This is a genomic window from Marinobacter sp. OP 3.4 (assembly GCF_036224885.1).
GTDB lineage: Bacteria > Pseudomonadota > Gammaproteobacteria > Pseudomonadales > Oleiphilaceae > Marinobacter.
This window is the reverse complement of record NZ_JAVVLT010000046.1, coordinates 1-56,489: the sequence shown is the minus strand read 5'-3', so window position 1 is coordinate 56,489 and position 56,489 is coordinate 1. Positions and strand designations below refer to the sequence as shown.

The 56,489-nt window shown below is 62.5% G+C and carries 54 protein-coding genes and 1 other RNA gene (1 of these 55 running past the window's edge); 38 read left to right on the top strand and 17 right to left on the bottom strand.

Annotation, left to right across the window (positions count from 1 at the left end):
• The 9 genes from paaZ to paaG form a co-directional block, all read right to left on the bottom strand.
• Positions 1-1,900 carry the 5' portion of a phenylacetic acid degradation bifunctional protein PaaZ gene (gene paaZ, locus RO069_RS08660; RefSeq protein ID WP_328186774.1) on the bottom strand. 143 nt of this gene lie to the left of the window's left edge, so the window shows 1,900 of its 2,043 coding nt (coding positions 1-1,900); the start codon lies at positions 1,898-1,900; its stop codon lies off the left edge, out of view.
• 85 nt (positions 1,901-1,985) lie between these two features.
• The gene (gene paaE, locus RO069_RS08655; RefSeq protein ID WP_328186772.1) at positions 1,986-3,065 is read right to left on the bottom strand and encodes a 1,2-phenylacetyl-CoA epoxidase subunit PaaE; all 1,080 of its coding nucleotides are present in this window, start codon (positions 3,063-3,065) and stop codon (positions 1,986-1,988) included.
• A 12-nt stretch (positions 3,066-3,077) separates the two neighbouring features.
• On the bottom strand, positions 3,078-3,653 hold the full coding sequence (gene paaD / locus RO069_RS08650; RefSeq protein ID WP_328186770.1) for a 1,2-phenylacetyl-CoA epoxidase subunit PaaD: 576 nt from the start codon (positions 3,651-3,653) through the stop codon (positions 3,078-3,080).
• Positions 3,637-4,401, bottom strand: coding sequence for a 1,2-phenylacetyl-CoA epoxidase subunit PaaC (paaC, locus tag RO069_RS08645; protein ID WP_328186781.1), 765 nt, complete (start codon positions 4,399-4,401; stop codon positions 3,637-3,639). The genes paaD and paaC overlap by 17 nt, the downstream gene beginning before the upstream one ends.
• A gap of 24 nt (positions 4,402-4,425) precedes the next feature.
• Complete coding sequence (paaB, locus tag RO069_RS08640; protein WP_328186768.1) at positions 4,426-4,707, bottom strand: 1,2-phenylacetyl-CoA epoxidase subunit PaaB; 282 nt, start codon at positions 4,705-4,707, stop codon at positions 4,426-4,428.
• A gap of 13 nt (positions 4,708-4,720) precedes the next feature.
• A complete protein-coding gene (paaA, locus tag RO069_RS08635) occupies positions 4,721-5,716 on the bottom strand; it encodes a 1,2-phenylacetyl-CoA epoxidase subunit PaaA (RefSeq protein WP_328186766.1) in 996 nt (331 codons plus the stop codon).
• A 383-nt stretch (positions 5,717-6,099) separates the two neighbouring features.
• Complete coding sequence (gene paaK, locus RO069_RS08630) at positions 6,100-7,410, bottom strand: phenylacetate--CoA ligase PaaK (RefSeq protein ID WP_328186765.1); 1,311 nt, start codon at positions 7,408-7,410, stop codon at positions 6,100-6,102.
• A 54-nt stretch (positions 7,411-7,464) separates the two neighbouring features.
• Complete coding sequence (gene paaI / locus RO069_RS08625) at positions 7,465-7,914, bottom strand: hydroxyphenylacetyl-CoA thioesterase PaaI (RefSeq protein WP_328186763.1); 450 nt, start codon at positions 7,912-7,914, stop codon at positions 7,465-7,467.
• Between the two features lie 66 nt (positions 7,915-7,980).
• Positions 7,981-8,772, bottom strand: a complete 792-nt coding sequence (paaG, locus tag RO069_RS08620; RefSeq protein ID WP_328186762.1) for a 2-(1,2-epoxy-1,2-dihydrophenyl)acetyl-CoA isomerase PaaG — start codon at positions 8,770-8,772, stop codon at positions 7,981-7,983.
• A 406-nt stretch (positions 8,773-9,178) separates the two neighbouring features.
• Here paaG and RO069_RS08615 point away from each other — a divergent pair, with 406 nt between their 5' ends.
• The 11 genes from RO069_RS08615 to RO069_RS08565 all read left to right on the top strand — a co-directional run bounded on the left by RO069_RS08615 (position 9,179) and on the right by RO069_RS08565 (position 18,138).
• The gene (locus RO069_RS08615) at positions 9,179-10,027 is read left to right on the top strand and encodes a hypothetical protein (protein ID WP_328186760.1); all 849 of its coding nucleotides are present in this window, start codon (positions 9,179-9,181) and stop codon (positions 10,025-10,027) included.
• Positions 10,027-10,533, top strand: a complete 507-nt coding sequence (rimI, locus tag RO069_RS08610; protein ID WP_328186758.1) for a ribosomal protein S18-alanine N-acetyltransferase — start codon at positions 10,027-10,029, stop codon at positions 10,531-10,533. Before RO069_RS08615 ends, rimI begins: the two co-directional genes overlap by 1 nt.
• Positions 10,534-10,639: 106 nt before the next feature.
• Positions 10,640-12,226 (top strand): peptide chain release factor 3, encoded by a 1,587-nt coding sequence (prfC, locus tag RO069_RS08605; protein ID WP_328186756.1) that lies wholly within the window; start codon positions 10,640-10,642, stop codon positions 12,224-12,226.
• A gap of 30 nt (positions 12,227-12,256) precedes the next feature.
• Entirely contained in the window at positions 12,257-13,030 is a 774-nt protein-coding gene (locus tag RO069_RS08600; protein ID WP_328186754.1) for a TatD family hydrolase, read from the top strand.
• Positions 13,031-13,255: 225 nt separating this feature from the next.
• Entirely contained in the window at positions 13,256-13,684 is a 429-nt protein-coding gene (gene rplM, locus RO069_RS08595; RefSeq protein ID WP_328186752.1) for a 50S ribosomal protein L13, read from the top strand.
• 12 nt (positions 13,685-13,696) lie between these two features.
• Entirely contained in the window at positions 13,697-14,089 is a 393-nt protein-coding gene (gene rpsI, locus RO069_RS08590; protein WP_328186750.1) for a 30S ribosomal protein S9, read from the top strand.
• A gap of 243 nt (positions 14,090-14,332) precedes the next feature.
• Positions 14,333-14,926 (top strand): ubiquinol-cytochrome c reductase iron-sulfur subunit, encoded by a 594-nt coding sequence (gene petA / locus RO069_RS08585; RefSeq protein ID WP_328186749.1) that lies wholly within the window; start codon positions 14,333-14,335, stop codon positions 14,924-14,926.
• Positions 14,926-16,158, top strand: coding sequence for a cytochrome b (locus RO069_RS08580; protein ID WP_328186747.1), 1,233 nt, complete (start codon positions 14,926-14,928; stop codon positions 16,156-16,158). The genes petA and RO069_RS08580 overlap by 1 nt, the downstream gene beginning before the upstream one ends.
• A complete protein-coding gene (locus tag RO069_RS08575) occupies positions 16,155-16,913 on the top strand; it encodes a cytochrome c1 (RefSeq protein ID WP_328186745.1) in 759 nt (252 codons plus the stop codon). The genes RO069_RS08580 and RO069_RS08575 overlap by 4 nt, the downstream gene beginning before the upstream one ends.
• 108 nt (positions 16,914-17,021) lie before the next feature.
• Entirely contained in the window at positions 17,022-17,651 is a 630-nt protein-coding gene (locus RO069_RS08570; RefSeq protein WP_328186744.1) for a glutathione S-transferase N-terminal domain-containing protein, read from the top strand.
• 73 nt (positions 17,652-17,724) lie between these two features.
• Positions 17,725-18,138, top strand: a complete 414-nt coding sequence (locus RO069_RS08565; protein WP_328186780.1) for a ClpXP protease specificity-enhancing factor — start codon at positions 17,725-17,727, stop codon at positions 18,136-18,138.
• A 64-nt stretch (positions 18,139-18,202) separates the two neighbouring features.
• Here RO069_RS08565 and RO069_RS08560 read toward each other — a convergent pair whose 3' ends face one another.
• From RO069_RS08560 to RO069_RS08550, 3 genes are read right to left on the bottom strand one after another with little or no spacing between them, the layout of a single operon-like run.
• Entirely contained in the window at positions 18,203-18,793 is a 591-nt protein-coding gene (locus tag RO069_RS08560) for a D-sedoheptulose-7-phosphate isomerase (protein WP_328186743.1), read from the bottom strand.
• A complete protein-coding gene (locus RO069_RS08555) occupies positions 18,790-19,194 on the bottom strand; it encodes a YraN family protein (RefSeq protein WP_328186742.1) in 405 nt (134 codons plus the stop codon). Before RO069_RS08555 ends, RO069_RS08560 begins: the two co-directional genes overlap by 4 nt.
• A 4-nt stretch (positions 19,195-19,198) precedes the next feature.
• A complete protein-coding gene (locus RO069_RS08550) occupies positions 19,199-21,217 on the bottom strand; it encodes a penicillin-binding protein activator (RefSeq protein ID WP_328186741.1) in 2,019 nt (672 codons plus the stop codon).
• A gap of 125 nt (positions 21,218-21,342) precedes the next feature.
• Here RO069_RS08550 and rsmI point away from each other — a divergent pair, with 125 nt between their 5' ends.
• The 18 genes from rsmI (at position 21,343) to lpxC (ending at position 41,022) form a co-directional block, all read left to right on the top strand.
• Positions 21,343-22,212, top strand: a complete 870-nt coding sequence (gene rsmI / locus RO069_RS08545) for a 16S rRNA (cytidine(1402)-2'-O)-methyltransferase (protein ID WP_328186739.1) — start codon at positions 21,343-21,345, stop codon at positions 22,210-22,212.
• Between the two features lie 41 nt (positions 22,213-22,253).
• An RNA gene (rnpB, locus tag RO069_RS08540) (RNase P RNA component class A) lies at positions 22,254-22,604 on the top strand.
• Positions 22,605-23,003: 399 nt separating this feature from the next.
• A complete protein-coding gene (gene mraZ, locus RO069_RS08535; RefSeq protein WP_328186738.1) occupies positions 23,004-23,456 on the top strand; it encodes a division/cell wall cluster transcriptional repressor MraZ in 453 nt (150 codons plus the stop codon).
• Positions 23,453-24,442, top strand: a complete 990-nt coding sequence (gene rsmH / locus RO069_RS08530) for a 16S rRNA (cytosine(1402)-N(4))-methyltransferase RsmH (RefSeq protein ID WP_328186736.1) — start codon at positions 23,453-23,455, stop codon at positions 24,440-24,442. The genes mraZ and rsmH overlap by 4 nt, the downstream gene beginning before the upstream one ends.
• The gene (ftsL, locus tag RO069_RS08525) at positions 24,439-24,855 is read left to right on the top strand and encodes a cell division protein FtsL (RefSeq protein WP_328186735.1); all 417 of its coding nucleotides are present in this window, start codon (positions 24,439-24,441) and stop codon (positions 24,853-24,855) included. Before rsmH ends, ftsL begins: the two co-directional genes overlap by 4 nt.
• Before the next feature lie 8 nt (positions 24,856-24,863).
• Positions 24,864-26,606, top strand: a complete 1,743-nt coding sequence (locus RO069_RS08520) for a peptidoglycan D,D-transpeptidase FtsI family protein (protein WP_328186734.1) — start codon at positions 24,864-24,866, stop codon at positions 26,604-26,606.
• A 4-nt stretch (positions 26,607-26,610) separates the two neighbouring features.
• Complete coding sequence (locus tag RO069_RS08515; protein ID WP_328186733.1) at positions 26,611-28,095, top strand: UDP-N-acetylmuramoyl-L-alanyl-D-glutamate--2,6-diaminopimelate ligase; 1,485 nt, start codon at positions 26,611-26,613, stop codon at positions 28,093-28,095.
• Positions 28,092-29,474 carry a UDP-N-acetylmuramoyl-tripeptide--D-alanyl-D-alanine ligase gene (locus tag RO069_RS08510; RefSeq protein WP_328186731.1) on the top strand — a complete coding sequence of 461 codons (1,383 nt, stop codon included), beginning with the start codon at positions 28,092-28,094 and terminating at the stop codon, positions 29,472-29,474. The genes RO069_RS08515 and RO069_RS08510 overlap by 4 nt, the downstream gene beginning before the upstream one ends.
• A complete protein-coding gene (gene mraY, locus RO069_RS08505) occupies positions 29,459-30,544 on the top strand; it encodes a phospho-N-acetylmuramoyl-pentapeptide-transferase (protein ID WP_328186730.1) in 1,086 nt (361 codons plus the stop codon). Before RO069_RS08510 ends, mraY begins: the two co-directional genes overlap by 16 nt.
• 14 nt (positions 30,545-30,558) lie before the next feature.
• The gene (gene murD, locus RO069_RS08500) at positions 30,559-31,899 is read left to right on the top strand and encodes a UDP-N-acetylmuramoyl-L-alanine--D-glutamate ligase (RefSeq protein WP_328186729.1); all 1,341 of its coding nucleotides are present in this window, start codon (positions 30,559-30,561) and stop codon (positions 31,897-31,899) included.
• A gap of 14 nt (positions 31,900-31,913) precedes the next feature.
• The gene (gene ftsW, locus RO069_RS08495) at positions 31,914-33,095 is read left to right on the top strand and encodes a putative lipid II flippase FtsW (protein ID WP_328186727.1); all 1,182 of its coding nucleotides are present in this window, start codon (positions 31,914-31,916) and stop codon (positions 33,093-33,095) included.
• Positions 33,092-34,174, top strand: coding sequence for an undecaprenyldiphospho-muramoylpentapeptide beta-N-acetylglucosaminyltransferase (gene murG / locus RO069_RS08490; RefSeq protein ID WP_328186726.1), 1,083 nt, complete (start codon positions 33,092-33,094; stop codon positions 34,172-34,174). Before ftsW ends, murG begins: the two co-directional genes overlap by 4 nt.
• Entirely contained in the window at positions 34,167-35,612 is a 1,446-nt protein-coding gene (gene murC / locus RO069_RS08485; RefSeq protein ID WP_328186725.1) for a UDP-N-acetylmuramate--L-alanine ligase, read from the top strand. The genes murG and murC overlap by 8 nt, the downstream gene beginning before the upstream one ends.
• Complete coding sequence (locus tag RO069_RS08480) at positions 35,605-36,579, top strand: D-alanine--D-alanine ligase (RefSeq protein ID WP_328186724.1); 975 nt, start codon at positions 35,605-35,607, stop codon at positions 36,577-36,579. The genes murC and RO069_RS08480 overlap by 8 nt, the downstream gene beginning before the upstream one ends.
• Positions 36,572-37,411, top strand: coding sequence for a cell division protein FtsQ/DivIB (locus RO069_RS08475; protein ID WP_328186722.1), 840 nt, complete (start codon positions 36,572-36,574; stop codon positions 37,409-37,411). Before RO069_RS08480 ends, RO069_RS08475 begins: the two co-directional genes overlap by 8 nt.
• 19 nt (positions 37,412-37,430) lie before the next feature.
• Positions 37,431-38,666 carry a cell division protein FtsA gene (ftsA, locus tag RO069_RS08470; protein WP_328186721.1) on the top strand — a complete coding sequence of 412 codons (1,236 nt, stop codon included), beginning with the start codon at positions 37,431-37,433 and terminating at the stop codon, positions 38,664-38,666.
• A gap of 84 nt (positions 38,667-38,750) precedes the next feature.
• A complete protein-coding gene (gene ftsZ / locus RO069_RS08465) occupies positions 38,751-39,908 on the top strand; it encodes a cell division protein FtsZ (protein WP_328186719.1) in 1,158 nt (385 codons plus the stop codon).
• A gap of 196 nt (positions 39,909-40,104) precedes the next feature.
• A complete protein-coding gene (lpxC, locus tag RO069_RS08460; protein WP_328186717.1) occupies positions 40,105-41,022 on the top strand; it encodes a UDP-3-O-acyl-N-acetylglucosamine deacetylase in 918 nt (305 codons plus the stop codon).
• Positions 41,023-41,033: 11 nt separating this feature from the next.
• On the opposite strand, the gene RO069_RS08455 is transcribed toward lpxC, so the two are convergent.
• Entirely contained in the window at positions 41,034-41,489 is a 456-nt protein-coding gene (locus RO069_RS08455) for a DUF721 domain-containing protein (protein WP_328186715.1), read from the bottom strand.
• 400 nt (positions 41,490-41,889) lie between these two features.
• On the opposite strand from RO069_RS08455, the gene RO069_RS08450 reads away from it, so the two are divergent.
• From RO069_RS08450 to ribA, 6 genes are all read left to right on the top strand, one after another.
• Positions 41,890-42,828 (top strand): M23 family metallopeptidase, encoded by a 939-nt coding sequence (locus RO069_RS08450; RefSeq protein WP_328186713.1) that lies wholly within the window; start codon positions 41,890-41,892, stop codon positions 42,826-42,828.
• Positions 42,829-43,010: 182 nt separating this feature from the next.
• On the top strand, positions 43,011-45,767 hold the full coding sequence (gene secA / locus RO069_RS08445) for a preprotein translocase subunit SecA (protein ID WP_328186711.1): 2,757 nt from the start codon (positions 43,011-43,013) through the stop codon (positions 45,765-45,767).
• 120 nt (positions 45,768-45,887) lie between these two features.
• Entirely contained in the window at positions 45,888-47,108 is a 1,221-nt protein-coding gene (gene argJ, locus RO069_RS08440; RefSeq protein WP_328186709.1) for a bifunctional glutamate N-acetyltransferase/amino-acid acetyltransferase ArgJ, read from the top strand.
• Positions 47,108-48,085, top strand: coding sequence for a Nudix family hydrolase (locus RO069_RS08435; protein ID WP_328186707.1), 978 nt, complete (start codon positions 47,108-47,110; stop codon positions 48,083-48,085). Before argJ ends, RO069_RS08435 begins: the two co-directional genes overlap by 1 nt.
• The gene (gene moaC, locus RO069_RS08430; protein ID WP_328186705.1) at positions 48,082-48,558 is read left to right on the top strand and encodes a cyclic pyranopterin monophosphate synthase MoaC; all 477 of its coding nucleotides are present in this window, start codon (positions 48,082-48,084) and stop codon (positions 48,556-48,558) included. The genes RO069_RS08435 and moaC overlap by 4 nt, the downstream gene beginning before the upstream one ends.
• A gap of 383 nt (positions 48,559-48,941) precedes the next feature.
• Positions 48,942-49,553, top strand: a complete 612-nt coding sequence (gene ribA / locus RO069_RS08425) for a GTP cyclohydrolase II (protein WP_328186704.1) — start codon at positions 48,942-48,944, stop codon at positions 49,551-49,553.
• A 215-nt stretch (positions 49,554-49,768) separates the two neighbouring features.
• Here ribA and dxs read toward each other — a convergent pair whose 3' ends face one another.
• From dxs to RO069_RS08405, 4 genes are all read right to left on the bottom strand, one after another.
• On the bottom strand, positions 49,769-51,697 hold the full coding sequence (gene dxs, locus RO069_RS08420; RefSeq protein ID WP_328186703.1) for a 1-deoxy-D-xylulose-5-phosphate synthase: 1,929 nt from the start codon (positions 51,695-51,697) through the stop codon (positions 49,769-49,771).
• A gap of 103 nt (positions 51,698-51,800) precedes the next feature.
• The gene (locus RO069_RS08415) at positions 51,801-52,700 is read right to left on the bottom strand and encodes a polyprenyl synthetase family protein (protein ID WP_328186702.1); all 900 of its coding nucleotides are present in this window, start codon (positions 52,698-52,700) and stop codon (positions 51,801-51,803) included.
• A 2-nt stretch (positions 52,701-52,702) separates the two neighbouring features.
• The gene (locus RO069_RS08410) at positions 52,703-52,969 is read right to left on the bottom strand and encodes an exodeoxyribonuclease VII small subunit (RefSeq protein WP_328186700.1); all 267 of its coding nucleotides are present in this window, start codon (positions 52,967-52,969) and stop codon (positions 52,703-52,705) included.
• Positions 52,970-53,056: 87 nt separating this feature from the next.
• Positions 53,057-53,836 (bottom strand): NRDE family protein, encoded by a 780-nt coding sequence (locus RO069_RS08405; protein WP_328186699.1) that lies wholly within the window; start codon positions 53,834-53,836, stop codon positions 53,057-53,059.
• Between the two features lie 92 nt (positions 53,837-53,928).
• Here RO069_RS08405 and RO069_RS08400 point away from each other — a divergent pair, with 92 nt between their 5' ends.
• From RO069_RS08400 to RO069_RS08390, 3 genes are read left to right on the top strand one after another with little or no spacing between them, the layout of a single operon-like run.
• Positions 53,929-54,723 (top strand): sulfite exporter TauE/SafE family protein, encoded by a 795-nt coding sequence (locus RO069_RS08400; protein ID WP_328186697.1) that lies wholly within the window; start codon positions 53,929-53,931, stop codon positions 54,721-54,723.
• Between the two features lie 9 nt (positions 54,724-54,732).
• On the top strand, positions 54,733-55,521 hold the full coding sequence (lgt, locus tag RO069_RS08395; protein WP_328186696.1) for a prolipoprotein diacylglyceryl transferase: 789 nt from the start codon (positions 54,733-54,735) through the stop codon (positions 55,519-55,521).
• Positions 55,518-56,357: a thymidylate synthase gene (locus RO069_RS08390; protein WP_328186695.1), complete on the top strand. Its 840-nt coding sequence runs from the start codon at positions 55,518-55,520 to the stop codon at positions 56,355-56,357. Before lgt ends, RO069_RS08390 begins: the two co-directional genes overlap by 4 nt.
• Positions 56,358-56,489: the final 132 nt, after the last annotated feature.

The window sequence follows — 56,489 nt, the reverse complement described above, 5'->3', positions numbered from 1 at the left end:
AGGTCAGGCGGGCACGGATGGTGTCGCCGGGGGCCACCGGGGTGATGAACCGCAGGGTGTCCAGGCCGTAATTGGCCAGTACCGGACCCTCGCCCGGATAGACGAACAGGCCCGCTGCGGCGGACAGCACGAAGTAGCCGTGGGCAATGCGCTGGCCGAACTGGGTCTTCTTCGCGGCGATCTCGTCGAAGTGCATGTAGAAGTGATCGCCGGAGAGGCAGCCGAAGTTGGTGATATCGGCCTCGGTCACGGTGCGGCGATGGGTGAGTAGGGATTCGCCCACCTGCAGGTCGTCGAAGGTGCGACGGAACGGATGGATGTCGTTCTCGATCACTTTCGCGCCGCGGACGTACTCGCGGGTGACCGCGGCCACCATGGTGGGGGAGCCCTGGATGGCGGTGCGTTGCAGGTAGTGGTGAACCGCGCGGATGCCGCCCAGTTCCTCACCGCCACCGGCGCGACCCGGGCCACCGTGCTTGAGCATCGGCAGGGGGGAGCCGTGGCCGGTGGATTCCTTCGCCGCTTCCGCGTCGAGGATCTGCAGACGGCCGTGCTGGGCCGCCAGTACCGGAATCATTTCGGCGGCAACGGCCGGGTCCTTGGTGGTCAGGGTGGTGACCAGGCTGCCCTTGCCCTTGGCGGCAATGGTCAGTGCCTGCTCAATGCCATTGTAGGGCATCAGGGTGGCCACCGGGCCGAATGCCTCGATGTCGTGGGCGCCGCCGTCTTCCAGCGGGTTGCGGCTGAGTAGCAGGTGGGGGGCGATAAACGCGCCCTTGTCGGTGCCGGCGCCCACCGGCTTGAAGCCATTGTCCCTGCCGAACAGGCAGTCACTGGTTTCCAGCAGGCGGTCGATGGATTCGGTGACATCGCGGAGCTGGTCCTGGGATGCCAGGGCGCCCATACGTACGCCTTCCTCGTTGGGGTCGCCAGCCTTGAGTTTGGCCAGGCGTTCCTTGATTCGTTCGGCGAGGGCGTCCACCTGATTCTCCGGTACCAGTACCCGGCGGATGGCGGTGCATTTCTGGCCGGCCTTGGCGGTCATTTCCTTCACCACTTCCTTGGCGAAGATGTTGAACTCCTCGTCGTCCGGGGTCACGTCCGGGGCCATGATGGCGCTGTTGAGGGAGTCCGCTTCTGCGTTGAAGGGGATGCTCTTCGCCATGATATTGGGGTGGTTCTTCAGCTTCCGGGCAGTGCTGGCCGAGCCGGTGAAGGTGACGAAGTCCTGTTCCTCCAGCCGGTCCAGCAGGTCGCCGGTGCCGCCGATGACCAGTTGCAGGGCACCCTCCGGAAGCAGGCCGGAGTCGTTGATCACCCGTACTGCCGCTTCGGTCAGGTAGCTGGTGGCGGTGGCCGGTTTGACGATGCAGGGCATGCCTGCCAGGAAGGCCGGGGCGAATTTCTCCAGCATGCCCCAGATGGGGAAGTTGAAGGCGTTGATATGGACGGATACACCACGGCGGGGCACCAGGATATGGGTGCCGTTGAAGTGGTTGTCCTTGCCCAGTTGCGTGACCGGGCCCTCGTGGGCGACGTTGCCGGAGGGCAGTTCCTTGCGACCGGTGGAGGCGTAGGTGAACAGGGTGCCGAAGCCGCCGTCGATGTCGATCCAGGAATCGGCCTTGGTGCAGCCGGTGTGACGGGAGATGGCATAAAGCTCATCCTTACGACCCTGGATATGGATCGCGAGCTCCTTGAGGATGGCGGCACGCTGCTGGAAATCCAGCGCAAGCAGGTTTTTCACGCCGGTGTTGCGGGCGTAGGCAACGGCCTCACCGAAGTTGATGGTTTCCTCGTGGGTATGGGCCACGGTTTCGCCGTTGATGGCGCTGGGCAGTGCTTTCGCTGCGGTCTCGCCGAACCACTGGCCGGCGATGTAACTCTGAAGGACTGACATTGAGCGTTCTCCCGGTAAACGTTGTTGTTAAGATGCGCAAAGCCGGTCTCACGGGACCGGCTTTGCTGTAGGGGACTGGTTGCGTTTACATCTCGTCGAAGTCGAGCACGACTTTCTCGCTGACGGGGTAGCACTGGCAGGACAGCACGTAGCCCGCCTCGACCTCGTAATCCTCAAGGGCGTAGTTGGCGTCCATTTCCACATCGCCTTCCACCACCTTGGCCTTGCAGGTGGAGCAGACGCCGGCCTTGCACGAGAAGGGCAGGTCGGCGCCCATGTCGTTGCCGGCGTCCAGGATGCTCTTGGTGTTGCGGGTCAGGTCGAAGGTGAGGGCGCGTCCGTCGGCCCTGACGGTGACTTCGCTTACCGCCTCCGGGTCCACCCGGGTTTCGGTCCGGTCCTGGCGTGGGGCAGGGGCGCCCCCGGCCGGCGTGAACAGTTCGTAGTGGATCCTGCTCTTGTCCATGCCATGGCCGAGCAGCGACTCGCGGACCGTTTCGGTCATCACCTGGGGACCGCAGATGAAGGCGGCGGTCAGGGTGTCGACACTCACCCAGTGATCGAACAGGGCGTCGCACTTACTGCCGTCGATGCGGCCGTTGTACAGGTCAATGTCCTGCTCCTCACGGCTGAACAGGAACACCAGGTTGAAGCGGCCCATGAACCGGTTCTTCAGGTCTTCCAGCTGCTCGCGGAACATGGTGTCGGCAGTGGACCGGTTGCCATAGAACAGGGTGACCCGGCTCTTCGGCTCGGTTTCCAGGGTGGTCTTGACGATGGACATGATCGGCGTGATGCCGCTACCCGCTGCCACCGCCAGGTAGTCTCCTTCCCGCTCGGGGTCCAGTTCCACGTAGAAGTGTCCCTGGGGCGGCATGACCTCCAGGGTCTGGCCGGGCTTGAGGCGCTCGTTGGCCAGGGTGGAGAAGCGTCCGCCGGGCACCTTCTTGATGGCGATGCGCAGTTCCCGGTCATCCACCCCGGTGCAGATGGAGTAGGAGCGGCGCACTTCCTCGCCGTCCAGCTCGGTCCGCAGGATCAGGTGCTGGCCCTGGTGGTAGCTGAACTGGTCCTGCAGGTCGTCCGGCAGGTCAAAGCACAGCGAGACAGCGTCCCGGGTTTCCGGTCGGACTTCGCGAATGGTGAGGGGATAGAACTTGTTCATATTGGTTCCGCTCTAGATACATTTGAAGTAGTCAAAGGGCTCGCGGCAGTCCAGGCATCGGTAAAGGGCCTTGCAGGCGGTGGAGCCGAATTCGCTGAGCCGTTCGGTGTGGTCGCTGTCGCAATGGGGGCAACGGATGGTTTCGTCCAACCCCTTGAGGGTCAGCTTGCTGGCGCTGCCCACCGGCGGGGCGATGCCGAACGCCTGGAGTTTTTCGCGACCGGCATCGGTGATCCAGTCGGTGGTCCAGGCCGGGGTCAGCACCCGACGGACTCGACCGTTGCGGATGCCCGCCAGGCCCAGGGCCTCGGCGATGGCGTCCTCGATCATTTCCGTGGCCGGGCAGCCGGAGTAGGTGGGGGTGACGTCCACCACCCACTCGCCGTTTTCCTCGGCAATGCGCCGTACCATGCCCAGTTCCACAACGCTGACCGCCGGCACCTCCGGGTCTTTCACCTCATCAAGGAGGGTCCAGAGTTCCTCCGCCGTGACCGGCTTGGACCGGTCGCGGGCGGGCAGGCGGTCGCTGGCGATCACCGGCTGGTCGTCCAGCAGGGATCGTGGTTCGGGTCTACCAGGTCGTTGCATCCGGATACGCCCTTTGCAGGAACTGCATCTCGGCCAGGATGAAGCCCAGGTGCTCGGTGTGGTGTCCCACCTTGGCGCCCTTGTACATCCAGGCATCTTCCGGCGGCGGGGTCAGGGTGGCCTCGGTGAGCACTTCGTTCACCAGGCCCTGCCAGTCCGCGGCCAGCTGTTCGGGATCGGGGCCGATGCCCGCCTGGAACAGTTGCTGCTCCACGGCATCCGCCTCGATCATCTCGCCGGTGAAGCGCCACAGGTCGTCCACGGCGGTCTGCATGCGCTGGTGGCTTTCCTCGGTGCCATCACCGAAACGCTTGACCCACTCGGAGGATCGGCGCAGGTGGTACTGCACTTCCTTCGCGGCCTTGGCGGCGATGCCGGCGATACGCTCATCCGGCGCATTGACCAGCGCGGCAATGGTGAAGTAGTGCCAGGCGTCGAAGAAGAACTGGCGACCCATGGTGACGGCGTAGTCACCGTTGGGCTGCTCCACCAGCAGCGCGTTGCGATAGTGCTGGGCGTCGCGGCGGAAGGCCAGGTCGTCCGCACTGCGGCCGTCGTCCAGCAGCTCGGCGGCATACTCGTACCAGTTGCGGGCCTGGCCCACCAGGTCGAGGGCCACGTTCATCAGCGCCATTTCTTCCTCAAGGGCCGGCGCCTTGCCGCACAGTTCACACAGGCGCTGGCCCAGGATCATGTCGGAATCCGCCAGGCGCAGCAGGTATTCCTGCAACGCCTCTTTCTGTGTCATAGCCTTGCTCATGGAACTCTCCCGTTACATGTGGCCGACTTCGTCGGGCAGCTTGTAGAAGGAGGCGTGGCGATACACCTTGTCGTCGGACGGATCGAACAGGATCTCCTTCTCGTCCGGGGACGACGCGGTAATGGCGGAGGAGGGCACCACCCAGATCGACACGCCTTCGCTGCGGCGGGTGTACAGGTCACGGGCGTTTTCCATGGCCATGGCGGCATCGGCGGCATGCACGCTGCCCACGTGTTTGTGGTTCAGGCCGTGCTTGCTGCGTACAAAGACTTCGTAAAGGGGCCAGTCAGCCATAACTCTTCTCCTCTCAGGCAGCGTTCTGCTGTTTCTTTTGCTGTTTCTCGGCGTAGGCCCTGGCGGCCTCCCGTACCCAGGCGCCACCGTCGATGGCATTCTTGCGGGTTTCGACGCGCTCCTTGTTGCAGGGACCGTTGCCCTTGAGCACGTCGTAGAACTCCTGCCAGTCGATCTCACCGAAATCGTAGTGGCCGCGCTCTTCGTTCCATTTCAGCTCCGGGTCCGGGGCGGTGCAGCCCAGGAACTCCAGTTGGGGAACGGTCTGGTCGATGAACATCTGGCGCAGTTCGTCGTTGCTCTTGCGCTTGATCTTCCAGGCCATGGACTGCTGGGAGTTGGGTGACTGGTCGTCGGACGGGCCGAACATCATCAGCGACGGCCACCAGAACCGGTTGATGGAGTCCTGCACCATCCGCTTCTGCTCCTCGGTGCCTTCCCGCATCAGGTCCAGCAGGATCTGGTAGCCCTGGCGCTGGTGGAAGCTCTCTTCCTTACAGATGCGGATCATGGCCCGGGAGTATGGGCCGTAGGAGGTGCGCTGCAGGATGACCTGATTGACGATGGCCGCGCCATCCACCAGCCAGCCCACGGTGCCCATGTCCGCCCAGCTCAGGGTGGGGTAGTTGAAGATGGAGGAGTACTTCACCTTGCCTTCGTGAAGCTTGTCGATCTCCTCGTCGCGGTCCGCACCCAGGGTTTCCATGGCGCTGTACAGGTACAGGCCGTGACCGGCCTCGTCCTGGATCTTGGCCATCAGCTGGAGCTTGCGCTTGAGGTTCGGCGCCCGGGTGACCCAGTTACCTTCCGGCAGCATGCCCACCACTTCCGAGTGCGCGTGCTGGGATATCTGGCGGACCAGGGTTTTGCGATAGCCCTCGGGCATCCAGTTCTTGGGCTCGATCTTGGTTTCCGCGTCGATCTTGAGCTGGAACTCGCGCTCTTCCGGAGACATTTCCTCCAGGGACTTGAGGCGTTTGGCGCCGGTTTCTACGAGTTGTGCGTACATGATGTACCTCCGGTAAATAGGTTCTTGTTCCCGGGCGGGTGGCTCCCTGTCGGGTTCACCGCGTTCCTGTGCCCGCAAGACCTGCTGGACGATGACTCAATTATTTATGATACCTTATCAAATATCAAGTGGTTTGATTCTGTATCATGTCGTTTGTCGGATCATCTCTGAATAAGCAGCTATTCTTTAGTCCTTGTATTCCTAATACGGTCATTTGGCGGTGTCTTGACGGTTGCAGTGACACGATACGCCAAAAGGGCTGATTGCCCTTTCCTATGTTTATCGGTTTGAATTCCGGGGCGAAAAAAAGCCCCGTAAAAACGGGGCAAGGGCTGTTGAGCTACCGATGGTCGCTCTTCTCCACGATGCAGCTTTACCGGTGCCTATTTGCGCCGGTCGAATACCCGCTTCGCCTTGCCTTCGGAGCGGGCCAGGCGGCCCGGCTCGGTAATGTCAATGCGGGTACTGATGCCAATGAAGGACTTGATGTTGTGGGCCAGGGTCTTGCTGATGGCCTCGCGCTGGTCGCTGTCGGCGCTGCTGTTGTCCGGTTTCAGTTCGCAGCGGATATCGATGCAGTCCAGGTTGCCGTCCTTGTAGACCTCAATCTCGTAGTGCGGGGACAGCTCGTCCACCCGCAGGATCTGTTCCTCAATCTGGCTGGGGAACACGTTGACGCCGCGGATGATCAGCATGTCGTCGCTGCGGCCGGTGATCCTGTCGATGCGACGCATGGGGCGGGCGGTGCCCGGTAGCAGTCGGGTCAGGTCGCGGGTGCGGTAACGGAGGATCGGCAGCCCCTCCTTGGTGAGGGTGGTGAAGACCAGCTCGCCGTACTCGCCGTCCGGCAGGACCTCGCCGGTTTCCGGGTTGATGATTTCCGGGTAGAAGTGGTCTTCCCAGATGGTCGGGCCGTCCTTGGTTTCAATGCACTCCATGCCCACGCCCGGGCCCATGACTTCGGACAGGCCGTAGATGTCCAGTGCGTCGATGCCCAGGCGTTCCTCGATTTCCTGGCGCATGGCGTTGGTCCAGGGCTCGGCGCCGAAGATGCCCAGGCGCAGGGGCAGGTCATGGGGGTTGATGCCCTGGCGTTCAATCTCGTCCGCCAGGTTGAGCATGTAGGACGGCGTCACCATGATGATGTCCGGCTGGAAGTCCTTCAGCAGCTGGACCTGTTTCTCGGTCTGTCCGCCGGACATGGGGATGACGGTACAGCCCAGCTTCTCGGCGCCGTAGTGGGCGCCCAGTCCACCGGTGAACAGGCCGTAGCCATAGGCCACGTGGACCCTGTCGCCGGCATGGCCGCCCCCGGCGCGGATGGACCGTGCCACCACGCTGGCCCAGGTATCGATGTCCTTCTGGGTGTAGCCCACCACCGTGGGTTTGCCGGTGGTGCCGCTGGAGGCGTGCACCCGGACAATCTGTTCCATCGGGGTGGCGAACATGCCAAAGGGGTAGTTGTCCCGCAGGTCGTTCTTCATGGTGAACGGAACCTTGGCCAGGTCCTCCAGGCTGTTGATGTCCATTGGCTTCAGGCCGATGTCGTCAAACGCCTTCCGGTAGAAGGGCACATTGGTATAGGCGTGATTGATGCTCCAGCGCAGGCGCTGTAACTGCACATGGCGCAGTTCATCGAGGCTGGCGGTTTCCAGGGGATCGAGGGGGCCGATTTTCTGCATGGGTATTGTCATGTTTGTTTTCCCGCTGTTGGACTTGTTAACAAATTCTGCTGGTCCGTCTGGCGTTTATTCCTGTGGATCGCCGGTATCGCGAACGCTGCCCTGGACCTGGTGGGACTTGCCCCGGAAGAGGGCGACGGTCCGACCGTCCTGGTTGGTGATCTCGATGTCGTAGACCCCGGTGCGCCGCCCCCGGGCCCGTTCGATCGCCCGGGCGGTCAACTGGTCGCCCTTGCGGGCGGAGGCCATGTACTCGATGCTGCAGCCGGCGGCCACGGTGGCCAGGTCATAGGTATTGCAGGCGAACGCAAAGGCGGAGTCGGCCAGGGTGAACATATAGCCGCCGTGGCACATGCCATGGCCCTGGATCATGCGGTCGTCCACGGTCATGGTGAGGGTGGCCGTGCCCGGTCCGATGGCGACGATCTCCATGCCCAGGTTCCGGCTGGCATGGTCCCGGCTGAACATGGCGTCGGCGCATTCCCTGGCCAGGGTCTGGGGATCGGGTTGAGTCATTGTTCTGTGTCCCGTTGGTGCTTGTGGGCCCGCTGGCGGGGCGGTTGATTCGTCCGGGTGGGCGGATCAGCGCCCCTTGAACGCGGGCTGGCGCTTTTCCATAAAGGCGGCGACGCCCTCACGGTAATCCTCGCTCTGGCCGGCCTGGCGCTGCAGGTCCCGCTCCAGGTCCAGTTGGTCATCCCAGGTATTGGTGGTGCTGGCGTTCAGTGCCTGCTTGATCAGGGCCAGGCCGGCGGTGGGCTGGCTGGCAAAATGGGTGGCCAGCTTGCCGGTCTCCTCGGTGAGGGCTTCGTCATCCACGCAGCGCCAGATCAACCCCCAGTCTTCCGCCTGTTCGGCCCGGATTTTCTCCCCAAGCAGCGCCATGCCCTTGGCTCGGGCCATGCCGGCCAGCCGGGGCAGGATCCAGGTGCCGCCGGAGTCCGGCACCAGCCCAAGCTTGCAGAAGGCCTGCACGAAGCTGGCGGAACGGGCGGCCAGTACAATGTCGCAACTCAGGGCGATATTGGCGCCAGCGCCGGCGGCAACGCCGTTGACGGCACAGATGACTGGAACCGGCAGGTCCTTCAGGGTGCGGATCAGCGGGTTGTACCAGGTTTCGATGGAATGGCCGAGGTCGGGGGCGTCGTCGCCTGGTGCCACGTTACGGTCACTCAGGTCCTGGCCGGCGCAGAATCCCCGGCCCGCGCCGGTGAGTACCAGTACCCGCACGGAATCGTCCGCCTTGACGGCATCGAGCGCCTTGCGCAGGGCTTCATGCATGTCGGCATTGAAGCTGTTGAGGCTCTGGGGGCGGTTGAGGGTGATGGTGGCCACCCCCTGCTCGATGGCAAGGAGAATGCTCTCTTCTGACATGATGTGCTCCGATTGTTCTTGTGGCTTTGTGCAAGCGCAGTATGTTTCTCAGTATAGGTCCTAATTGACACTAGTCAATAATATTGAATCGAAATTATGTATCGCTTTCGGTCTTATGGGGTGATTTTGATAATCGTCAGGAATAACAGGGATTCTTCTAAAAATTATTTTAAAACAGTGGGATGCGGTTCAGTGAGGGAGGGGCTGTTCAGGGTGTGTAATGAGTTCGTGATACAGGATTCTGATATCGTTTTTAGTTACTGGTTGCTGTTTCCGGGGGTGGTGTGAGGGGTAACGGTCGAGGGAGGGCGCTGCTATACTGATGGGCTGTTTCGCGACATTGGTCGGCGCCGGACTGTTTGCGCCATCGTTCCGGGTTTTACCCGGGGCGTAAGAGGAGCGAGGAATGAACGAAGCCCAGCGACAGTTTGCCATGGGAGTGGCCGGAGTCAGGCTCTGGTACGCCCGTGCGCCGTTGCCGGGGGCGGCCCCCAGCCCGGATTTCGACTTCGATGAGCCGGGCGGGGGCGCTATAGATGTGCCGGAGGCCGTGGCCGAGACGCCGGTTGCCCGTGCCCCCCGGCCCGCCTCGCAGGCATCCCGCCAGGGGCTGGCCCGCCTGCAGGGGTTGATGGCGGATACGGCCAGTCGCCCTTCCGTCAGGGGCGAGAGCGATAGCTCGCCTGTTGTTGAATCGGGTGAGGGCGCTGCGGTGGATTCCGGCGGACAGGCCGCCCGTCAGGAGTCCAGTGCCGGCCCGCAGGCGGATGTGCCTGTGGAAAATGTTTCATCGCCCCAGGCCGGTGATGCCCTCGCCGGACAGGCGGTCGCCTTCCACTGGCGATTCTGGTCGGGAGGTCAGTGGTTGCTGGTCAGTCGTTGCCCTGACAACGCCAGTCGTGCCCTGGAGGACCGGCTGGCAACCAACATCCTCAAGGCCCTTGGCAAGGACCTTACGGGCAGGGAGGAGGTTCGCTGGCCGGTGTTCGGTAACCCCGCGGTGCCCGGAAACGATGCGGCCGGAGCGGTGGATGTGCTGTCGGCAATGGCCGAAACCGTGGCGCGGCCAAGGCAGGTATGGCTGGGGCTGGTGCCGGAGGACTCCGCCCAGGCGGCACCGGAGGTATGGGATGGGCTATGCGCGCCACTTGGCCAGGCGGCGGTGTCCTTTCCCCTGAGTCTGGCGGCCCTGTCGTCTGATCCCGACGGTAAGCGTCGGCTCTGGCAGGCCCTGCAACAGGTCGGGCAGGTGTAATGTCCGCCCTGGCGCAGACCCTCGGCAGCATGGTCCGGATGAGTGAGGGGGTGAGGGCGCTGACCGAGTCGGATGTGGACGATATCCTGGAGATCGAGCGTCTCGGCTATGCCAGTCCGTGGGGCGAGGGTATTTTCCGGGACAGTTTCCGTTCCGGTTACGCCATCCTGGGTATCGAGCGGGAAGGCCGGCTGGAGGGCTATGGGGTGCTTGCCGTGCTCCATGACGAGGCTCACCTCCTGAACCTGTGCGTGCGCCCGGCCAGTCGTGGCCGTGGCCTGGCCCGCAAGCTGCTGCGGGTATTGCTCCGGGGCGCCAGTGAGCAGGGGCTGCAACGGGTGGTGCTCGAGGTGCGGGTCAGCAACCAGGCGGCCCGTGGGCTCTACCTTTCCGAGGGGTTCCAGGAGGTTGGCAGGCGCCCGGGCTACTATCCGGACGGCGCCTCCCGGGAGGATGCGCTGGTCATGGCCCTGGGGCTGGCCGGGCCCGCGAACCCGGTTGCCTGAAGCGTTTGTATCCTGGTGCCTGATCGGCGAAAATGCGCGCCTTTTGACCAGCTCCGGAAGCTCCGGTCTCCATTCCAGAATCACCCGTTAACGCAAGTGTGAGGCTATGTCCGACAGTAAGATTGCCAGCGAAGTATCCAACCGGCGCACCTTTGCCATTATCTCGCACCCGGACGCCGGTAAGACCACTATTACCGAGAAAGTGCTGCTGTTCGGCGAGGCCATCCAGAAGGCGGGCACGGTCAAGGGCAAGAAGTCCGGCCAGCACGCCAAGTCGGACTGGATGGAGATGGAAAAAGAGCGGGGCATTTCCGTGACCACCTCGGTCATGCAGTTCCCCTATGGCGGGCGCCTGGTCAATCTGCTGGATACGCCGGGGCACGAGGACTTCTCCGAGGATACCTACCGCACCCTCACCGCCGTGGACTCCTGCCTGATGGTGATTGATGCGGCCAAGGGCGTCGAGGACCGGACCATCAAGCTGATGGAGGTCACCCGGCTGCGGGATACGCCGATCCTCACCTTCATGAACAAGCTGGACCGGGACACCCGCGATCCGGTGGAACTGATGGACGAGGTGGAGGACGTGCTGAAGATCGCCTGCGCACCCATTACCTGGCCCATTGGCATGGGCAAGAGCTTCAAGGGTGTCTATCACCTGCTGCGGGACGAGGTGATCCTCTACCAGACGGGGCAGGGGCATACCATCCAGGAGAGGCGCGTTATCTCCGGTATCGACAATCCCGAACTGGACGATGCGCTGGGAGGCTACGCCGCCGACCTGCGGGATGAGATCGAGCTGGTCAAGGGGGCGTCCAACGAGTTTGATCACGAGATGTTCATGGCGGGCCAGCTGACACCGGTCTTCTTCGGTACCGCCCTGGGCAACTTCGGTGTCGACCACATGCTGGACGGGCTGGTGGAGTGGGCGCCGACGCCGCTGCCACGGGAGACCGATACCCGCACGGTGGAGCCCGCCGAGGACAGTTTCTCCGGCTTTGTGTTCAAGATCCAGGCGAACATGGATCCGCAGCACCGGGACCGGGTGGCCTTCCTGAGGATCGTCTCCGGCAAGTACACCCAGGGCATGAAGGCGAGGCATGTGCGCATCGGCAAGGAGGTGCGGTTCTCCGATGCCCTGACCTTCATGGCGGGCGACCGGGAGCACGCCGACCAGGCGTTCGCGGGCGATATCATCGGTCTGCACAACCATGGCACCATCCAGCTTGGGGATACCTTTACCGCTGGCGAGGCCATGAAGTTCACCGGCATTCCGAACTTCGCGCCGGAGCTGTTCCGCCGCATCCGCCTGAAGGACCCGTTGAAGACCAAGCAGTTGCAGAAGGGCCTTATCCAGCTGTCCGAGGAAGGCGCCGTCCAGGTCTTCCGGCCCATGCGCAACAACGACCTGATCGTCGGCGCCGTGGGGGTGTTGCAGTTTGATGTGGTGGTTGCCCGGCTCAGGAGCGAGTACAAGGTGGAAGCCATCTACGAACCCATCAACGTCGCCACGGCCCGCTGGATCACCTGTGACGACCCCCGCAAGCTGGATGAATTCGAGCGCAAGGCCAGCGACAACCTGGCGCTGGACGGGGCGGACCGGCTGGCCTACATTGCTCCCACCATGGTCAACCTGCAACTGGCCCAGGAGCGGCACCCGGACGTTCAGTTCCACAAGACCCGGGAGCACTGATAGCGGCAACCACGTCATCCGGAGGGTTGCATGAAACTGGTGGATGCCCACTGCCATTTCGATTTCCCGGTGTTCGACAGGCGCCGGCCCGGGGCCTGGGAACAGGCCCGCCGTGCCGGTGTCGAGCGACTGGTGATTCCCGGCGTCCGCCGCGCCGACTGGGACCGGGTTGTCCGTGTGGCGGCGGAGTGCGACCAGTGGTGGTACTGCCTGGGTATCCATCCATGGTTTGTGGATGAGCATGACCAGGATGCCTTGGATGACCTGGAGCGTCGTCTGCGTCGGTCTGAAACCGGTTGTGTCGCCGTGGGAGAGTGTGGTCTTGACCGCCTTCACGGGGATCTGGATGGTCAGATGCCCTGGTTCGAGGCCCAGGTGGACCTGGCGAAGTCTCTCGATATGTCCCTGGTTATCCATTCCGTCCGCACCCATGACGAAGTCGCTGCCGTGCTCAGGCGTCGGCGCCCGGATGTGCCGGTGTTGGTCCATGGCTTCTCGGGCAGTTATGAACAGGGCAGGGCGCTGGTGGACCTGGGCTGTTTCCTGGGTATTGGCGGGGTGATCACCCATGACCGGGCCCGCAAGACCCGTGATGCGGTATCGCGGCTGCCGGTGGACAGCCTGGTGCTGGAAACGGATGCTCCGGACATGTCCCCTGCTGGCGTCGGCAAGGGCCGGAACGAGCCCGCCAACCTTCGGCAAATACTGACGGCCCTGGCGGACCTGGTGGGCCGGCCGGAGGCGTCGCTGGCCGCGACGTTGACCGGTAACACCAGCCGTCTCTACCGATGGTCCGCCTGCTGAGGGTGGGGGTGTTAAAGACTTGGAATTGGTTGCGGGTTCGTATATACTCCGCACCCTGGCTTTTCATGGGGATAATGTCGGCTCAGCCCCGAACGACATTGTCCCGGTCCGGGGGCGCCCAAGTCGCCTCCGGCCAACAGGTATAAACCTTGTCTGGCGTCACTCCCACATCGCTGGCATAGAGGTTTTTAAACGTTTATTTTTGTAGCGTTCAAGGCGGATTCAATGAAGACTCTGAGTGCGAAACCAGAAACCGTAACGCGTGACTGGTACGTTGTAGACGCAGCCGGCAAGACGCTGGGTCGTCTGTCAACCGAGATCGCCCGTCGTCTGCGGGGCAAGCATAAGCCTGAGTACACCCCTCATGTCGATACTGGCGATTACATCGTGGTGATCAATGCCGGCCAGGTCCAGGTCAGCGGCAAGAAGGCTCAGGCCAAGATGTACTACAGCCATACCGGCTTCCCCGGTGGTATCAAGTCCATCAACTTCGAGAAGCTTGTTGACAAGGCGCCCGAGCAGATTATCCAGAAATCTGTGAAGGGTATGCTGCCGAAGGGTCCCCTCGGCCGTGCCATGTTCAAGAAGCTGAAAGTCTATGCCGGTGCTGAGCATCCCCATGCAGCCCAGCAGCCCAAAGAACTCGACATCTAACGGAAGGCGGATATGTCTGTAACACAAAATTACGGTACTGGTCGCCGCAAGAACTCCACGGCTCGCGTCTTTATCAAGCCGGGAAGCGGTAACATTTCGATCAATGGTCGTACCATTGAGCAGTTCTTCGGTCGTGAGACCCTGCGCATGATCGTCCGTCAGCCGCTGGTAGTGGCTGAGTCCACCGATCGCTTCGATATCCAGATCACGGTTGCCGGTGGTGGCACCAGTGGTCAGGCCGGTGCGATCCGTCACGGTCTGACCCGTGCGCTGATGGATTACGACGAGACCCTGCGTCCGGCCATGCGCAAGGCCGGCTACGTGACCCGTGACGCTCGTCAGGTTGAGCGGAAGAAAGTGGGTCTGCGCAAGGCGCGTAAGCGTCCGCAGTACTCCAAGCGTTAAATCCGGTCACGGATTTCGCGGAAAGAACCCGGCCCCGTGCCGGGTTTTTTTATGGTTGGTTGGGCGCAGATGCTAGCATGGTTGCAGGTCGGCTTTGTGGCCTGGCTACCGGTTATCCGCTTGTAAGGTGCGGGTAATTTCATTACCATTTGTGCGCTTATAATTTTGGGTTGTGAAGTCCTTTTTCAATGTGTGAGCGGCCTGAAGGGCGGTAATCGCATTGCCTGATGGGAGAAAACCATAATGAACAATGGCGACGTTAGCCAGGGCCGACGCCGGTTTCTGATCGGCGCAACTTCCGTGGTGGGGGGTATCGGCGTCGTCGGTGCGGCTGTTCCGTTCGTGGCATCCTGGAATCCCAGTGCCAAGGCGGAAGCAGCAGGTGCGCCGGTCAGCGTCAATGTCAGCAAGATTGAGCCGGGTCAGCAGATCACGGTGGAATGGCGTGGTAAGCCGGTCTGGATTATCCGCAGGACACCGGAAATGCTGGAAGGCATTGAGGGCTTGAACGATACCGTCAAGGATCCCCAGTCGGAAGCGCCCCAGCAGCCTACTTACATTGATAATATCTACCGCTCCCTTCAGCCGGAAGTGGCGGTTCTGGTCGGTCTCTGTACGCACCTTGGGTGCGTGCCCTCGTATCGTCCGGAAGTGGCCCCGGCCGACCTGGGGCCCAACTGGGTGGGTGGCCTGTTCTGCCCCTGTCACGGCTCCCGTTATGATCTTGCGGGTCGGGTATACGAAGCACAGCCTGCACCATTGAACCTTGAGGTGCCGCCGTATCGCTTCGATGATGACTCGACTATCACCATTGGTCTTGATCCGGAGGGAGCGTGATGCAGAAGCTTCTTGAATGGGTAGACGCCCGCCTGCCCGTTGTCGACGCCTGGAACAAGCACGTCGGCAAGTACTACGCGCCCAAGAACTTCAACATGTGGTACTTCTTCGGTTCCCTGGCGATGTTGGTTCTGGTCAACCAGCTGGTTACCGGGATCTGGCTGACCATGAGCTATAATCCCTCAGCGGAAGGCGCGTTCGCCTCCGTCGAATACATCATGCGTGATGTGCAGTGGGGCTGGCTGCTCCGCTATCTGCATTCCACCGGGGCCTCGGCCTTCTTCGTGGTGGTGTATCTCCACATGTTCCGCGGCCTGATGTACGGCTCCTACCAGAAACCCCGGGAGCTGATCTGGATCTTCGGCATGCTGATCTACCTGGTGCTGATGGCCGAAGCCTTTATGGGCTACCTGCTGCCCTGGGGGCAGATGTCCTACTGGGGGGCGCAGGTTATCGTTAACCTGTTCGGCGCTATTCCTGTCATCGGTGAAGACCTGTCCCTGTGGATCCGTGGTGACTACCTGATTTCCGGTATCACCCTGAACCGCTTCTTCGCCCTGCACGTGGTGGCCTTGCCCATCGTCCTGCTGGGTCTGGTGGTCCTGCACATACTGGCTCTCCATGAAGTGGGGTCCAACAACCCCGACGGTATCGATATCAAGAAGAACAAGGACGAAAATGGTGTGCCCAAAGACGGCATTCCGTTCCACCCTTACTACACAGTCCATGATCTGCTGGGTGTGGCGGTGTTCTTCTTTATCTTCTTTATCGTGGTGTTCTTCTTCCCGGAGATGGGGGGGCTGTTCCTCGAGAAGCCGAACTTCCAGCCGGCCAACCCGCTGCAGACGCCGGAGCATATTGCGCCGGTCTGGTACTTCACACCGTTCTACGCCATGCTGCGTGCCGTCACCGTGGACCTCTTCGGCCTGCCGGCCAAGTTCTGGGGTGTGGTGGTCATGGGTGGTGCCATCGCCATCCTGTTCGTACTGCCGTGGCTTGATCGCAGTCCTGTCCGCTCCATCCGCTACAAGGGGGTGCTGAGCAAGATCGCGCTGCTGCTGTTCGCCATCAGCTTCGTGATCCTGGGCTACCTGGGGCTGGTGCCGGCGACTGAAGGTCGGACCATAGTGGCCCAGATCCTGACGGTGGTGTACTTCCTCTACTTCATTCTCATGCCGTTCTATACACGCATGGAAAAAACCAAGCCAGTACCGGAGAGGGTGACAGGATGAAAAAACTGATTCTGGGTCTTTTCATGACAGTCCTGCCGGCCCTGACGCTGGCAGCCGGTGGCTCCGACCTTCACCTGGATACCATGGAGCCGGACCATACCAACAAGCCCTCGCTGCAACGCGGTGCGGCCCTGTTCACCAACTACTGCATGGGGTGTCATTCACTGGAATACGCCCGCTACAAGCGCATTGCTGAAGATCTGGAGATCCCCGACGAACTCTACGAGGAGAATCTGATCTTTACCGGCGCGAAAATTGGTGAACTGATCCAGATCGGTATGGACAAGGACGCTGCGGCCGACTGGTTTGGCAGTGCTCCGCCCGACCTGACGCTGGTGTCCCGTGTGCGGGGCGAGGATTGGCTGTACTCCTACTTCCGTGCCTTCTATAAGGATGACACACGGCCGCTGGGTGTAAACAACGCGGTGTTTAGTAACGTGGGCATGCCCCATGTGCTGGTAGGCATGCAGGGTCTCTGCGCCGTACCGCCGAAAATCGGCACCAATGCCAGTGTTGATCCGCTCAGTGGCAATGTCCGTGGCACCGATATCTGTGACGAGTGGGCCATCGAAGGCAGCATGGAGCCCGCCGAGTTCAATCGGGCCATGTACGACCTGACCAACTTCCTGTCCTACATGGGTGATCCGGTCAAGGTCGAGCGTGAGCGTCTGGGTCTGCTGGTTCTGATCTTTGTGGCGGTGTTCTTTATCTTCGCCTATCTGCTGAACCGTGAGTACTGGAAAGACGTGCACTGACGTTTTAGCGTATAATTGACGCTGACAAGACCCAGCGGGCCAAATTCTGGCCCGCTGGTTTTTTGCGTTCAGCAGTCGCTATCTGTCTTTTTATCTTGGAGTCGTTCTATGGGCGTTGTGACCAAGAGGTCATCAATGACGTTTTTCTCGGACCCTACCAGCCACTACAGCCATCGGGTTCGTATCGTGCTTGCGGAAAAGGGTGTCACCGTTGACGTTGTGGATGTAGATCCGGACAACCCGCCGTCAGAGCTCGCGGACCTGAATCCGTACAATGCCCTGCCGACCCTGGTGGACCGTGACCTGGTGCTCTATGAGCCCAACATCATGATGGAATACCTGGATGAGCGTTTCCCGCATCCACCGCTGTTGCCGGTATACCCGGTGGCCAGGGCAAACAGCCGATTGATGATTCATCGTATCCAGAAGGACTGGTGCGGCCTGGTGGACCAGATCCTGGCGGAGCCTTCAGCGAAATCATCGGATGCGGCCCGCAAGGAACTGCGTGAGAGCCTGCAGGCCACCGCGCCGCTGTTCGGTGAGATGCCGTTCTTCCTTTCCGAGGAGTTCACCATCGTCGATTGCTGCATTGCACCGATTCTCTGGCGATTGCCGTCGCTGGGTATTGAGCTGGATGCCAAGCAGGCGAAGCCGATTACCAAGTACATGGACCGGATCTTCGCCCGTGAAGGGTTCAAGGCAAGTCTGTCGGACCTGGAAGAAGACATTCGCAGTTAATGGACGGGTGCGCCGCCGATAGGTGTCGTACCCTGAAAGCCGGGAGAGCAATGTGTCTGAACACAAGGTGACAATGACGTCCAGCCGTCCCTACCTGGTCAGGGCCTTCAACGAGTGGATACTGGACAATCACTGCACGCCTCATATCGTGGTCGATGCCAGTATCCAGGGAGTGCAGGTTCCTGCTGACCATGTGGCGAACGGGCAGATCGTACTCAATATCAGCCCCTCAGCGGTAAAGGCGCTGGCCATCGGTGATGAGGCCCTGGAGTTCAGTGCCCGGTTCGGTGGCGTGCCGATGCAGGTCTATATTCCGCTGCCGGCGGTGATGGCCATCTATGCCCGGGAAAACGGTGAGGGGATGGTCTTTGGCAGTGAGCCTGGATCCCCCGACCCGGATGGCGGAAAGCCCCGGGAGTCTGATCGCGATGCAAAGGATGATTCCGGGCGCCCCAGCGGTCGGCCCAGCCTCAAGGTCGTCAAGTAGACCAACCTCTCTTCTGCTGACTGGCCGGCGTCCCCGGTGGTCAGCGGCCTCTCCTCCACTTTTGCTAGCCGCCGAACAGGTTCTGTTCGACCAGTCGGCACAGCGCGGTGGTGATCAGTATCATGATTGGTGTGGCGGCGACCGGGTCCAGGTCGTTGAGGGTGATTTCCAGGTCCTGGGCCTGCAGCAGTGAGCTGATGTCTGTCTTGTCCTTGGCGCTGATGACGATAACGTCGATCTCGCGGTCATGGGCCGCCTGAATGGCCTGGATCAGGTTCGCCTTGTGGCCGTCATCCACGAACACCACGAGAGTGTCGCCGGGCTTGCCTATGGCTGTTACCTGGCGTGCGAAGGTGTCATTGAACCGGTTGTCCCGGCAGATGGCGGAATAGGTGGTGGCATCGGCCCCCAGGTTGATGGCCGGTAAGCCGGGCCTGTCCTGGTTCAGTCGCCCCAGCAGCGCCGTGCAGAAGTACTGGGCAATGGTGTTGGCGTTGCCATTGGCGCAGGCCAGGATCTTGCCATCACCCAGAAGCGTCCTGACCAGGGCGTCCGCCACCTCGGGAATAAGGGGCGCGGCCAGGCTGGCTGCCATGGCGGTGTGCTCCATGTGGTCGGCAAACCACTGACTGACATCGTCTTCGCTGTTACTCATGGTTCTGCCTGAATTGCATTCCTGATCCACTGAATCCGGTACTTATGGGTATCGCCCGGGGCGATGGACACGACATCGATCCGGCTGTCGTGATTCCAGAGCCCATGGCGGTGAAGGTAGTAGGTGGCCGCCCTTACCAGGCGTTGCTGCTTGCGCCAGCTTATGGAGCCGGCGCCATCCGTCAGGCCGCCCTGTTTCCGGAACCTTACCTCAAAAAACACCAGCGTCTGGTTATCCCAGCCGATCAGGTCGATCTCACCACCGCGACTGTGTACATTGCGAGCCACGATGATGACGCCGCGACTGGCCAGGTAGCGTGCAGCCACGCCTTCAGCTGCGTGGCCCTGCTGCTTGCGGGTACCGGGCGCTTCCTGTTGTTCCTGCTTGCCTTCCCTGGCCATTATGTCAGTTTATCACGCTGTCCGTTTCTTCCCGGGCTTCAGGGTCGTCTTCTTCCTGCTCGTCCTGTCCGGATGCGATAACAGGTTCACCTTCTTCGAATACACCCCACATCTGATGGCGGTGAACCCGGTTGTCGGCATCAAGCCAGAGCTCACCGGTGTGGCCGGCTACCCGGCTGTCGGCCACCTGCTGCATCAGCGGCAGATTGATGCTCAGGGTCCAGGCGTCGGCTCCCATGGCGAAGAGTCGGCCCAGGGGGCCATCCAGGTTGTCGAATGACTCGTAGGCCTGCTGGCGGAACTCGGGTTCCCGGTCCAGTATCCAGGGCAGGTCAGTGAAGTAGACGCCGTTGACATCCCGGTCCCGGGACGGATTGGGGCGGCCGCTGTAGATGATGGACGGAGAGAACACCGGAACATCGTTGGCATAGTAGAAGGAGAACAGAGGCTTGAACTGCCGCGCGATCATCGGTTCCGCCACCATGATAATGGATTCCGCGTCCTGGCGACGGCGGGGTTCGAACTCGACGTTCAGCCCCATGGTCCGCTCCAGTTCAATGGCCCTCTCGCGGCTGATGTTGATGCCCAGCAGCTCGGCGCTCACATCCCGGAAATTGTCTTCCTCCGAGTAGCGTTCCATGTCCAGGATAATGCCGCCCAGTTCCTGCATGCGCTCCTCCAGGGCCGATGCGATACGGTCTCCCCAGTTGCCCTCGGGAATCAGCACCAGGGCCTGGCCGATGCCTTCCTCGACAATCCGTTCGGCAATCTGGCGGGCCTCATCCTCCACCGACAGGCCGAACTGGAACAGCTGTGCCGGTGTGGGGGCGTCCTGCTCGGGTGCGTAGTTCAGGGCCAGTACCGGCACGGGGAGGTCGGCGCGGTTGGCCAGGGCGGCGACCTCATCCTTGGCCAAGGGGCCCACGATCAGGTCGGGATCGCTGGCCAGCAGTTCCGGCAGGACCTCCTCGAAAGGGCGGCCATTGGTATCCACGATGGTAATGGAGGTGTTTGACGGGGTGGCCGGCTCGTGGGGGCGGGCGCGGCTTCCTTCATTTCCCTCCGGGGTGGTGTCCTGGCTATGGCTGTTTTCATCGCTTCTGGTGGCGGTCACCTGGGCGCCGTCGCTGGCACTGTCGTCGGTCGTGGCTACCTGGGCACTTTCCTGCTCGGCGGCGTAGTAGGCGGCCAGGAAGCCCTCACGAACCATATTGCCGGCGGCGGACAGTGGTCCGGACAGTGGCAGTGCCAGGGTGATACGTTCCGGGCGCTGCTCCAGTACCTGGGTCAGCAGTGCCAGCTCGGTGGGCACGGTTTCGGCGCCGGGATGGCCCGACCAGTTGAACCGCCAGTTGCGCACGGCGCGACCCTGGGCCTCCAGGCTCAAGCCTGGCTGCCGGAGAGTGGCCGCCAGTTCGTACCAGCCCTGGTTCTCGAAACCGATGGCGGAGGTGGCGGCGTCATTCAGGGCGGCGTCCGGGGTTTCCTTCAGGGCCTGCCAGATGCGGTCGTTGAGTTGCTGTTGGTCAATGCCCAGCAGTTCCGGCTGGATGTTCATCAGGAACCGGGCGGATGGCAGCGGTGCCCGGGCCAGGGTATAGGTCTCGTCCTGCAGTCGGGCAGCCCTGGCCTGGAGGTCTTCCGGATACTGCTGGTACTGGGTCTCGGGCATGGCCGTCACCAGGTCGGCAGCCCACTCCTGATCCTCAAGCGCCACGGCACTGTCCATACTCAGCAACAGGTACTGGTCGGCCACCTCCGGTGCGGGCTCGTCAAAGGCTGTGCTGAGCAGCACCTCGCGGGCGTATTCATGCTCGTCACGTTCCTGGAAGGTAGCGGCTGACCGTAGCAGGAAACGCTGGCTTTCCAGGCCGGCGGCAAGCTCCTGTGCCGCCGACAGGGCATCGCCCGCAGACTGCAGGGAACTGTCCTGCAGCTGGATGGATGTGCATCCACTGGCCAGCAGGGCGGTCAATGTGGATGCCACGGCAAGGCGACGCAGGTTCGGGAGGTGACAACGCATATCAGGCAGGGCTCCTTGAGGTGCCGGCACGGTGCCGGCATAGTGTCTCTCTAATTGGTCGTGTCAGGGGGTGCAAGTTTACCAGCTTGGCGGCCATTTCACAGTTTCATAGCGGGGATTTTGGGTTGGAACCGGATCAAGCGACATTAACACCCGTCGGTACGCTTTTCATCGTGGCTACGCCCATCGGCAACCTGGATGACCTCACCGTACGCGCCGGACAGGTACTGGCGCAGGTTGACCTGGTGGCGGCGGAGGACACCCGCCACAGCGGCCGGCTGCTGCAGCACCTGGGTATCCATAAACCCATGTGGGCCCTGTATGACCACAATGAGCGGGGGCGGGCATCGGCGCTGCTGGACCGTATCGGGCAGGGGGAGTCGGTGGCACTGATATCCGATGCCGGTACGCCGCTGATTTCCGACCCCGGCTATGTGCTGGTCAGGGAAGCGCGTCAGCGGGGCATCAGGGTCAGTCCCGTGCCGGGAGCCTGCGCCATGGTGGCGGCCCTGAGCGCCGCCGGTTTACCCACGGACAGGTTCCTGTTCGAGGGCTTCCTGCCCGCCAAGGCGTCCGGTCGTCGCAAGGCGCTGTCGGCCCTGTCCCGGGAGACCGCGACCCTGGTGTTCTACGAATCCCCCCGCCGTATCCGCGATCTGCTGGCGGATATGGTGCAGGTCTTCGGTGGTGACCGGGAGGTGGTGCTGGCGAGGGAGCTGACCAAGACCTTTGAAACCTTCTATCCGGGGGCGGCGGCGGATGTGCTGGCCCGCCTTGAGGACGACCCCAATGCCGGCAAGGGGGAGTATGTGGTGATGGTGGCCGGAGCGCCGCCTGTGCAGGAAGAGGGCGCCGCGGTGGATGCGGACCAGGTGCTGGCCCTGCTGTTGCCGGAGTTGCCGGTCAAGAAAGCGGCCAGGATTGCCTCGGAGCTGACGGGGCGCTCCCGCAACGAGTTGTACCAGCGGGCCCTGGAACTCCGTGATTCCCGATAAATCCCTTGCGCCGCCCCCCGGCGCGGGAGTATGGTCTCGCCTGAGCTCGCCAGACAGTCGCCGCCGGTACCGCCGGGGGAGGAAAGTCCGGGCTCCGCAGGGCAAGGTGCCAGGTAACGCCTGGGCGGCGCGAGCCGACGGAAAGTGCAACAGAAAGTATACCGCCTAAGCGCTTTCGGGCGCCGGTAAGGGTGAAATGGTGCGGTAAGAGCGCACCGCGTGGCTGGCAACAGTCCACGGCGATGGTAAACCCCACCTGGAGCAAGACCAAATAGGAGTCCTATGGCGTGGCCCGCGCTGGACTCGGGTAGGTTGCTTGAGGTCTGTGGCAACGCAGACCCTAGATGAATGACTGTCCACGACAGAACCCGGCTTATCGGCGAGCTCTCCTTTCCTTCTTATCATTAAGAGATTGTCAGTCCTGTCGTAATGTGAAATGTGTAGCTTTACGATAGGATTTTATATAGCTAAAAAATCTTAGACTTCGTTCACTTTCTCCAAAAGTTTTTGCAGGCTTTTGATTTGCTGGAAGTTCTCCCTCGTCTCTTTCTGCATATCCTTTTTGTTCTCCTCTAACTCCTTGTCATTAAAGAAACTTTCGTAATGTGCGCGCCCTTTTTACCGCTTGCATTGTGGTAGGCGTGTTCCTATAGTGTGCAGAAGTGGGAAAAAGTGGAAAATCGTGGTTTGTGGTGGTTCAGCAGTGGTGGCCGGTGGGTCATGGTGTGAGAGCTCGCCAGCAGGAAGTCACATAACAGGCAGGAGCGGCAGCAGGGTCTGCACCTTGAGCGATGAGCAACTTTCTTGGCAGTCACGCAATCAACATGGACGCAAAGGGTCGCCTGGCGATTCCTGCCCGCGTGCGTGAAGAACTGCAGGATGAGTGCAGTGGCCGCATCGTGCTCACCGCCAATGCCGATGAGGAGCGCTGTCTTCTTATCTATCCCGAACCGGTGTTCGAGAACGTGCGCTCCCAGGTGCTCGCGCTGCCCAACATGAACCGGAAGGCCCGTCGGCTTCAGCGGCTGATCCTCGGCCATGCCACTCCCCTTGAACTGGATTCCGCCGGTCGTGTGCTGGTGCCACCCACGCTGCGTTCCTACGCGCGACTGGAGAAGAAGTTGATGTTGATTGGTCAGGGCAAGAAGCTGGAGCTATGGAGTGAAGAGCGCTGGTTCGCCTGGCTGGATGAGTCCGATGATGACGATGAGATGCCACCGGAAATGGAGGCCCTGTCGCTATGATCGCCGGGCGCTCCTTTGACCCGGAAGCGGGGCAGTCGCTTCATCGTTCCGTGTTGCTGGACCAGGCGGTGGACCTGCTGGTGGTTCAGCCCCGGGGGCGTTTTATCGACGGCACCTTCGGACGCGGTGGTCACAGTCGGCTGATATTGAAGCGGTTGGAGGGCGATGGCCGGCTGATCGGCATCGACAAGGACCCGGAAGCGGTCCGTTTTGGTGAAGCTCTGGCGGCCGAAGACGGCCGCTTCGTCGTTTATCACGGTTCATTCGCCGACATGGATGACGCGGCGTCCGGACAGGGCTGGGAAGCCGGATCCGTGACCGGGGTGCTGCTGGATCTGGGCGTATCGTCGCCACAACTGGATGACGCGGGGCGTGGCTTCAGTTTCATGAGTGACGGTCCCCTGGATATGAGGATGGACACATCCCGCGGGCCCAGTGCGGCGGAATGGCTGAACACCGCGGCGGAGAAGGAGATTGCCGACGTGATCTGGCGTTTCGGTGAGGAGCGTTTTTCCCGCCGCATTGCCAGGGCCGTGGTCCAGCAACGGGTCGAGGAACCTCTGGACACCACCCGTCAGTTTGCGGAGCTGGTCCGGAAGGCGGTTCCCAAGAAGGAAAAGCACAAGCATCCGGCGACACGGAGCTTCCAGGCGGTGCGGATCTTCATCAACCGGGAGCTGGAAGACCTGGAGTCGGGGCTGGAAAAGGCCGTGCAACTGCTGGCGCCGGGTGGGCGGCTGGTGGTGATCAGTTTCCACTCCCTGGAGGACCGGATCGTCAAACGGTTCATGAGGAATCTGTCCCGCGGGCCGCAGCTGCCCCGTGGGCTGCCGGTGCGGGCGGAAGAGGTGGAACCGCCCTACCGGACCGTGGGCAAGGCCCTGAAGGCCAGTGAGCCCGAGATACAGGAAAATGTCCGTGCACGTAGCGCCGTAATGAGGGTTCTTGAGCGCCGTGCCGACGATAAGGGAGTGGCATCGGAATGAGTGCAGTCACATTGGAAAAGCCGGTCAGGGCGCCGGTACTGACCCGGGACAACGTGCGTACGCGGGTATCCGACGCGCTGAAGCTGTCCGCGCGGATTTTTCATGCACTGGCTGAGCCCCGGGTGGTGGTTACCCTGGGCCTGGCGGCGCTGCTGATCGGTTCGGCCATTGGCGTGGCGGTCAGCGCCCACCAGAACCGGGAGTTGTACAACACCCTGGCGGAATTGCAGGCACAGCGGGACGCCTACCAGCGGCAGTGGAGTCAACTGCTGCTGGAACAGAGTGCCCTGAGTGCCCACGGCCGGATTGAGCATAAAGCCGTGGAGGAACTGGATATGGTCGTGCCCGGCCAGGAGCATATCGTGCTGGTGCCCTATGCCGGCACCGGATCAACGGTTGCAGCGGGAAGATAGCGTCGATCATGGCCCGGAATCAGGAATCCGTCACCCTCATGCAGAAAGTCGCCGCCGGGCTCCAGGCCTGGCGGTTTGGCTGTGTGCTGGGTGTATTCCTGATGGTGACAGCGATACTGGGATGGCGACTGGTGGACCTGCACGTGGTGGACCGGGAGTTCCTGCGTCAACAGGGGGATGTCCGCACCATCCGCGTGGACAGTATTGATGCCCATCGTGGCATGATCACCGATCGTTACGGCGAGCCCCTGGCGGTGAGCACCCCGGTGGAGACCCTGTGGGCCAACCCCGGCGAGATGGATCCGGACGACCCTCGCCTTACCACGGCGGCCAGCCTGCTGGGACTCAATGAGGCACGGCTGCGCCAGCGCCTGCGGGACTATGCCTCGCGGGAATTTATCTATGTCCGTCGCAAGATCCAGCCGTCCCTGGCCCGGGAAGTCCTGGGGTTGGAGATTCCAGGACTCTACAGTCGCCAGGAATATAAACGGTACTACCCGACCGGAGAGGTCACCGCGCATGTGGTGGGTTTTACCAACATTGATGAGCAGGGCCAGGAAGGCATCGAACTGTCGTATAATGACTGGCTCAGTGGCGTTCCCGGGCGCAAGCGTGTGCTCCGGGACAATCGCGGCCGCCTGATCCGGGACCTGTCACTGATCCGTGATGCCAAGCCCGGCAAGGACCTGACCCTCAGCCTTGACCTGCGCCTGCAGTACCTGGCCTACCGTGAGCTCAAGGCGGTGGTGCAGGCCCATGATGCCCGGGGCGGGACCCTGGTCATGCTGGACGTGGCCACGGGTGAGGTTCTGGCCATGGTTAACCAGCAATCCTACAACCCCAACGACCGGACATCCCTGAGTCCCGGGAAGCTGCGCAACAAGGCGCTTACGGACCTCTTTGAGCCCGGCTCCACCATGAAACCCCTGGCCATGGCGGCGGCCCTGGAGTCCGGGGAATACCAGTTCGATTCCATGATCGATACCGCGCCGGGCTATCGTCGCTTCGGACGTTTTACCATCCGTGATCATCGCAATTACGGACAGCTGTCCATGACGGGGATCATCTCCCATTCCAGCAATGTAGGCATCAGCATGATCGCCAACGATATCGGGGGAGACGTGATCAGGGATTTCTACTTTCATCTGGGCCTCGGCCAGCCTACCGGTATCGGTTTTCCCGGTGAGGCGGTCGGGGTGCTGCCCATGACCAGCGACTGGCGTCCCGTGGAGGAGGCCACCCTGTCCTATGGCTATGGCATGAGCGTGAATGCCCTGCAACTGGCCCAGGCCTATATGGTGGTGGCCAACGGTGGCACCCGCTACCCGGTGACGCTGAATCGCCTGGACGAGCCCGCCGTCGGGCAGCGTGTCATGTCCGAAACCGTGGCCGCCCAGATTCGTGGCATGCTGCAGGAGGTGGTGGAGAACGGCACTGGCAAGCGTGCCAATCCGGCCCTTTACACGGCTGGCGGCAAGACCGGCACGGTGCATCTGGTGGGCGAACACGGCTATGAGGACAGCCAGTACAAGGCCATCTTTGCCGGCATGGCACCCATGGACAACCCGCGAATTGTGACTGTGGTGGCAGTCGACGCCCCGCAGGGAGGAGATTACTACGGTGGTGAAGTCGCCGCACCGGTGTTTGCCCGTGTTATGAGCGACGCCCTGCGGCTGCTGAATGTGAGACCAGAGCTGACCGCTGTGGAAGCGGCCACCCAGACGCCCGGCCAGTCCGGGGAGCGAGGGTAGGTTCATGTGCATGACGTCACTGAGTACGCTGATGCAGGGCATTGTTGAGGTGCCTTCGGTATTTGATGTCACCATCCATGGGTTAAGAACGGACAGCCGGCAGGTGGGTAAGGGCGATGCGTTCGTCGCCCTGTCCGGCAGTCGAACGCCGGCGGATCACTATGTTGACGACGCCATCCGAGCCGGGGCCATCGTGGTGATCCTGGAGGTTGCGGAGTCGGCCCCCTGCTACGAGTATCAGGGGGCACTGGTGGTTCCGCTACCATCCCTGCGCCGGAACCTGGGGCGCATCGCCGACCGGTTCTACGAACACCCCTCCCGTCGGATGCGGCTGGTGGGCGTTACCGGCACCAATGGCAAGACGTCCGTCAGCCACTTCATCGCACAACTGCTGAATGCCGCGGACATCCCCTGCGGCGTGCTCGGCACCCTGGGCTATGGCATGCCCGGCAACCTGACCACATCGACCCATACCACCCCCGATGTGGTGGAAGTGAACCGGGCGCTGTTCGATATGGCGCGCAGGGGGGCACGGGCCGTGGCCATGGAGGTGTCTTCCCATGCCCTGGACCAGGGGCGAATCGATGGCATCACCATGACCGGCGCGGTGTTCACCAACCTGACCCGGGATCACCTGGACTACCACGGCTCCATGGAGGCTTACGGCCAGGCCAAGGCCTCCCTGTTTACCCGGGAAGGTCTGCATTTCGCCATCATCAATATCGATGATCCGTTTGGTCGTCAACTGCATGAACAGACGGACGGCCTCTGTGACCGGGTTCGGTACAGCCTCCACGAATCCCAGACAGAGCTGTGGCTGACCCGCTTTGCGCCGTCTCCCGATGGTTTCGAGGCGGATGTCGATGGTCAGTGGGGGCGCTTCTCCGTATCCGCGCCACTGATGGGCAGCTTCAATGCCAGCAACCTGCTGGCGGCCATGGCGGCGGTGTTGAGTCTGGGAGTGTCCGTGGACACCGTCAGCCAGGCCGTCAGCCGACTTGAACCGCCACCTGGCCGGCTGGAGAGCTTTACCGGTCCTGCGGGCGTTCGGGTGGTGGTGGATTACGCCCACACCACGGACGCCCTGACCAATGCCCTGGCGGCGCTGCGGCCCCACACCTCCGGCCAGTTGATCTGCGTGTTCGGCTGTGGCGGTGATCGCGATACCGGCAAGCGACCGGAGATGGCCCGCGAAGCCGAACGGGTTGCGGATCGGGTGATCATCACCGATGACAACCCCCGGTCCGAATCCCCCGAAGCCATTGTGCGGGACATCCTCGCGGGGCTGGAAAACCCCGAATCGGCGACGGTCATTCACGACCGTGCGGACGCCATCCGCACCGCCATTGACATGGCCAGGCCCGGAGATGTCGTGCTGGTGGCGGGCAAGGGCCATGAGGCCTGGCAGGAACGTAACGGCAAGCGCACGCCCTTCAGTGATGTGGCCCATGTACAGGAGGCCCTCGGCCTCAATGGGGGTGCCGCATGATGCGGGCGTTGTCCCTGGCGGAGATTGCCCGCGTGCTGGGTGTCCAGGCGCCTGCGGCTGCCGGTTCGGCCCGTGATATCTGCACCGATACCCGGGCACTGCAGGCGGGCGACCTGTTCGTTGCCTTGCGGGGGGAACGCTTTGACGGCCATGGCTTCCTGGAAACCGCCCGGGAGGTGGGGGCTGTCGCGGCGGTGGTGGATACTGTCGATGCGAAAGTGGCGCTGCCACAACTGGTGGTGCCCGACACTATCCAGGCGCTGGCGGACCTGGCCCGCTGCAACCGGGAGCTCAGCGACGCCCGGGTGATCGCGGTCACTGGCAGCAGCGGCAAGACCACACTCAAGGAAATGCTGTCGGCCATCCTCACCAATGAGGGCGCAACACTCGCCACCTTGGGAAACCTGAACAATCACATTGGCGCACCGCTGACCCTGTTCCGGCTGTCGCCGAAACACCGTTACGCGGTTATCGAGCTGGGCGCCAGTGGTGTGGGTGAAATCGCGCATACCGTTGCCGCCACACGCCCTGAAGTGGCGGTGATCACCAATGCCGGTGAGGCCCACCTGGAAGGCTTTGGCAGTTACGAGAACATTGTCTTGGCCAAAGGCGAGATTATCGATGGGGTGGTTGATGGGGGCACGGTGGTGCTCAACCGGGACGACCGGGCCTTCGACACCTGGAAAGAACGCGCCGGAAATCGTCGGGTGGTGTCCGTCAGTGCCCGGGGTGGCGCCGCCGATTATCGTTGCACAGACCACCAGTTCGCGGATGGCGCCTACACCATTGAGGTGGAGACGCCGGGTGGCAGGCGTTCGCTGGTGCTCAGAATGCCCGGCGAACACAACATCTGCAACGCATTGCTGGCCATGGCCGCCGCTGAGGCAGTGGGCGTAGGTGAATCCGCCGTGCGCGAGGGATTGGAGGCGGTCAAACCGGCAGCTGGCCGGCTGGAACGCAAAGAGCTCAATGATCGCGTGACCGTGATCGATGACAGCTACAACGCCAACCCCACCTCCATGAAGGCGGCCCTGGATGTGCTGGCCCGGGAGGCTTCCACCCGTGTCGCGGTACTGGGCGGCATGGCCGAGCTTGGTCCGGAAGGGGACCGCCTGCACCGCGAGGTGGGCGAGCATGCCCGCAGCCAGGGTATCGAACAGCTGCTGGTGGTGGGTACAACGGAAGGGTGCAACGCACTGGTCTCGGGTTTCGGTGACGATGCCCGTCGGTTTGACACACACCAGCAGGCCGTAGAGTGGCTGCTGGCCCATATAACCGGGCCCATGACCGTACTGGTCAAGGGATCCCGCAGTTCTGCCATGGACCAGGTAGTAAAGATGTTACAAGAAAAGGTGAACGATCCATGCTGCTCTGGCTGACAGAACTGCTATCGCCATACATCACCGAACTGACGGTGTTCCAGTACCTGACCCTGCGGGCCATTCTCGGCATCCTCACAGCGCTGATTATCTCCCTGCTGATCGGTCCCATGATGATCCGCAAGCTGAGCCAGTACCAGATTGGCCAGGCGGTGCGTGACGATGGTCCCCAGACCCATCTCAGCAAGGCCGGTACCCCGACCATGGGTGGGGCACTGATCCTGGTGGCGGTGGCCGTCACCACGTTGCTGTGGGCGGACCTGGACAACCGTTACGTCTGGATCACCCTGGCGGTAACCCTGGGCTTTGGCGCCATTGGCTGGGTGGATGACTATCGCAAGGTGGTGGAGCGCAATCCCCGGGGCCTGCCGGCCCGCTGGAAGTATTTCTGGCAGTCGGTGATCGGCGCGACAGCGGCGGTGGCCCTGTTCTACAGCTCGTCGATGCCCCAGGAAACGTCACTCTACGTGCCTTTCTTCAAGAATGTCTCCCTGACCCTGGGGCCGGTGCTGTTCATCCTGCTGACCTATTTCGTGATTGTGGGCAGCAGCAACGCGGTGAACCTGACCGACGGCCTGGACGGGCTGGCGATCATGCCCACGGTGATGGTGGGGGGCGCACTGGCGGTATTCGCCTACGTGTCCGGCCACTCGCAGTTTTCCGATTACCTGCTGATTCCCCACCTGCCGGGCAGCGGGGAGCTGATCGTGTTCTGTGGCGCACTGGTGGGTGCGGGCCTGGGCTTCCTGTGGTTCAACACCTATCCGGCCCAGGTGTTCATGGGCGATGTGGGGGCCCTGGCACTGGGGGCGGCCCTCGGGGTGGTGGCGGTCATCGTCCGCCAGGAGATCGTGCTGTTCATTATGGGGGGCGTCTTCGTGATGGAGACCATCTCGGTGATCCTGCAGGTGGGTTCCTATCGGCTGACCGGCCGGCGGATCTTCCGCATGGCGCCCCTGCATCATCATTTTGAACTCAAGGGCTGGCCGGAGCCCCGGGTGATTGTCCGCTTCTGGGTCATCACCGTGATTCTGGTACTGATCGGGCTATCGAGCCTGAAACTTCGTTAGGAACGGATACGAGCATGGCTGTAATCGCATCGGATCGTCGCACACTGGTGGTAGGGCTCGGCAAGACCGGGCTCTCCTGCGTGCGCTATCTGACCGGCCTCGGACGCGAGGTATCGGTGGCGGACAGCCGTGCCCGGCCACCGGGAATGGACGAGCTGCGCGCCGACTACCCGGATATCGAGATACGCACCGGTGAGTTCGACAGCGACTGGTTCCGCACCTTCAACGAACTGGTGGTCAGCCCGGGCATTGCCATTGCCGAGCCGGCCATTGCCGCGGCGGCGGAGCAGGGCGCCCACATCCGGGGGGATATCGACCTGTTTGCCGAGGCGGCGCAGGCGCCGATCATCGCCATCACCGGCTCCAACGGCAAGACCACGGTGACCACCCTGCTGGGCGAGCTGGCTAAGGCCTGCGGGGTCAGGGCCGCCGTGGGTGGCAACATCGGCACACCGGCGCTGGAACTGCTGTCGCAGGCGCCGGACGTCTACATCCTGGAACTGTCCAGTTTCCAGCTGGAAACCACCCACGAACTGAACGCCGAAGTGGCCACGGTCCTTAACGTCAGTGACGACCATATGGACCGTTATCCCTCCAAGATGGAGTACTACCAGGCCAAGCAGCGGATCTTCCGGGGCGCCCGCAATGCCGTCGTCAACCTGGACGATGCCCTGAGCACGCCCATGGCCAGGGACACCCTGAACTTCATCTGCTACGGCTTCCATCGGGTGAACCCGGAGACCTTCAGTACCCGCGAGGACGAACACGGGCTATGGATCACCTGGGGGCTGGACAACCTGTTGAATACCGCCGACCTGAAACTGGCGGGGCTGCACAACGTCAGCAACGTCATGTCGGCCCTGGCCATCGGCCTGGCCGCTGGCTGGTCGCTGGAGACCATGGTGCGGGCGGCCCGTGACTTCCGGGGCTTGCCCCACCGTTGCGAACCGGTCCGGACCGTGAATGGCGTGGAGTACATCAACGATTCCAAGGGCACCAACGTGGGGGCCACCGTCGCCGCCCTGGACAGTCTGGCACCGGCCTGCAACCGGATCGTCCTGATTGCCGGTGGTGATGGTAAGGGCGCGGACTTCAGCCCCCTGGCACGACCGGTGTCGGAGCATTGTCGGGCCGTGGTGCTGATCGGGCAGGATGCCGGGCGCATCCGCGAGGACCTGGCTGGCGACACGAAGGTGATCACCGCCCATTCCATGGCCGAGGCGGTCACCCTGGCCTCCGACCTGGCCCGTGACGGTGATCGGGTGCTGCTGTCCCCGGCCTGCGCCAGTTTCGATATGTTCACCGGCTACGAGGACCGTGGTGAGCGGTTCCGTCAGGCCGTGGAGGGTTTGTGATGCAGGCGGCGAACATGCATCCGGCAAAGGTCTATCGGGGGCTCTGGTCCCAGCCGCTGCCATGGCTGGTGGTTAGCGCCGGCACCCTGCTGATGCTGGGTGTGGTGATGATCGCCTCCGCTTCCATGGACACCGCCGCCGCCAACCTGGGCAACAGCTACCATTATGCCGTGCGTCAGTTGCTGTTTGCGGGCCTGGGTTGTGCCCTGGCACTGGCTGCCGCCAACGTGCCGGTGTCCTGGTGGTATCGCAGTGGCTGGCTGCTACTGGCCATTGGCATGGCGTCGCTGCTGCTGGTGCTGACGCCTTTGGGCAAGACGGTCAACGGTTCCACCCGCTGGATCCCCCTGGGTCTGTTCAACGTGCAGGTATCCGAAGTGGCCAAGCTGTGCCTGATCGCCTACCTGGCGGGGTATGTGGTACGCCGCCGCGACGAATTGGTGAATACCTGGTGGGGCTTCGTCAAGCCGGTACTGGTGCTTGGCCTGGCATCGGCCCTGCTGGTGATACAGCCGGACTTTGGTGCCACGGTGGTATTGATGACCGCGGCCCTGGGCATGATCTTCCTCAGTGGAGTCCGTCTGAGCCGGTTCATGCCATTGATCGCCGTCTGCGTGATCCTGGGGGCCGCGCTGGTGGTCACCCAGCCCTACCGCCTCAAGCGGGTGGTGAGTTACCTGGACCCCTGGCAGGACCAGTACAACTCCGGCTACCAGCTTACCCAGTCGCTGATCGCCTTCGGGCGCGGCGAGTGGTCCGGGGTGGGCCTGGGCAACTCCATCCAGAAACTGTTCTACCTGCCGGAGGCCCACACCGATTTCATCTTCGCCATCACCGCGGAAGAGTTCGGCCTGCTGGGGTCCATGGTGGTGCTGGCGCTGTTCACGGTGCTGGTACTGTCGGGCTTTGCCATCGCCCGCAAGGCGGAAAAGCAGGGCATGGGGTTTGCCGCCTGCTTCGCCTATGGCCTGACCCTGCTGCTGGGCCTGCAGGCGATGATCAATATGGCGGTCAACACCGGCCTGCTCCCCACCAAGGGCCTGACCCTGCCGTTGATGAGCTATGGCGGCTCCAGCCTGATCGTGGTCTGTGTCAGCATCGGCATCCTGGTGCGCATTGAAATGGAGCGCCAACAGCAACTGTCGCCCGAGTCGGACGACAAGGCGGTGGTCGCACGGCCAAGGGGGGCGTCATGACACAGCGGCGTTTCCTCGTCATGGCCGGTGGTACCGGCGGCCACGTGTTCCCGGCCCTGGCAACCGCCCGCCGGCTCCAGGAACTGGGTCATGAGGTGCAATGGCTGGGCTCTGCCGGCGGTATGGAGGAGCGGCTGATTGCGGATACCGATATTCCGCTGTCGGTGATCAGCGTTTCCGGACTGCGGGGCAAGGGGCGCCTGGCGCTGTTGCTGGCGCCATTCCGGTTGCTCCGGGCACTGTGGCAGTCACTCCGGGTGATGACCCGGGTGAAGCCGGACTGCGTGATCGGCATGGGCGGTTTTGTCACCGGTCCGGGCGGCCTGTCCGCCTGGCTGACCCGGCGGCCTTTGCTGGTCCATGAACAGAACGCCATTGCCGGCATGACCAACCGTATCCTGGCGCGTCTGGCCGAGACCGTGATGGAAGCCTTCCCGGGCAGCTTCGGTGAAGGCGTCGTGACCCGGTGTACCGGTAATCCGGTCCGCTCCGATGTGGCGGCCATACCGGCCCCGGATGAGCGTATGGTGAAGCGCACCGGCAGGATTCGCATCCTGGTGGTGGGGGGCAGCCTGGGCGCCCAGGCCATCAATGAAAAGATGCCGGCCGCCGTGGCCCGTCTTCCCGGTGAGAAGCGCCCGGACATCCGTCACCAGTGTGGTGAGCGGAACCATGAGGCGGCGCTGGCGGCCTACGAGAGCGCCGGAGTGGAGGCGTCCGTGGAGCCATTTATCAAGGATATGGCAGAAGCCTACGCCTGGGCCGACCTGGTGGTCTGCCGGGCGGGGGCACTGACCATATCGGAGCTTTGCGCGGCGGGTGTCGGTGCGTTGCTGGTGCCGTTCCCCCATGCGGTGGACGACCACCAGACCCGCAATGCGGACTACATGGTGAAGGCCGGGGCGGCCCTGCTGATGCCCCAGCACAAACTGACCGATGAATTGCTGGCGGACACCCTGGCGGACCTGCTGGGGAGCCGCGAACACATTATTGACATGGCACGTGCAGCCCGTACGCTGGCGCGCCCCGATGCAACGGAGAGAGTCGTGAATTACTGTCTGGAGGCTGCCCATGTCTGAGGTAACCAACCCGCCCCTGGTCTACCAGGTGCCGGAAATGCGCCGCATCCGCCATATCCACTTCGTTGGCATTGGCGGTGCCGGTATGTGCGGCATTGCTGAAGTGCTCCGCAACCAGGGCTATGACGTGTCGGGGTCGGACCTCAGGGAAAGTCCGGTTACCGATCGCCTGAAGGGGCTGGGTGTGACCATCCATATCGGCCACCGGGAAAGCAACAGTGATGCGGCGGACGTGGTCGTGGTGTCCACGGCGGTCGGTTCCGACAATCCGGAAGTGGCCTCGGCCCGCAGCCGGCGGGTGCCCATCGTGCCGCGGGCGGAGATGCTGGCGGAAATCATGCGCTATCGCCACGGCATTGCGGTGGCTGGCACCCACGGCAAGACCACCACCACCAGCCTGATTGCCTCGATCCTCGGGGAAGCGGGCCTGGATCCCACATTCGTGATTGGCGGCAAGCTCAATAGCGCCGGCACCAATGCCCAGTTGGGGGGCAGCCGTTACCTGGTGGCGGAAGCGGACGAGAGCGATGCCTCCTTCCTGCACCTGACACCGGTGATCTCGGTGGTGACCAACATCGAGGCGGACCACATGGACACCTACGGTGGCGATGTGGCGCAGCTCAAGAAGACCTTTGTGGAATTCCTCCACAACCTGCCGTTCTACGGCGTGGCGGTGATGTGCCTGGACGATCCCTACGTGGAGGAAATCCTGCCGCGCATCTCCCGGGCCATCATCACCTACGGCATTGAGCGGGAGGATGCGGATTACCGCGCGGTGGATATCGAATCCGATGGCCTGCGCACCCGTTTCCTGGTGAAGCGACCGACTGGTCTGAGTGACCTTAAAGTGGAGCTACGCATGCCAGGGCGCCATAACGTACTCAACGCCCTGGCAGCCATCGCGGTGGCCACCGATGAGGGCGTGGCCGACGCCGCCATCTGCCATGGCCTGGCCAGCTTTGCCGGTGTGGGGCGCCGGTTCCAGGTCTACGGCGATTACCCCGTGGGCAAGGGCAGCGTGACCCTGGTGGATGACTATGGTCATCACCCCACGGAAGTCGAAGCGGTGATTCGCGCCGCCCGGGATGCCTGGCCGGGCCGGCGTCTGGTGATGCTGTACCAGCCGCATCGGTATTCCCGCACCCGCGACCTGTATGAAGACTTCGTGCGGGTACTGTCGGACGTGGACACCCTCCTGATGATGGACGTGTATTCGGCAGGGGAAAGCCCGGTGCCTGGTGCGGATGCCCGTTCCCTGTGCCGGAGCATCCGGCAGCGGGGGCAGGTGGACCCGATCTTTGTGGAGGATGCCAGCGATCTGGAAGGGGTGCTTCGGAACATCCTGCAGGAAGGGGATCTCCTTATGACGCAAGGCGCCGGCGATATCGGCGGAGTAGCAGCAAAACTGGCAGCAAACGGAGTGATTGGACGTGGCTGAGTCCCGGTACCGGAACTACAAGGTCAGCGCAGAAACCCGCGAACGGCTGGGGCGCGTGGCGGTTTTCATGGGTGGTGATTCCGCCGAGCGGGAGGTTTCCCTCAAGAGTGGCCAGGCGGTGACCCGCGGCCTGCTGGATGCGGGTGTGGATGCGTTCTCCGTGGATGTGACCGGGTGCCTGCTGAAGGCCGTGGAGAACCCGGACTTCGATCGGGTCTTCATCGCTCTCCATGGTCGTGGCGGTGAGGACGGTACCCTGCAGGCCATCCTGTCCCAGGCCGGTATCCCCTATACCGGTAGCGAAATGCTTGCATCGGCCCTGGCCATGGACAAGCTGCGGACCAAGTTCGTGTTTGCCGGTTGCGGCCTGCCGACGCCGGCTTTCCGGGCCATGAACGGCGAGGACGAGGCCGGCGCCATTGTATCGGACCTCAGGTTCCCGCTGAGCGTGAAGCCGTCCCGGGAAGGCTCCAGCATAGGCGTGCGCAAGGTCCGCAACCGGGATGAGCTGGTGGCGGCTTACCGGGACGCGGCCACCCATGATCCGCTGGTACTGGTGGAGGAATGGATCGAAGGACCGGAATACACCGTCAGCATCCTGCAGGACAAGGCCCTGCCGGTGATTGGCCTGAGCACTGATCACGATTTCTATGACTACGACGCCAAGTACCTGGCCGACGACACCCAGTACCGGGTGCCCTGCGGGCTGGACGAGTGGCAGGAAACGCTGATCCAGAACCTGGCGGTGGAGGCCTTCCGGGTGATTGGCGGCCGCACCTGGGGCCGCGTCGACATCATGGAGGACGAGGAAGGTCGGTTCTGGCTGCTGGAGGTGAATACCGTACCGGGCATGACGGACCACAGTCTGGTGCCCATGGCGGCCCAGGCCGCGGGTATCGGCATGTCGGAACTGGTGGTGAGGATCCTGCTGGACACCCTGGAAACCGGAGAGGACGACGATGCTTGAGCAGATGCTGCTGAGAGGCCGGTTTGTACCGTCGGAGCCGCCCAAACGGCGTGGCGCGACGTCGGCCGATCCTGAGCAGAGTCTGCTGGATACCCTGACCCAGCTGCTGGGCAGTGTGCCCTGGGGGAAAATGGGCCTGGGTATGGCGGTGCTGTTGATTACCGCCATGGTGCCCTGGGGAACGGGCCAGCTCCTGGCGGCCATGGACCGTCAGTTCATGCATGTGGAAGTGGCCGGAACCCTGAAGGGTGAGAGTCGCAACGCCCTGGAGCGCCACGCGGGTGAGTGGCTGGGTGAGAGCTTCTTTACCACCGACCTGGCGGACATCAAGGTGTCGCTGGAGCAGCGGCCGTGGGTGGAGAGCGCGGCCGTAAGGCGGGAATGGCCCGACCGGCTGGTGGTGGAAGTGCGTGAACACAAGCCGTTGGCCTACTGGAATGACCGTGCGCTGATCAGTCGTACCGGCGAAGTCTTCCGGCCCGGCAACCGTGACGTGGCGGGGGTGCTGCCCAGGCTGCGGGGCCCGGAGGGGCGCTCACGGGAGGTGATCGATATGGGGCGTACCATGGCGAACGCGCTGGAGGCCCGGGGTATGGGGTTTGCCGGGATCGCGCTGGAGGAACGGGGCGCCTGGACCCTGACCCTGGCCAACGGCATCGAAGTGGCCCTGGGGCGTGATCAGGTTGAACAACGGTTTGAACGCTTCCTGACCGTATACGGCGAGCGACTGGCCAGCCGGGCGGATCAGGTGGAACGAATTGACGCCCGCTACACCAATGGGGTGGCGGTCCGGTGGAAACCGCTGGCCCAGGCGTCGGACAACAATTCATGAATGGCTATTGGTGAACTGCATGTCATCGGTTGATACGGAAAACATGATTGTCGGCCTGGATATTGGCACCTCCAAGGTGGTGGCCATTGTCGGCAAACGCAAGCTGGATGGAACCATCGAGGTGGTGGGCATCGGCTCCCATGCCTCCCGAGGACTCAAGCGGGGGGTGGTGGTCAATATCGAAACCACCGTGCAGGCCATCCAGCGGGCCGTGGAAGAAGCCGAGTTGATGGCCGGTTGTCGCATCCACTCGGTCTATGCGGGCATCGCCGGCAGCCACATCAAAAGCCTTAACTCCCATGGCATCGTGGCCATCCGCGACCGGGAAGTGACCCAGGCGGACATCGACCGGGTCATCGACGCGGCCCAGGCGGTGGCGATTCCGGCGGACCAGAAGATCCTGCACATCCTGCCCCAGGAGTTCGTGATTGATAACCAGGAGGGCATCAAGGAGCCCATGGGCATGTCCGGCGTGCGCCTGGAAGCCAAGGTCCACCTGGTGACCTGCGCGGTGAATGCGGCCCAGAACATTGAGAAGTGTGTTCGCCGCTGCGGCCTGGACGTGGACGACATCATCCTGGAGCAACTGGCCTCGGCCCACTCGGTACTGACCGAGGACGAGAAGGAGCTGGGAGTCTGCCTGGTGGACATCGGCGGCGGCACCACCGACATCGCGGTATTTACCGGCGGCGCCATCCGCCACACCTCGGTGATTCCGATCGCCGGCGATCAGGTGACCAATGACATCGCCATGGCCCTGCGGACGCCGACGCAGAACGCCGAGGATATCAAGACCAAGTATGCCTGCGCCCTGACCCAACTGGCCGGGGCGGACGAGACCATCAAGGTGCCCAGCGTGGGTGACCGGGCGCCCCGCAACCTGTCCCGCCAGGCCCTGGCGGAAGTGGTGGAGCCCCGTTACGAGGAGCTGTTTACCCTGGTGCAGTCAGAGCTGCGCCGTAGCGGGTTCGAGGACATGATCCCCGCGGGCATCGTTGTTACCGGCGGTTCCTCCACCATGGAAGGGGTGGTGGAACTGGCCGAGGAGATCTTCCACATGCCGGTACGGCTTGCCTCGCCGCAGGCCGTTTCCGGCATGACGGAGGTGGTCAACAACCCGATCTACGCCACTGGCGTCGGGTTGCTGATCCATGGCTTCCGCCAGATGGATCTGGGACAGGGGCCCGTTCTGAAGGGAGAGGATGCACCCTCCCTGCTGGAACGCATGAAAGCCTGGTTTACCGGGCATTTCTGAAGAACAGGTGCATCACACGAAGGTATCTCGAAAAGAACAATCAGCCGGGAACTGGCTGAACATCTGCACGAAGGAGAAGGGGAAATGTTTGAACTAGTCGATAATGTCCAGCAGAACGCTGTGATCAAGGTTATCGGTGTTGGCGGTGGCGGCGGCAACGCCGTGCGGCATATGCTCAACAGCGATGTGGAAGGTGTGGAATTCATCTGCGCCAATACCGACGCCCAGGCGCTTCACGACCTGGACGCCAAACAGATTATCCAGCTTGGTGGCAATATCACCAAGGGCCTGGGGGCCGGTGCCAATCCGGAAATCGGTCGTCAGGCGGCCATGGAAGATCGTGACCGCGTCGCGGATGCCATCAAGGGCGCGGATATGGTCTTCATCACCGCCGGCATGGGGGGCGGTACCGGTACCGGCGCCGCGCCGATTGTGGCGGAAGTGGCCCGTGAAATGGGCATCCTGACGGTGGCGGTGGTGACCAAGCCGTTCCAGTTCGAAGGCGGCAAGCGCATGAGTGTTGCCGAGGCCGGCCTGCGGGAGCTGGAAGAGAGCGTGGACTCGCTGATCACCATCCCCAACGAAAAGCTGCTGGCGGTCATGGGCAAGAAAACCAGCCTGCTGGATGCCTTCGCGTCCGCCAACGATGTTCTGCTGGGGGCGGTCCAGGGTATTGCCGACCTGATTACCCGCAACGGCATGATCAACGTCGACTTTGCCGACGTGAAGACGGTGATGTCCGAGATGGGCATGGCCATGATGGGCACCGCCCGCGCCACCGGCGAAAACCGGGCCCGCGAGGCAGCCGAGGCGGCGGTTCGCAGTCCGTTGCTGGAAGATATCAACCTGCAGGGCGCCAAGGGTATCCTGGTCAATATCACCGCTGGTATGGACCTCAACCTGGGCGAATTCTCCGAGGTTGGCGACATTGTCCGGGAATTCGCGTCCGACTCTGCTACCGTTGTGGTTGGTACCGTGATCGATCCGGACATGACCGACGAACTGAAGGTCACCGTGGTGGCCACCGGCCTGGGCGGCGACCGGGAGAAGCCCACCAAGGTGGTGGACAACACCCGTACGCTGGATGGCACCACGGACTACAACCAGCTTGACCGTCCGGCGGTACTGCGTCGTCGTGCTGTGTCGCAGGGTAATGTGGCGGTGGACCAGAGTCGGGACTCCGACGAACAGGATGTGGACTATCTCGATATTCCCGCATTCCTGCGCCGTCAGGCCGACTGATAGTCTGGGTGCATGTGTGGTTAACAGGATGCGGGCCCAAGGGCCCGCTCTGTGACCCAAAACTCACGAACGGCGAGACTTGGGGCGATAATGTCATTGTATCGCTGGTCAAATGGTATTCAGTCTCGTCCTCTGGTATCATCGGCGCAGTTTTTTGCATGATGATATCGTTCCTTTGTGAAGGAAATATGTACCGATGATCAGACAACGGACGCTTAAAAATACCATTCGTGCCACCGGCGTTGGCCTTCATTCCGGGGAAAAGGTGTACCTGACCCTGCGGCCGGCCCCGGTGGAAACGGGGATTGTTTTTCGCCGTACTGACCTTGACCCGGTGGTCGAGATCCGTGCCTGTGCGGAAAACGTGGGCGAAACCATGCTGTCGACAACATTGGTCAAGGATGGCGTCCGGGTTGCAACCGTGGAGCATCTGCTTTCGGCCATGGCGGGCCTGGGTATCGACAACTGTTTCGTGGAGCTCAGTGCCGCCGAAGTGCCGATTATGGATGGCAGTGCCGGTCCTTTCGTATTCCTGCTGCAGTCAGCGGGCATTGCGGAGCAGGAAGCGGCCAAGCGCTTCATCCGGATCAAGCGTGAAGTGACGCTGGAAGAAGGCGACAAGAAAGCGACCTTCCTGCCTTTCGAGGGTTTCAAGGTCAGCTTCGGTATCGACTTCGACCACCCGGTGTTCAAGGGCCGCGCCCAGACCGCCACGGTGGATTTCTCCAGCACCTCGTTTGTGAAGGAAGTCAGCCGTGCCCGTACCTTTGGTTTCATGCGTGATATCGAGAAGTTGCGCGCCATGAACCTCGCCCTGGGCGGCAGCGTTGACAATGCCATCGTGGTGGATGACTACAAGATCCTCAACGAGGACGGTCTTCGGTACGATGATGAATTTGTAAAGCACAAGGTTCTGGACGCGATCGGCGACCTCTACCTGCTGGGCAACAGCCTGATTGGCGAGTTCCGCGGAGTGAAGTCCGGTCACGACCTGAACAACAAGCTGCTGCGCAAGTTGCGGGCGGAAGAGGATGCCTGGGAAGTGGTTACCTTCGATGACGAAGCGACTGCCCCCATCTCCTACATGAAGCCTGTTTTGGCTGCATCGGCCTGAGGCGGGACGCCTCAGCCGGAACGGTCGCTTGCGTGACTGGCGAGTTTTTCGAGAACCTCGCGTAAAGCTTTATCCTTCGTGTGCCCGGCCTCCTCTTCGAGGAGCCGGGCATTTTCTTTGCTGAGGGTCATCGGTGACGGCGGCTTCTTCAGCGAATAGCGTCCGGGACGCACCTTCACCTTCAGTTTCCAGACGAATTCAAAGGCTTCCTCTCGACGTAGGTCGGCCATGATCTCCTGTTGCCGGAACCGTAACTGGCTGGCCCGGGTGGCGCTGTCGGTTTGCAGGACCAGTTCCCCGTCCCGGTAGCTGACGAAGCGAACGCCTTTGGCCAGCTCCTCCGGTACGGACTGCAGGACCCGCTGCTCCGCCTTCTGGTGCATCGTGGCCCTGGCCACCAGTTCCCTCAGGTGGTGGGACTGCTCCTGGTTGTCAGGGGAAAGGGACAGTGATGGTCTGGTCTTCATGACGGTTTCCGGATTCGACGTGATAGCGATGGTTTGTATACACTAACAGGCTACCTATGGCGCGGTTCCGTGACAGTTGGTGGTAAAGTGTATCCCGCGCTATGGGAGCTTTGCCTTCTGTGCAAAGATTAACCAGTCTTCGGGTGGCAGTGATCCGCGTATCGCTGCCGTCAATCGGTCTCCATCGCCCGTGGCGGGCCCGGAGGCCGTTAACAAAGCGTAACAGCCTGACAGCCAAAAGGAAGACATCCTTCTCCTTTTAATGGTCACGTCCGGTTTATGATCAGGCCAGGTTTCAGAGTGACGACCAACCGGGGCGTTAAGCGCTTCCAGGGTCGCCAGGGAAAGGAATCGGTCGTCGGGACAGGGATTGTTCATAACACGTTATTGGTTAGAGACAATGAACATCATCCTTGTAGGTCAGAATCACGGTCGTTCGAAAGTCTTCACGCTGCATCCTGGCGGTATCCTGGTGGTTGCGGCGTTCACACTGGCTATTGTGGCCCTGTGTGCCTGGGCCGGTTACCAGGCGGCGATGGCCCGGGTTGCCGATCGCCCGGTGGTGCCCTCCTATATCCTGGCCCAGTGGCATGAAACCCTCCAGGGCCAGGAAAAGCAACTGGCGGAACTTGAGCGGGAGGCCCGGGAGCAGGTGGATGCCATGACCCTGCGGCTGGGTGAAATGCAGGGCCGCCTCCTGCGGCTGGATGCCCTGGGACAGCGCTTTGTGGACAATGGCGCCGTCGCCGCGGATGAGTTCAACTTCGATGAAGCTCCTGCAGTGGGCGGTCCGGAGGAGGAAGCCGGCGAGGCCCGTTCCTTCACCTCTCCCCAACTGACGCAACTGATCAACCAGCTTGACCAGCGAATCCGTGACCGGGAGCAGCAATTGCGCCTGCTGGATACGCTGATCTCCAACCGTCGCCTGGAAGACGAACGCTTCGTGGAAGGCCGCCCCATTACCTGGGGATGGCTGTCGTCACCGTTTGGCTACCGGACTGACCCCTTCAATGGCAAGCGCACCTGGCACAATGGCGTGGATCTGGCGGGCAAGGACGGCAGTGACATTATCTCGGTGGCCGCCGGTGTGGTCACCTTTGCCGGTGACCGCCATGGCTACGGTAACCTGGTGGAGATCGACCATGGCGATGGCCTGGTTACCCGCTATGCCCACGCCAAGACGGTGGAAGTGGAGGTTGGCCAGGTGGTCCAGAAGGGCCAGGCCATTGCCACCATGGGCTCCACCGGCCGTTCCACCGGTCCTCATGTGCATTTCGAAGTCCTGCAGAATGGCAAGGCCCGCAATCCGGTGACCTATATCCAGCGGGCGTCCCGCTAGCACCGGTAATCTCCTGATGTACCGGTGGCCGGTCAATAAGTGGCCGGTCCACCCGTCCCATGTGATCCAGCCCCGGTTTCCGGGGTATTTCCCGCCATGCCCGAAGCCGGCCGCCTTTTGTCCTCTTGCAAAATAAGGTTAGAATGCCGGCTTCCTCCGTTTAATCAAAGAAGCAGTGGTCTATGTTCACGAAGCTTGCAACGAAGATGTTCGGCAGTAAAAACGCCCGCGAGGTCAAAAGGATGCGCAAGGTGGTGTCGCGCATCAACGCACTCGAGGAGTCCCTCGAAGGGCTGTCAGACGATCAGTTGCAGGCCAGGACCACGGAATTCCGGGACCGTCTCGAGAAGGGCGAGACCCTGGACCAGTTGCTTCCGGATGCTTTTGCCACCGTGCGCGAGGCCAGCCGCCGGGTCATGGGCATGCGTCACTTTGATGTGCAGCTTATTGGCGCCATGACCCTCCATGAAGGCCACATTGCCGAGATGAAGACCGGGGAAGGCAAGACCCTGGTGGCTACCGCCTCGGTGTACCTGAACGCCCTGGCCGGCCGTGGTGTGCACGTGGTGACGGTGAACGACTACCTTGCCCGCCGGGACGCCGAGTGGATGGGCAAGCTCTATCGCTTCCTGGGCATGACCGTGGGGGTGGTGGTGTCCGGGCAGCCGCCGGAAGAGAAGCGTGAAGCCTACCAGGCGGATATTACCTACGGCACCAACAACGAGTTCGGTTTCGACTACCTGCGGGACAACATGGCGTTCAGCACCCAGGACAAGGTCCAGCGCCCCCTGAACTACGCCATCGTGGACGAAGTGGACTCCATCCTTATCGACGAGGCCCGTACCCCGCTGATCATCTCCGGTGCCGCCGAGGACAGCTCCAAGCTGTACCGGGAAATCAACACCCTGATTCCCTCCCTGGAAAAGGGCGAGGTGCCCGAGGACGAGGGGGAGGGTGAGCCCACCGGCGACTTCACCATCGACGAGAAGTCCAGGCAGGTGGAGCTTACCGAAGGCGGCCATGAGAAGGTGGAGCAGCTGCTGCTGGACCGGGGACTGCTGAAGGAAGGGGACAACCTCTACTCCGCCGCCAACCTGGCCCTGCTGCACCATGTCCACTCCGCCTTGCGTGCCCACCACCTGTTCCACCGTGAGGTGGACTACCTGGTACAGAATGGCCAGGTGGTGATCGTGGATGAGCACACCGGTCGTACCATGCCGGGCCGTCGCTGGAGCGAGGGCCTGCACCAGGCCATCGAGGCGAAGGAAGGGGTCGACATCAAGGCCGAGAGCCAGACCCTGGCCTCCACCACCTTCCAGAACTATTTCCGCATGTACGACAAGCTGGCGGGTATGACCGGTACCGCGGATACCGAAGCCTTCGAATTCCGCCAGATCTACGGCCTGGATGTGGTGGTGATTCCACCCAACAAGCCGATCCAGCGTACCGACTACAACGACCTGATCTACCTGACCCAGGAAGAGAAGTTCCACGCCATCATTGACGAGATCAAGGATGTGACCGCGGAGAACCGCCCGGTGCTGGTGGGTACCGCCTCGGTGGAAGCCTCCGAGGTGCTGTCGGCGCTGCTCAAGAAGGCCCGTATCGAACACAAGATTCTCAACGCCAAGCACCATGAGAGTGAGGCCCAGGTGATTGCCCAGGCCGGCCGCCCGGGTGCCGTTACCATTGCCACCAACATGGCCGGTCGGGGTACCGACATCATGCTGGGCGGCAACTGGGAAACCGAGGTGGCTTCCCTGGAAGAGCCCACCCAGGAGCAGATCGACACCATCAAGTCGGAGTGGGAAGAGCGTCACCAGCAGGTGCTGGCAGCCGGTGGCCTGCACATCATCGGTACCGAGCGCCACGAGTCCCGCCGGATCGACAACCAGCTTCGGGGCCGTGCCGGTCGTCAGGGGGACCCGGGGTCCTCCCGCTTCTTCCTGTCCCTGGAAGACAACCTGATGCGCATCTTCGCCCCGGACCGGGTCAAGAAGCTGATGCAGGCCATGGGCATGAAGAAGGGAGAGGCCATCGAGCACCGCATGGTCACCAACGCCATCGAGAAATCCCAGCGCAAGGTGGAAGGCCGCAACTTCGATATGCGGAAGACCCTGCTGGAATACGACGATGTCGCCAACGACCAGCGGACCGTGATCTACGAGCAGCGGAACGAGGTGATGGCCTCCGAGGATGTGTCGGAAATGATCGACGGCATCCGCGCCGACGTGGTGGAAGAAACCATCAGCGAGTTCATCCCGCCCCAGAGCATGCCGGAGCAGTGGGATGTGCCTGGTCTGGAAGCCCACCTGGCCTCGGAGATGTCCATCGAGCTGCCCATCCAGCAGTGGCTGGACGAGGACAAGAAACTCTACGAGGAAAAGCTGCGCGAACGTATCCTCGAAGAGATTGTCGCCGCCTACCGGACCAAGGAAGAAGTGGTGGGTGCCGAGTCCATGCGCAAGTTCGAGAAGCAGGTGTTCCTGCAGGTTCTGGATACCCTATGGAAGGAGCACCTGTCCAACATGGACCACCTGCGTCGTGGTATCCACCTGCGGGGCTATGCCCAGAAGAACCCCAAGCAGGAGTACAAGCGCGAAGCCTTCAACCTGTTCGAGTCCATGCTGGACAGCATGAAGCGTGACATTACCCGGGTGCTTTGCCATGTGAAGGTCCAGACCCGTGAGGAAATGGAAGAGGTGGAACGCCAGCGCCGGGAACAGCTGGAGAAGGAACTGGCCGCCGCCCGCATGCGCCATGATCAAACCAGCGCCACCCAGGCGGAACAGGGTGGCCAGGGGCAGGGTGAAGGCGACCGGGCCAGTGGTGCCACGCCGGAGACCTATGTCCGCCAGGACCGAAAGGTGGGTCGAAACGAGCCCTGTCCGTGCGGGTCCGGCAAGAAGTACAAGCAGTGCTGCGGCAAGATCGCCTGACGCCGCACTGAACCGAACCAGAACAACCCGCACCTCCGAACCACCGGGGCTGCGGGTTTTTTTATCTTCAGACATGATGACAGAGGGCCGGTCCCGGACCGGTCGGCAAAGGAGGCAGTTATGGCAGTAGGTCCCGCAACGTTACCCGAACCCTTCTACCCCGTGGCGGGGGTCAGGCTCGGCATAGCCAGCGCCGGCATCAAGAAGCCGGGCCGAAAGGATGTGGTGGTCCTGGAGCTGGCCAAGGGCAGCCGGGTAGCCGGCATCTTCACCACCAACCAGTTCTGTGCCGCGCCGGTCCATGTGACCCGGGAGCACCTGGTGGAGGGTGAGCCCCGCTACCTGCTGATCAATACCGGCAATGCCAATGCTGGCACCGGGGCGCGGGGCTTGAAGGATGCCAATACCTGCTGCGAGGCCCTGGCGGAGGCAGCGGGTGTGAAGGCGCATTCGGTTCTGCCGTTCTCCACCGGCGTCATTGGCGAGCCGCTGCCTGTGGACCGGATCGTGGCGGCCCTGCCGGACGCCCTGGCCAACCTGTCCGCCGACAACTGGGCCCAGGCGGCAGCGGGCATCATGACTACCGATACCCGCCCCAAGGGGGCCACCCGGCAACTGGACATCGATGGTCGCACGGTGACCATCTCGGGCATCAGCAAGGGGGCCGGCATGATCCGCCCGAACATGGCCACCATGCTGGGCTTTATCGCCACCGATGCCTCCATTTCGCCGGCGGTGTTGCAGAAGCTCAGCAACGAACTGGGGGAGAAATCCTTCAATCGCATCACCATTGATGGCGACACCTCCACCAACGATGCCTGCATGCTGATCGCCACCGGCCAGTCCGGTGCCGGCGTGGCCACGGTGGAAAGTGAACACTATGAGGCCCTACGGGATGCCTTGCAGTCGGTCTACCTGGAGCTGGCCCACGCCATCGTCCGGGACGGGGAGGGTGCCACCAAGTTTGTCACCATCAACGTCACCGGCGCCGCCGGCCAGCGGGAAGCACTGGATGTGGCGTACACCGTCGCCCACTCGCCGCTGGTCAAGACCGCGCTGTTTGCCTCTGACCCCAACTGGGGACGCATCCTGGCGGCGGTCGGCCGTGCCGGTGTCGACGGGCTCGACCTGGAGGCCGTGGAGATCTTCCTGGGGGATGTTTGCCTGGTGCGGGACGGTGGTCGTGCCGACGACTACACCGAGGAGCGGGGCCAGGCGGTGATGGACCAGGAGGAAATCACCGTCCGCATCGACCTCAAACGTGGACGCATCGAGGAAACCGTGTGGACCTGCGACTTCTCCCATGACTATGTCACCATAAACGCGGAGTACCGGACCTGATGGCCGAAGGCACCCGCAAGCTTGTCCATGTGGCGGTGGGAGTGATCTGGCGTGATGGCCGCATCCTCATTGCCCGACGCCCCGACGATGTCCACCAGGGAGGCCTGCTGGAGTTCCCGGGTGGCAAGGTGGAACCCGGCGAGGGCGTGCAGCAGGCACTGGCCCGTGAACTGCTGGAGGAAACCGCCGTCAGCGTCTCCACGGAGGCTCTGGAACCCCTGATCCGCATACGCCATGACTACGGCGACAAGGAAGTGCTGCTGGATGTCTGGCAGACCCACGATTCCACGGGATCGCCCCATGGTGTGGAGGGGCAGCCGGTATTCTGGCTGGCGCCGGTGGAGCTGACCGCCAGTGACTTTCCCGCCGCGAACCGGCCCATCATCAGCGCCATCCGACTGCCACGTCAGTTGGCTATCACTGGCGATGTGAGCAAGGCCGGGACTGCCGTCGAACGTTGTGTCCGGGGTGTTGAATACCAGGAGCTTCCATTGATGCTCCTGCGCCTGCCATCCCTGACATCGGAGGCGTACACTGGGGTGGTAGGGCAATGCCTGCAGCGTCTGCCTGATACCCCCGTGATGGTGCATGACCGTCCCGAACTGGTGGCAGATTTGCCGGTGGCCGGCCTGCACCTGAGCTGGCGCCGGGCGGCATCGCTGACGGAGCGACCGGTGCCGGATGACCGCTGGTTCGGAGTGTCCTGTCACAATGCCGACGAACTGGCCCATGCGGCGGCGATCGGGGCGGACTACGCTACCCTGGGGCCGGTGCTTCCCACTCCCACCCATCCGGAGGCCGAAGGTATGGGGTGGGATCGGTTCGCCGTACTGACGGACACTGCGGTGGTGCCGGTCTACGCCCTGGGGGGCATTGGCCCGGATTATCTCGACAGAGCCATACAGGCCGGCGCCCAGGGCATTGCCGGTATCTCCTGGTGGTGGATCACACCCGACAACAGACCGGAGGCAATATGAGCAAGCTGACCCACTTGGATGACCAGGGTGCGGCCCGAATGGTGGATGTGGGCAGCAAGGAGGTAACCGAACGTGAAGCGGTTGCCGAGGGGCGGATCCTCATGGATCCCACTACCCTGGCGATGATCGTGGACGGCGAGCATCCCAAGGGCGATGTACTGGCCGTGGCCCGGGTGGCGGGCATCATGGCGGCCAAGAAGACCCATGATCTGATCCCCCTGTGCCACGCCCTGAACCTGTCTTCGGTCAAGTTGGCCTTCACCCCGCAGCGGGAGCCGTCATCAGTGCATATTGAGGCTCGCTGCAAGCTGGCGGGGCAGACCGGCGTCGAGATGGAGGCGCTGACTGCGGTCAGTGTTGCCGCTTTGACGCTCTACGATATGTGCAAGGCGGTGGATCGGGGTATGGAGATTACGGGGGTGCGCCTGCTTGAGAAAAAGGGTGGGCGTAGTGGGCATTGGCAGGCGGAATAGTCCTTTGGGTTTGGTGGTGGGCCGGGCACCGGGTAGGGCTTTCCAGAACACGCCGTGAATACGTCCATGTAGGCTCCTCAAAAACCTTTACGGCTTATTGCTCCTGCGTCGCCGTAAAGGTCCTGGCCTGACCGTCCTTGGCCAGGCCGTGGAACGCTAACGCGTTCCACCCCTATTTTTGAGGGTTCCGGAAAGCCCTACCCGGTACCTGCCCTTATGCATGTGTGCAGGCCATCCGAATCTTCCTGCTGGGCGTATCTAGGATGGTTTTCATACTTTCCGCAGGTTCTGTGGGAGTATACGGGCCATCTGGAACTACGCCGACTGGCCGCCATCTGCTAGAATGCCCCGCTCATTGCATTTAGGACTCACGAGGAAACACTGTGGCTGTTCGCTACATCCAGACCTGTCGCCTGCCCACGCCTTTTGGCGTTTTTCAAATGCACGGTTTCGAGGAACCGGACACGGGCAAGGAGCATGTTGCCCTGACGCTGGGAGACCTGGACAGTGACCAGCCCATGCTGGCCCGTACCCACTCCGAGTGCCTGACAGGCGATGCCCTGTACAGCATGCGGTGCGACTGTGGCTACCAGCTCGAGGAAGCCCTGAGGAGCATCGCAAGGGAAGGGCGGGGAATTCTCATGTACCTGCGCCAGGAAGGCCGTGGTATCGGGCTGCTCAACAAGATCCGCGCCTACAAGCTGCAGGACGAGGGCGCCGATACGGTAGAGGCCAATGAACGACTGGGTTTTGCCGCTGACCTGCGGGACTACAGCATGTGCAAGGACATGCTCGATCACCTGGGCATCCGCAGCCTCCGCCTGATGACCAACAACCCCCGCAAGGTGGATTCCCTGCGTGGCCTGGGTATCGATGTTGTCGAGCGGGTTCCCCTCCACGTTGGCCGCAACCCTCACAACGAACATTACCTGGACACCAAGCAGAGCAAGCTGGGCCACTGGCTGGAAACGCACCAGGACGACGATCCGGAATAGTTATTTTTGCACGCAGGAAGGCCGGGCCCGAAAAGGACTGACTCCAAAGGTCTGACGGTGTCAGGGTGAGGGGGCTTTCGGAGCAGCGACAGGGATGTCGCGGTGCAAGGTCGGCCCAGGGATGGGCCGTGAATTGCAGCTCCGAAAGCTCCCCTCACCCTGGCACCAGCCCCCGATCTTGAGATTCCAGGAGCTAGCGCTGGCCTCTTCCAGGCTTACGGAGCTGCTTTAAGGTCAGGTTTCCCGGCGCTGATACGCTTGCGAATAGACGCCTCGATGCCAGCGGCATCCAGCCCGACCTCGGTGAGCAGTTCCCCGTGCTTGCCATGGTCCACATAGCGGTCCGGCAGCCCCAGCTGGAGCACCGCCTTCGCGATCCCCTCCCGGTTCAGGAACTCCGTTACCGCACTGCCGGCCCCCCCGGCAATGGCATTCTCCTCCAGGGTCACCACCACATCGTGGGACGCCACCAGCTCCGCCACCAGACGCTCATCCAGCGGCTTCACAAACCGCATGTCCGCCACCGTCGCATTGAGCCTGTCGGCCGCCTCCAGGGCTGCGGACAGCCGGGTCCCGAAATTCAGGATAGCCACCGACTCGCCTTCCCGGACCACACGGCCCTCGCCAATTGGCAGGGTCTTCAGTTCCTGCTCGATCACCGCACCCGGACCAGTCCCCCGGGGATAGCGTACGGCGGCCGGACCGTTATGCATCAGTCCGGTCTGCAATAACTGCCGGGTCTCATTCTCATCCGACGGCGTCATCACCACCATGTTCGGCACGCACCGCAGGTAGCTCAGGTCGAACGCCCCGGCATGGGTCGGACCATCCTCACCCACCAGGCCGGCCCGGTCGATGGCAAACAGCACATCCAGATTTTGGATGGCCACGTCATGGATCAACTGGTCATAGGCCCGCTGCAGGAAGGTGGAGTAGATCGCCACCACCGGCTTGGCGCCATCACAGGCCAGGCCCGCCGCCAGGGTGACCGAATGTTGCTCGGCAATGGCCACGTCGTGGTAACGGTCCGGAAAGCGCTTCGAGAAGGCCAGCAGGTCGGAGCCCTCGCACATGGCCGGCGTAATGCCGACGATTCGCTCGTCCTGCTCCGCCGCATCGCACAGCCACTGGCCGAACACATTGGCGTACTTGGGCAGTTTCGGCTTGGGCTTCACCGGCTCCGGCTTGCTCGGCGGCAGCGGCTCGATCTTGTTGATGGCGTGATAGCCAATGGGGTCGTCCTCCGCTGGCGCAAACCCCTTGCCCTTGCGGGTCACCACATGGAGGAACTGGGGGCCGTCCAGCTCACGGATGTTCTGCAGGGTATCCACCAGCAGCGGCAGGTCGTGGCCATCGATGGGGCCGATGTAGTTGAAGCCCAACTCCTCGAACAGGGTGCCGGGGGCAATCATGCCCTTGAAGTGTTCCTCGGTCTTGCGGGCCAGGGCCATCAGGGGCGGCGCCGCCTGCAGCACCTTCTTGCCGCTGTCCCGCACCTGGTTGTAGGTACGGCTGGACAGCAGGCGGGCGAAATAGTTGGACAGGCCACCCACATTCTTGGAAATGGACATGTCGTTGTCGTTCAGGATCACCAGCATATCCGCATCCAGGTGACCGGCGTGGTTCAGGGCCTCGAAGGCCATGCCCGCGGTCATGGCGCCGTCACCGATTACCGCGATGCTGCGGCGACCGGTCTGTTGCTGCCGGGCGGCCAGGGCCATGCCCAGGGCAGCGCTGATGGAGGTGCTGGAATGCCCCACGCCAAAGGTGTCGTACTGGCTTTCCGCACGCTTGGGGAAACCGGCCAGGCCATCCTTCTGACGGATGCTGCCCATACGTTCCTTGCGACCGGTGAGAATCTTGTGGGGGTAGGCCTGGTGGCCCACATCCCACACCAGGCGGTCTTCCGGGGTGTTGAAGACATAGTGCAGGGCCACGGTCAGCTCCAGCACCCCCAGGCCGGCACCGAAGTGCCCGCCGGACTGCCCCACGGTCCACAGCAGGAACGCGCGCAGTTCCCGGGCCAGTGCCGGCAGATCTTCCTCCGACAGCAGGCGAAGCTGGTCTGGCGTGTCAATCCCGTCCAGCAGCGGTGTGTGGGGGCGCTGGGTGGGGATTTCCTTGAAAATATCTGAATCCTGCATCCGTCCGGGTCTTGTCTCGGTGATTGAGGGGAACGTTAGGGCCATGGTCCGACTGACGTCCCACAGGCTAAAGCGTCCATTATAGGCGATGGAGGGGGCGGTTTCAGTAGCGTCGCGACACCACGAATTCCGCCATGCCCCTGAGGGCGTCCGCTTCCGGACCAAAGTCCGCCAGGCTTTGCCTGCATTGTTGCAACAGTGTGGCAAGATAGTCCCGGGCACCGTCAACCCCCATCAACGCCGGATAGGTAGGTTTACTACGGGCCTGGTCGGAGCCCTGGGGTTTGCCGATCACGCTGGTGTCCCCCTCGATGTCCAGCAGGTCATCCTGTACCTGGAAGGCCAGGCCGATGGCCCGGGCGTAATGGGCCAGGTGTTCATGGTGGGAGTTCCCGGCGCTGGCGCCCTCCACGGACAGCACGCCAAGCTGCACGCTCGCCTCGATCAGGGCGCCGGTCTTGCGTCGATGCATCTGTTCCAGGTCGTCCAGGGACAGGCGTTGTCCCACGGCTCCCAAATCAATGGCCTGGCCGCCCACCATGCCGGTGCTGCCGCTGGCCGAGGCAAGCCGCTGCACCATCGCCAGGCGGGCCTCCGCAGTCAGCGACGGGTCGGTGGACAGCCATTCGAAGGCGAGGGCCTGCAAGGCATCGCCGGCCAGGATGGCGGTGGCTTCGTCGTACTGGATATGGGTGGTGGGGCGGCCACGGCGCAGCTCGTCATCGTCCATGGCCGGCAGGTCGTCGTGAATCAGCGAGTAGGCATGGATCAGCTCGACGGCGCAGGCCGCCACCAGTGCCTGCGCCGGTTGCCCGCCCACGGCGGTTGCGGCGGCCATGGCCAGGGCCGGGCGGATACGCTTGCCACCGCCAAGCACGCTGTAGCGCATGGCGCCATGAAGGCGACGGGGCTCGATGGTCTCATCCGGCAGGCGACGGGCCAGGGCGTCGTCGGTCAGGGAGGCGCAGGTGGCAAGGAAGTCACCGGTGGAGGCGTGGTGCATTGTCAGCCCTGCTCCCCATCGTCTTCCGGCGGATTGAACGGCTGGGCCTCCAGGCTGCCGTCTTCCCGCTCCACCAGTTGCTGTACCCTTTGCTCCGCCTGGCGTAACGCCTGCTGGCACTCCCGGGTCAGCTTGACACCCCGTTCGAAGGCGCCCAGCGATTGCTCCAGGGACAGTTCCCCCTGTTCCAGGTCCCTGACCAGCCCTTCCAGCTCGGCGAGGGACTTCTCGAAATCGGCAATGGATGTGGTTTCCGGGGTATCAGCCATGGGGCTCTCCGTCAGCTTCACGAGGCGCGTTGGGTTGCGGCAAGTATACCAGAGCGATCATCGGGGCCGAACCTTCGCCGGTGAATGTCAGCGGTTGTCCGGCACCTGCCAGCAGAAATGCTGCAGGTTGTCCGGAGTGCCACCCCGCGACCAGGTCTGCTCCGTCACCCGTACCTCGCCCTCGCGGGAGACCGTGATCACGGTACTGGCCCGGGTCCCGTAGAGGTCGGAACGGATAAACGGCGACGACAGGAAGCGCTCCTGTTCCAGCCCGATGCCGGTATCAGGCAGCAGGTGGTCCGGGGCTGGTGACGTGTCCTTAAGTTGCTCCATCAGCGTCCGGTGCAGGGCGTCCGGGGCGTTCGGATTGCAGTGGGCAAGGGTTTCCCGAAGCTGTCCCCGGAGTCGTACCAGTTTCGGCCAGGGGCTCTGTAGCAGGTGGTTGCTGACACCATAGCTGCCCCGGTGCAGGTCTCGGCCCGGATGGGCGTCCCGGTTGCTGTAGTACCAGCCCTCGTTTCGGGTGGCCTGGATCAGGTTGAAGCCGGCGTACAGGTTGCCGTTATCGGCCAGGTGTTGCTGCACGTCCCGCCTGGATTGCTGCTGGATTATCAGGGGCAGCTTGCCCCGGGTCAGCCGTCCGGGCTCGGCGCTGCCTTCCCGCACGTTGGTCACGGCGCTGACCACGCCAGCCTGCGATATCGCCAGCCATGTGCCGCCAGAGCGGTCATCCCGCCCCGCCAGCAGGTTGCTGTCCGGCCACCAGTGCATGGGCGTGGTGGGGCGGTCGTAGAATTCGTCGCGATTGGCGGCCAGTACCAGGGGGAAGTCGCGGTGCTGGTCAATGGCAAAGAGGATAAGGCACATAGGTTTCCATCTGATTGCTGGAGCGGGGAAATGCTGACCCCTGATGCTTTGTGTATGATACACGCTTTGATTTTCAATGGACGGTGGTGTGCATGTCCCTGGTTCTGGTATTCGGGCTCTATCTGGCCCTTGGCGCCCTGGCCGGCACCCTGGCGGGGCTGTTCGGCATCGGCGGTGGCCTGGTGATCGTACCGGTGCTGATCTTCAGCTTCGGATTGCAGGGTATCAGTCCGGAGATCGCCGCTCACCTGGCGGTGGGTACGTCCCTGGCGACCATTGTGTTCACCTCCATCAGTTCCATCCGTTCCCACCACCAGAAAGGCGCGGTGCGCTGGGAGCTGTTCCGCCCCATGGTGGTGGGTATCGTGGTGGGTGCGGCACTCGGTGCCTGGACGGCGTCGCTGTTAAGTGGCGAGGCGCTGGAACTGATCATCGGCGTGTTTGTCATCCTGGTGGCGCTGAAGATGCTGCTGGATATCAACCCGACAACCGCCAGACCCGAGCCGGGCAAACCACTGCTGTCAGTGGCCGGTACGGTCACCGGCTGGGGATCGGCCATTTTCGGTATCGGTGGAGGCACCCTGACGGTGCCCTTCCTGAGCTGGCGCAGTGTGCGGATGCAGCAGGCGGTGGCCACTTCGGCGGCCTGCGGCCTGCCCATCGCCATCGCCGGCGCCGCCACCAACCTCTGGACCGGCTGGGGCAACCCGTTGTTACCGGACTATGCCGCCGGCTTTGTCTACCTGCCGGCGATGGTGGGTATCGTGGCAACCAGTGTGATCTTCGCCCGCTTCGGCGCCATCCTGGCCCATAAGCTGGATGCCAAACTGCTGAAACGCCTGTTTGCCATCCTGTTGCTGATCGTTGGCACCCGTTTCCTTCTCTGAGGTCTGTGCATGCTCAAACACCCACAATTCGATCCCGTGGCCATTTCGGTCGGCCCCCTGAAGATCCACTGGTATGGCCTGACCTACCTGGTGGGATTCGCCGTGGGCTGGTGGCTGGGCAAGGTCCGCGCCCGCAAGGAGTGGACGCCACTCAATGAACAGCAGGTGGGTGACCTGTTGTTCTATATCGCCCTGGGTGTGATCCTGGGGGGCCGTTTCGGCTATGTGGTGTTCTACAACTTCGACCAGTTCGCGGCAGACCCATTATGGTTGTTGCGGGTCTGGGAAGGGGGCATGGCCTTCCATGGTGGCCTGATTGGCGTCATGCTCGCCATGTGGTGGTACGGTCGCAAGCTGGGCTGCGGTTTCTTCCGCATTGCGGATTTCGTGGCGCCACTGGTGCCGGTGGGGCTGGGGGCCGGGCGTATCGGTAATTTCATCAATGGCGAACTCTGGGGCCGACCGACGGATGTGCCCTGGGGCATGGTGTTTCCCCAGGCGCCGGATATGCTGGCACGACACCCGTCACAGCTGTATCAGTTTGCGCTGGAGGGGGTGGCATTGTTTACCATCCTCTGGATATTCTCATCGAAGCCGCGCCCCACGATGGCGGTTTCGGGGCTGTTCCTGATCCTGTATGGCTGTTTCAGGATTGTCGTTGAATTCTTCCGTCAGCCGGACCCCCAGCTGGGTTATCTGGCCTTCGACTGGCTGACCATGGGGCAGTTGCTGTCACTGCCGATGGTCATCGCCGGTGCCTTGCTGATGGTGTTTGCATACAGAGGCGTGAAGTCATGAAAGCCTACCTTGATCTGATGAACGATGTGGTCGCCAACGGCACCGACAAGGGTGACCGTACGGGTGTGGGTACCCGTTCGGTGTTTGGTCGTCAGTTGCGCTTTGACCTGGAGCAGGGCTTCCCGCTGCTGACCACCAAGAAGGTGCACCTGCGCAGCATCATCTATGAGCTGTTGTGGTTCCTTCAGGGTTCCACGGACAACAACTGGCTGAAGGAGCGCAAGGTCAGTATCTGGGATGAGTGGGCGCTGGAGAACGGCGACCTGGGACCGATCTACGGCAAGCAGTGGCGCAGCTGGCAGTGCCCCGACGGTCGCGTGGTGGACCAGATCAGCGAGGTGATCGAGCAGATTCGCACCAAGCCCAATTCCCGCCGCCATATCGTGACGGCCTGGAACCCGGCGGAGCTGCCGGACGAGTCCATGGGCCCCCAGGACAATGCCCGGGAAGGGCGGATGGCCCTGGCGCCCTGTCACTGTCTGTTCCAGTTCTATGTGGCGGATGGCCGCCTGTCCTGCCAGCTCTACCAGCGCAGTGCCGACCTGTTCCTGGGGGTGCCGTTCAATATCGCGTCCTACAGTCTGCTGACCCATATGATTGCGCAGCAGTGTGATCTGGAGGTGGGCGAGTTTGTGCATACCTTTGGTGACTGTCACCTGTACCAGAACCATCTGACTGACGACATTGTGTTTGAGCAGTTGAAGCGCAAGCCGGGGCGGTTGCCTACGCTGCGGATTCTGCGGAAGCCGGATTCGATCTTTGATTACGAGTATGAAGACTTTGAGGTTGAGGGGTATGAGCCTCAGGGTGTGATCAGGGCGCCCATTGCCATTTGATCTTTGTTGGTGGTCTGAGTTGGGGTAGCCCGCTTGTTCTGGTGTATGTGCACAAGCACCCGGGGCCTTTTTCTGAAACACGCCGTGAATACATCCCTGTAGGCTCTTCAAAAACGTCCCTGTTTTTGAAGG

Excerpts from the sequence above, each read along its gene's own strand:
- RO069_RS08510 (WP_328186731.1), top strand. The coding sequence starts at position 28,092 with ATGATGCGGGCGTTGTCCCTGGCGGAGATTGCCCGCGTGCTGGGTGTC.
- RO069_RS08575 (WP_328186745.1), top strand. The coding sequence starts at position 16,155 with ATGAAAAAACTGATTCTGGGTCTTTTCATGACAGTCCTGCCGGCCCTG.
- mraY (WP_328186730.1), top strand. The coding sequence starts at position 29,459 with ATGCTGCTCTGGCTGACAGAACTGCTATCGCCATACATCACCGAACTG.
- RO069_RS08410 (WP_328186700.1), bottom strand. The coding sequence starts at position 52,969 with ATGGCTGATACCCCGGAAACCACATCCATTGCCGATTTCGAGAAGTCC.
- ftsZ (WP_328186719.1), top strand. The coding sequence starts at position 38,751 with ATGTTTGAACTAGTCGATAATGTCCAGCAGAACGCTGTGATCAAGGTT.
- RO069_RS08515 (WP_328186733.1), top strand. The coding sequence starts at position 26,611 with ATGTGCATGACGTCACTGAGTACGCTGATGCAGGGCATTGTTGAGGTG.
- ftsA (WP_328186721.1), top strand. The coding sequence starts at position 37,431 with ATGTCATCGGTTGATACGGAAAACATGATTGTCGGCCTGGATATTGGC.
- RO069_RS08615 (WP_328186760.1), top strand. The coding sequence starts at position 9,179 with ATGAACGAAGCCCAGCGACAGTTTGCCATGGGAGTGGCCGGAGTCAGG.
- paaG (WP_328186762.1), bottom strand. The coding sequence starts at position 8,772 with ATGTCAGAAGAGAGCATTCTCCTTGCCATCGAGCAGGGGGTGGCCACC.
- rpsI (WP_328186750.1), top strand. The coding sequence starts at position 13,697 with ATGTCTGTAACACAAAATTACGGTACTGGTCGCCGCAAGAACTCCACG.
- lpxC (WP_328186717.1), top strand. The coding sequence starts at position 40,105 with ATGATCAGACAACGGACGCTTAAAAATACCATTCGTGCCACCGGCGTT.
- RO069_RS08550 (WP_328186741.1), bottom strand. The coding sequence starts at position 21,217 with ATGCGTTGTCACCTCCCGAACCTGCGTCGCCTTGCCGTGGCATCCACA.
- paaK (WP_328186765.1), bottom strand. The coding sequence starts at position 7,410 with ATGACAATACCCATGCAGAAAATCGGCCCCCTCGATCCCCTGGAAACC.
- mraZ (WP_328186738.1), top strand. The coding sequence starts at position 23,004 with ATGAGCAACTTTCTTGGCAGTCACGCAATCAACATGGACGCAAAGGGT.
- argJ (WP_328186709.1), top strand. The coding sequence starts at position 45,888 with ATGGCAGTAGGTCCCGCAACGTTACCCGAACCCTTCTACCCCGTGGCG.
- RO069_RS08400 (WP_328186697.1), top strand. The coding sequence starts at position 53,929 with ATGTCCCTGGTTCTGGTATTCGGGCTCTATCTGGCCCTTGGCGCCCTG.
- ftsL (WP_328186735.1), top strand. The coding sequence starts at position 24,439 with ATGAGTGCAGTCACATTGGAAAAGCCGGTCAGGGCGCCGGTACTGACC.
- RO069_RS08415 (WP_328186702.1), bottom strand. The coding sequence starts at position 52,700 with ATGCACCACGCCTCCACCGGTGACTTCCTTGCCACCTGCGCCTCCCTG.
- paaE (WP_328186772.1), bottom strand. The coding sequence starts at position 3,065 with ATGAACAAGTTCTATCCCCTCACCATTCGCGAAGTCCGACCGGAAACC.
- paaA (WP_328186766.1), bottom strand. The coding sequence starts at position 5,716 with ATGTACGCACAACTCGTAGAAACCGGCGCCAAACGCCTCAAGTCCCTG.
- RO069_RS08475 (WP_328186722.1), top strand. The coding sequence starts at position 36,572 with ATGCTTGAGCAGATGCTGCTGAGAGGCCGGTTTGTACCGTCGGAGCCG.
- secA (WP_328186711.1), top strand. The coding sequence starts at position 43,011 with ATGTTCACGAAGCTTGCAACGAAGATGTTCGGCAGTAAAAACGCCCGC.
- rplM (WP_328186752.1), top strand. The coding sequence starts at position 13,256 with ATGAAGACTCTGAGTGCGAAACCAGAAACCGTAACGCGTGACTGGTAC.
- RO069_RS08520 (WP_328186734.1), top strand. The coding sequence starts at position 24,864 with ATGGCCCGGAATCAGGAATCCGTCACCCTCATGCAGAAAGTCGCCGCC.
- petA (WP_328186749.1), top strand. The coding sequence starts at position 14,333 with ATGAACAATGGCGACGTTAGCCAGGGCCGACGCCGGTTTCTGATCGGC.
- paaC (WP_328186781.1), bottom strand. The coding sequence starts at position 4,401 with ATGACACAGAAAGAGGCGTTGCAGGAATACCTGCTGCGCCTGGCGGAT.
- rsmH (WP_328186736.1), top strand. The coding sequence starts at position 23,453 with ATGATCGCCGGGCGCTCCTTTGACCCGGAAGCGGGGCAGTCGCTTCAT.
- moaC (WP_328186705.1), top strand. The coding sequence starts at position 48,082 with ATGAGCAAGCTGACCCACTTGGATGACCAGGGTGCGGCCCGAATGGTG.
- paaB (WP_328186768.1), bottom strand. The coding sequence starts at position 4,707 with ATGGCTGACTGGCCCCTTTACGAAGTCTTTGTACGCAGCAAGCACGGC.
- paaI (WP_328186763.1), bottom strand. The coding sequence starts at position 7,914 with ATGACTCAACCCGATCCCCAGACCCTGGCCAGGGAATGCGCCGACGCC.
- murG (WP_328186726.1), top strand. The coding sequence starts at position 33,092 with ATGACACAGCGGCGTTTCCTCGTCATGGCCGGTGGTACCGGCGGCCAC.
- RO069_RS08435 (WP_328186707.1), top strand. The coding sequence starts at position 47,108 with ATGGCCGAAGGCACCCGCAAGCTTGTCCATGTGGCGGTGGGAGTGATC.
- dxs (WP_328186703.1), bottom strand. The coding sequence starts at position 51,697 with ATGCAGGATTCAGATATTTTCAAGGAAATCCCCACCCAGCGCCCCCAC.
- RO069_RS08405 (WP_328186699.1), bottom strand. The coding sequence starts at position 53,836 with ATGTGCCTTATCCTCTTTGCCATTGACCAGCACCGCGACTTCCCCCTG.
- rimI (WP_328186758.1), top strand. The coding sequence starts at position 10,027 with ATGTCCGCCCTGGCGCAGACCCTCGGCAGCATGGTCCGGATGAGTGAG.
- RO069_RS08455 (WP_328186715.1), bottom strand. The coding sequence starts at position 41,489 with ATGAAGACCAGACCATCACTGTCCCTTTCCCCTGACAACCAGGAGCAG.
- lgt (WP_328186696.1), top strand. The coding sequence starts at position 54,733 with ATGCTCAAACACCCACAATTCGATCCCGTGGCCATTTCGGTCGGCCCC.
- RO069_RS08560 (WP_328186743.1), bottom strand. The coding sequence starts at position 18,793 with ATGAGTAACAGCGAAGACGATGTCAGTCAGTGGTTTGCCGACCACATG.
- ftsW (WP_328186727.1), top strand. The coding sequence starts at position 31,914 with ATGCATCCGGCAAAGGTCTATCGGGGGCTCTGGTCCCAGCCGCTGCCA.
- RO069_RS08570 (WP_328186744.1), top strand. The coding sequence starts at position 17,022 with ATGGGCGTTGTGACCAAGAGGTCATCAATGACGTTTTTCTCGGACCCT.
- murD (WP_328186729.1), top strand. The coding sequence starts at position 30,559 with ATGGCTGTAATCGCATCGGATCGTCGCACACTGGTGGTAGGGCTCGGC.
- RO069_RS08565 (WP_328186780.1), top strand. The coding sequence starts at position 17,725 with ATGACGTCCAGCCGTCCCTACCTGGTCAGGGCCTTCAACGAGTGGATA.
- prfC (WP_328186756.1), top strand. The coding sequence starts at position 10,640 with ATGTCCGACAGTAAGATTGCCAGCGAAGTATCCAACCGGCGCACCTTT.
- RO069_RS08600 (WP_328186754.1), top strand. The coding sequence starts at position 12,257 with ATGAAACTGGTGGATGCCCACTGCCATTTCGATTTCCCGGTGTTCGAC.
- RO069_RS08450 (WP_328186713.1), top strand. The coding sequence starts at position 41,890 with ATGAACATCATCCTTGTAGGTCAGAATCACGGTCGTTCGAAAGTCTTC.
- RO069_RS08390 (WP_328186695.1), top strand. The coding sequence starts at position 55,518 with ATGAAAGCCTACCTTGATCTGATGAACGATGTGGTCGCCAACGGCACC.
- paaD (WP_328186770.1), bottom strand. The coding sequence starts at position 3,653 with ATGCAACGACCTGGTAGACCCGAACCACGATCCCTGCTGGACGACCAG.
- RO069_RS08555 (WP_328186742.1), bottom strand. The coding sequence starts at position 19,194 with ATGGCCAGGGAAGGCAAGCAGGAACAACAGGAAGCGCCCGGTACCCGC.
- murC (WP_328186725.1), top strand. The coding sequence starts at position 34,167 with ATGTCTGAGGTAACCAACCCGCCCCTGGTCTACCAGGTGCCGGAAATG.
- RO069_RS08580 (WP_328186747.1), top strand. The coding sequence starts at position 14,926 with ATGCAGAAGCTTCTTGAATGGGTAGACGCCCGCCTGCCCGTTGTCGAC.